This window comes from Variovorax sp. PCZ-1 (assembly GCF_018413605.1).
Classification (GTDB): Bacteria; Pseudomonadota; Gammaproteobacteria; order Burkholderiales; family Burkholderiaceae_C; genus JANMDU01.
Genome location: NZ_JAHCDN010000005.1, coordinates 1 through 48,670 on the forward strand (window position 1 = coordinate 1; position 48,670 = coordinate 48,670).

Genomic DNA, 48,670 nt, shown 5'->3' on the forward strand with positions numbered 1-48,670 from the left:
CACGTGGGCGTAGTGACGGTTGGCGGTCTCGTACTCAACGTGAGCGGTGTTGATGGTGATACCACGAGCCTTCTCTTCTGGAGCTGCGTCGATCTGGTCGTAGGCTTTAGCAGTGCCGCCGAACTTGGAAGCCAAGACGGTGGTGATTGCTGCCGTGAGAGTGGTCTTGCCGTGATCCACGTGGCCGATCGTGCCTACGTTGACGTGGGGCTTGGTACGTTCAAACTTTTCTTTTGCCATGATGGCTTCCTTCAAATGAGCATGCCCGTGTATGGTTTAACGTCTGCATCAGCTTGCTTGATCTCTCACCACGGGCAGTGAGAGGCAGTGATCGCAGACAAGGGAAAATTCTCAATAAAACGAAATCTGTCCCAGCAGCCGCTGCGGATCTGGCTTTGCCAGTCCGCTAGCGGCGTCCCTTGAGGGGGAAGCGCCGCTAGGCGCTACGGGGTGGTCGTCAATCTTTTTACTTTGCTCTCGCAGACATGATGGCCTCAGACACGTTACGCGGAGCTTCCGTGTAGTGCTTGAATTCCATCGTGTAGGTGGCGCGACCTTGGCTCATGGAGCGCAATGTCGTGGAGTAGCCAAACATTTCAGACAAGGGTACTTCAGCGCGGATGGCTTTGCCACCGCCGACCATGTCTTCCATGCCTTGCACCATGCCGCGGCGGCTGGACAGATCGCCCATCACGTTACCGGCATAGTCTTCAGGCGTTTCAACTTCAACGCTCATCATTGGCTCCAAGATAACTGGCTGAGCTTTGCGGCAACCTTCTTTGAAGCCGAAAATCGCAGCCATCTTGAACGCCAATTCGTTGGAGTCAACGTCGTGGTACGAACCGAAGTGTAGCGTGACTTTCACGTCCACCACGGGGTAGTTGGCCAACACGCCTTGCGTGTAGGCTTCGTTGATACCTTTTTCAACGGCTGGGATGAATTCACGAGGAACCACACCGCCCTTGATCGCGTCAACGAACTCGTTGCCCTTGCCTGGCTCATTGGGCTCAATTTTGAGCACAACGTGGCCATATTGGCCCTTACCGCCAGACTGACGAACGAACTTGCCTTCGGCAGCTTCCACCGTGCCACGAATCGTTTCGCGGTAAGACACCTGGGGCTTGCCCACGTTGGCTTCCACGCCGAATTCGCGCTTCATGCGGTCAACAATAATTTCCAAGTGCAACTCGCCCATACCGGCGATGATGGTCTGGCCACTCTCTTCATCGGTGCGAACGCGGAATGAAGGATCTTCTTGTGCCAAGCGGTTCAGGGCAATGCCCATCTTCTCTTGGTCAGCCTTGGTCTTGGGCTCCACAGCCTGTGCAATCACGGGCTCAGGGAACACCATCTTCTCCAGCGTCACCACGTGATCTGGATCGCACAGGGTCTCGCCGGTGATCACGTCTTTCAAGCCGATACAAGCAGCGATGTCGCCAGCGCGAATTTCTTCCACGGGCTCACGGGCGTTAGCGTGCATCTGCACGATACGGCCGATACGCTCTTTCTTGCCCTTGATCGGGTTGTAAACGCTGTCGCCAGACTTCAAAACGCCAGAGTAAACGCGCACGAAGGTGAGCTGGCCCACGAAGGGGTCGGTCATCAACTTGAATGCGAGAGCAGCAAATTTCTCGCTGTCGTCTGCCTTGCGGGTGGTTGGCTTGTCATCTTCGTCCATGCAGGTGACGGGCGGGATGTCGATGGGGCTAGGCATGTATTCCACAACAGCGTCAAGCATGGCTTGCACGCCTTTGTTTTTGAATGCAGAGCCGCAGAGCATTGGTTGGATTTCGCAAGCGATTGCGCGCTGGCGAATAGCAGCTTTGATTTCTTCTTCGGTCAGCGCGGTGCCTTCCAAATACTTGTTCATCAGCTCCTCAGACGCTTCAGCAGCGGCTTCCACGAGCTTCTCGCGGAATTCGTCGGCTTTTTCTTGCAAGTCAGCTGGGATGTCGCCATAGGTGAAGGTCACGCCTTTGTCGGCCTCACTCCACAAAATAGCTTTCATCTTGATCAAATCGACCACGCCGGCGAAGCCTTCTTCGGCGCCGATAGGGATTTGCAAAGGCACTGGGTTGGCCTTCAAGCGCAAACGCATCTGCTCGTAAACTTTGAAGAAGTTCGCGCCAGTGCGGTCCATCTTGTTCACGAAAGCCAAACGTGGCACTTTGTATTTGTTCGCCTGACGCCATACGGTTTCAGACTGTGGCTGCACGCCGCCCACAGCACAGTACACCATGCAAGCGCCGTCCAGCACGCGCATGGAACGCTCCACCTCAATGGTGAAGTCCACGTGGCCGGGGGTGTCAATGATGTTGATGCGGTGCTCTTCGAAATTCTTGCCCATGCCTTTCCAGAAGCAGGTCGTGGCAGCGGAGGTGATGGTGATACCACGCTCTTGCTCTTGCTCCATCCAGTCCATGGTGGCCGCGCCGTCGTGCACTTCACCGATTTTGTGGTTCACACCGGTATAAAACAACACACGCTCAGTGGTGGTGGTTTTGCCTGCATCGATGTGTGCAGAGATGCCGATGTTGCGATAACGCTCAATGGGTGTGGCGCGTGCCATGATTAATTTCCTTTGTGTTCAAAAACAATTTTGCCGCGACACACTCATGATGTATCGCGGCGTAGCGAGCGGCTGTCAGCCTAGGCGCAAGGTTCGCCGAAAACCGGAGCAGCCTGAAACGGCTGTGAGGATTTTCGGGGGGTCTTGCAACGACGGATCACAGCCGCGCAGTAGCCGCCTAAATTAGAAGCGGAAGTGGCTGAATGCCTTGTTCGCCTCTGCCATACGGTGCACTTCGTCGCGCTTTTTCATCGCGCCGCCACGGCCTTCAGAAGCTTCGATCAGCTCGTTGGCCAAACGCAGAGCCATGGATTTTTCGCCACGCTTGCGAGCGGCTTCCTTGATCCAGCGCATAGACAGAGCCAAGCGACGCACAGGGCGCACTTCAACAGGCACTTGGTAGTTGGCACCACCCACGCGGCGAGATTTCACCTCGACCATGGGCTTGACGTTGTTGATGGCCACGCCAAACAACTCCATCGGGTCTTTGCCTGCTTTTTTCTCGATTTGCTCGAGCGCGCCATAAATGATGCGCTCGGCGACTGCTTTTTTACCGCTCTCCATGATGACGTTCATGAATTTTGAGAGCTCGATGTTGCCGAATTTTGGATCCGGCAGAATTTCACGTTTAGGGACTTCGCGACGACGTGGCATGGTTTCACCTCTTTGCTTCAGTTGGTATTCTTGTGGAATACCGCGAAAGTTTTATGACTTTCACTTACTCGATTCGGCTGCAAAATTGCTAGCTTGGAATCACTACGCTGTTTGTCTGCGCCACGCAGAAAACAGCACCTTGAATTTTTTGAGCTTAGAAATTAATTCTTTGCTCAAGGCAATTACTTAGCCTTCGGCTTTTTAGCGCCGTACTTGGAGCGCGATTGCTTGCGGTCTTTCACGCCTTGCAAATCGAGCGAACCACGAACGATGTGGTAACGCACACCGGGCAAGTCTTTCACACGACCACCGCGAACCAGCACAACGCTGTGTTCTTGGAGGTTGTGGCCTTCGCCGCCGATGTAAGAGATGACCTCAAAACCGTTGGTCAAGCGCACTTTGGCAACTTTACGCAGAGCGGAGTTAGGCTTCTTAGGGGTTGTGGTGTAAACACGGGTGCAAACGCCACGACGCTGCGGGCAGTTTTGCATCGCGGGAGATTTCGACTTGATCGTCTCAACCTCGCGTCCGTGACGGATGAGTTGGTTAATGGTTGGCATGTATCTACCTAAACGTGAATGAAAAAACGAAAAGCTGCACCGCATGGAAATCACGCAGACAGCTCTCTGTCCTGCATCGTCAAAAGCAGGACAGCCTTCGATTTTAACCCGAAAAGGGCTTACGTATCAAGGGCTTGCGCCTTGTTGCTGGCGCAGTTTGCGCAGATGCATGCCTTGCCTTGGGCTTCGAGCGGCAGCTTGGCCAGCAGATCGACGCTGAAATCCATGCCCACGCACCAGCAAGCGGGCTGCTTCTCGCCAGTTACTTTTTCGATCTCCATAGCACACTGATTGACTTTCCCGCAGAGTGGGCACAAACTTTGATTGATGGAGGAGGTGGCTTCAGACATGCAAAGCCCCTTGTGAGAAGACTGCTAGCTGCCCGGCAGGCATGGCCACCCAAGCCTCGTCGGTGGTGAGCGGTTGCGTCACCACCACAGCCACGCGGTCAGTGGGTGCGGCCAGCTCGGCGAAATTCACGGCTAAATCTTCATCGGATAGGCGGGCATGGGCAAACGGGTGCTGGCGCAAGACGTAATGCAAGCTGGTGGAAGCATGCGCCCAGAGCGCTTTGCCGTTCGACAGCAGGAAGTTAAACGTGCCGTGCGGCGCGATTTTTGCAGCCAGCTCGCGCAAAGTGATCGTGAGCTCTGAAATGCTGGGCAAGCCGGCATGGGATTTGGCCAGCTCTTGCAAGATGTAGCAAAACGCGCGCTCGCTATCGGTCGTTCCCACGGGGTGAAAGCTGGCATGCAAGCGCGGATGGAAATCTTTCAAATCACCATTGTGGGCAAACACCCAATAATGCCCCCAGAGCTCGCGCACAAACGGGTGGCAATTGGCGAGGCTCACCTCGCCTTGCGTGGCTTTGCGGATATGCGCGATCACGTTTTCGCTTTTGATAGGATAGCGGCGCACCAATTCGGCCACCGGGGATTCGCAAGCCGGCAGATGATCGACAAAATGCCGCAGGCCTTGATGCTTCCCATCTCGGCCGCCTTCAAAAAACGCCACGCCCCAGCCATCCGCATGATGATCCGTGCGCCCGCCGCGCTGCGCAAAGCCTGCAAAGCTAAACATCACATCCGTGGGCGTGTTGCAATTCATTCCGAGAAGCTGACACATGACTGTATTTTGACCGATTTGGCTATTTGCTAATTACTATAAATTCTATAGCACTCTGCGCAATACCTAAGCCGGCGATTGGCTGCTTTCATCTTAAAAATCTCTTAAAATGAGTGCATGAAGCCACTCACCTACACACGCGCACAGCAGCTGCCTGCCATTCTCGAAAATCGTATCGCTATTCTCGATGGCGCGATGGGCACGATGATTCAGCGCTTCAAGTTGAATGAGGCACAGTATCGTGGTGAGAGGTTTGCTGATTTTGAGAAAGATGTGAAGGGCAACAACGAGCTGCTGAGCATCACACGTCCAGATGTCATCTCGGATATTCACGAAGGCTACTTGGCCGCTGGTTGCGATTTGATCGAAACGAATACCTTTGGCGCGACGACGATTGCCCAAGAAGATTACAAGATGGCGCATCTGGCACGCGAGATGAATTTGCAATCCGCAAAAATCGCTCGCGCAGCTTGCGATAAGTTCTCCACCCCTGATAAACCGCGCTTCGTCGCCGGCGCACTTGGCCCTACCCCCAAGACGGCCAGCATCAGCCCCGATGTGAACGACCCGGGCGCGCGCAATGTGAGCTTTGAAGAGCTGCGCGCCGCGTATTACGAGCAAGTGGAAGCCTTGGTAGAAGGCGACTCAGATGTGCTGCTGGTCGAAACGATTTTTGACACGCTCAATGCAAAAGCCGCGCTGTTCGCGATTGACGAGTATTTTGAAAACTCCGGCGAGCGCCTGCCCCTCATCATCAGCGGCACAGTGACGGATGCCTCGGGCCGTATCTTGAGCGGCCAAACTGTGACGGCTTTTTGGCACAGCGTACGCCATTCGCGCCCCTTGGCTGTCGGTCTCAATTGCGCTTTGGGTGCAACACTCATGCGCCCCTACATTCAAGAATTGGCCAAAGTCGCGCCAGACACTTTCATCAGCTGCTACCCCAATGCCGGTCTGCCCAACCCGATGAGCGACACCGGCTTTGACGAAACGCCAGAAGTCACCTCCCGCTTGCTACAAGAATTTGCCAAAGAAGGTTTGGTGAACATTGTGGGCGGCTGCTGCGGCACCACGCCAGAGCACATCGGTGCGATCAGTGAAGCGGTTGGCGGCGTGCAGCGCAGAAGCCTGCAGCGCGAGTTTTTCTATCGCGAAGCGGCCTGACAGCTCAGGCAGCTACTTCTTCACTGGTGCAGAAGTTGATGCACTTGCACTAGGCACGGCCGCCTGCGCCCAAAGCGTACGCAGGCGCACGAGTTCTTCATCAAAGCGCAAATTAGCGCGCTTTTTCTCGTCATCTTGATCGCCAATGAAGCGCTTTTGCACAGCAACGCTCTTCTCATTTTCATCAATTTGGCGGCGTAAGCTTGCGGGTGTTTTACTGGGATCTTTCTTGTAAAACTCTAGTTCTTCATTGATTTTTTTACGCTGCTCAGCCAGTTCGCCAATGCGCTTTTGCGCAGCCTGAATCACTTCATCGACTTGTGCGAGGGCTGTACTGCGCTCTTTGTCGTGGGCAGCTCGGTTAGGGTAGCGAGAGAGCAGTGCACGGTTTTTGCGCCGCTCTTCTTCTTGGCGCGCTTTGTCCTCAGCTTCTTCTTTCAGTTTTTGCTCGGCGACTCGCTGCTCTTCCGCTGTCATCGTGGGCTTCACGACACGCTTGACCGTGCCGCTGGCGTTGAGCTCTTTTTGATCTTTGTCACGGCACTCGGAAATCGGGCGATCTGAGGTGATCTTACGGCCAGAGGCATCGATGCAAGTGAAAATTTGCGCAAAAGCGATGGGCGTGCACAGACCGGCTAGCATGCAAATGCTGGCTAAGCGAGAGAGTATTTTGCGATCCATGCTCTGAAATCCCTTATTTGAGATGGGTCATGCTTTAAGCGACACCATAGCGTTGCCGATAAGCCAATATGGCTTCTCGGTTGGTTTGCGCGGTCGTGTTTGAAGTGCCATCGTGTTCAAGATATTGAAGCAAGGAGCTAAGTTCCGCAATGGCGCAAACCTGAAGGCCGAGCACATTTTTCACATACTGCACTGCGCTGTGGTCAACGTCGCGTAGGCCTTCCGTTGTATATTCCGTCGCTTTTTCTTGCCGGTCCAGTGCAATGGCAACAGCACAAGCTTTCGCTCCTGCTTTCTCAATGATGGCAATGGATTCGCGCGCTGCTGTTCCAGCACTCATGACGTCATCAATGATCAGCACGCGGCCTTTCACGGGTGCGCCGACCAGCGTGCCACCTTCGCCGTGGTCTTTGGCTTCTTTGCGGTTGTAGGCAAAAGGGTAGTTGTGCCCCAGCCGTGCCAACTCCATGCTCACAGCAGCCACCAGCGGAATGCCTTTGTAGGCGGGGCCAAAGAGCATGTCGAATTGGATACCACTTTGCAGAATGCTCTGAGCGTAAAAGCTGGCCAGCTTGAGCAGCTTGGCGCCGTCATCAAACAAGCCCGCATTAAAGAAGTACGGGCTGAGCCGCCCGGCCTTGGTTTTGAACTCGCCAAAACGCAAAACACCCGATTCGACAGAAAATCGCACAAAATCAACAGCTAACTGGTTTTTATTCAAAACGCTTGTCCTATGAAAAAATCTCTCTTCCGCGTCACCAGCCTCAACTTCAACGGTATTCGCTCTGCAGCCACCAAAGGCGTGGCTGGCTGGGTGGAAAAAACAGCTCCTGATTGTATGTGTGTGCAGGAGGTCAAAGCTCAGGCGGCGGATTTGGGCGATCTGGCATCGCTTGGCGGCATGACGGGGTATTTCCAGTTTGCCGAAAAAAAGGGCTACAGCGGCGTGGGTGTCTATACCCGCCATGCGCCCAGTGACGTGGTCATTGGATTTGATGCGGGTGAATTTGATGCGGAAGGCCGCTATGTGGAGCTTCGCTTTGATACGCCAGCGCGCAAGTTCTCCGTGATCAGCAGTTACTTTCCCAGCGGCTCCTCAAGCCCGGAGCGGCAAGAGGCGAAATTCCGCTTTCTGGATCTGATGTTTCCGCATCTGGTGGCTCTGCGTAAAAAGCGTGAGTTTGTGCTCTGCGGTGATGTGAACATTGCCCACACCGAAAAAGATCTGAAAAACTGGAAATCCAATCAGAAAAACAGCGGTTTTACACCTGAGGAGCGCGCTTGGATGACGAAGCTGCTGGACAGCGGAAAAGCAGGTGGTTGCTTGCTGGATGTGTATCGGCAACTCCACCCAGAGACTACAGACGATTGCTACACCTGGTGGAGCCAGCGCGGCGCGGCGTATGAGAAGAATGTGGGCTGGCGGCTGGACTACCACTTGGCCACACCAGCTTTCGCGGCTACAGCGAAAGAAGTAGACATTTACAAAACCGAGAAATTCTCGGATCATGCGCCCATTACAGTGGGTTACGATTACAAGCTGTGATCCTTGGCTTTAAATGACTCCTGAAAGTCATTTCTAGGGTTTCGCTCTAGATGCAGTAGGCTCTTGCCTCTAAAAGCAAAGGGAAAGCCCCCAATTTGCGCACAAATGCTGGATTTGCTGCAAAATAGCACGATCGTTCTATTTTAAAGAAACCACCCAGCATCATGGCCACCGCCGCATCAGCTAAAGCTTCTGAAGCCAGCCTCCCCAAAGGCCAGCTCAAGGGCGAGAAAACCAAAGCCGTCATCGTTGACGCAGCTTTGGGCTTAGCTACGCAAATCGGATTGGAAGGATTGTCAATCGGTGCCTTGGCCGAAGTTACGGGTATGAGCAAGTCTGGCGTATTCGCGCATTTTGGCTCGCGCGAAGAACTGCAGATCTCGGTGGTCAAAGAGTACCACACCCGTTTTGAAGCCGAAGTGTTTTATCCAGCGATGCAAGCCAAGCGCGGCCTGCCACGTTTGCAAAATCTGTTTGCCAACTGGATGAAGCGCACCTCGGTGGAAATTGATTCGGGCTGCCTCTACATCAGCGGCGCGGTTGAGTTTGACGACCGCCCAGGCCCTGTGCGCGATGAGATTGCCTCATCGGTCAAGATTTGGCTCGCCGCGATGGATCGTGCCGTGCGCCAAGCGCAAGAACTGGGGCAGCTCGCAAGCCAAGCTGATCCCAGCCAAATCCTGTTTGAAATTCACGGTCTGATTTTGGCCTTGCATTACGAAGCACGCTTTCTCAAATCACCCGGCTCGATTGAACGTGCCGTCCAAGGCTTTAACAGCATTTTGGAGCGTCATTCGACCGAATTTTCTGAACTAAACCGGCCTGTTGCCGGCAAGAAATCTACGCAGAGTGCTACGAAATAAATAGTGCTCGTACTGAAACCATTTCGTTTTATTTAAAGGGAAACCACCATGCCCACCTATACCCCACCCCTACGCGACATGCAATTCGTCATGAACGAAGTGCTGAATGTGAACGAGGAACTCAAAGCGATTCCAAAGTACGCAGATCTTGACGTGGATACTGTCAACGCCGTGCTCGAAGAGGGCGGCAAGTTTGCCAGCGAAGTAGCGTTTCCGTTGAATATCAGTGGCGACCAAGAAGGCTGCAAGCTCGATCAGAAAACGCACGAAGTCACCACGCCCAAAGGCTTCAAAGACGCATACAACAAGTATGTTGAAGGCGGTTGGCCAGCACTGTCGTGCGATCCAGAATTCGGCGGCCAAGGCTTGCCCTTTGTGGTGAACCAGTGTTTCTACGAAATGCTCAACAGCGCCAACCAAGCTTGGACGATGTACCCCGGCCTCACGCACGGCGCGCACGCTGCCCTGCACGAGCACGGCACGGATGAGCAGAAGGCCACCTACCTGCACAAAATGACCAGCGGTGAGTGGACCGGCACGATGTGCTTGACCGAGCCACACTGCGGCACCGATCTCGGCCTGATGCGCACCAAGGCAGAAGCCCTGCCCGATGGCACCTACAAAATCACCGGCAACAAAATCTTCATCAGCGCTGGCGAACACGACATGGCCGGCAACATCGTTCACCTCGTGCTCGCACGCTTGACCGACGCGCCTGCTGGCATCAAGGGCGTGAGCTTGTTCATCGTGCCTAAATTCCTCGTGAACAAAGACGGCACGCTGGGCGCACGTAACGGTATTTACTGCGGCGGCTTGGAGCACAAGATGGGCATCCATGGCAATTCCACCTGCCAGATGGTGCTCGATGGCGCAATTGGCACGATGGTGGGTCAGCCCAACAAAGGCATGCAAGGCATGTTTGTGATGATGAATGCCGCACGTCTGGGCGTGGGCAATCAGTCGCTCGGCTTGACTGAAGTGGCGTATCAAAACGCGCTGGCTTACGCCAAAGACCGCATCCAAATGCGCAGCCTCTCCGGCCCGAAAGCCAAAGATAAGCCAGCTGACCCAATCATTGTTCATCCCGATGTGCGCAAGATGCTGCTGACAGCCAAGGCTTACGCCGAAGGCGGCCGTGCCCTTGCAATTTACTGTGCTGTGTTGCTCGACAAAGAGCACAACCATCCAGATGAAAAAGTACGTAAAGACAGTGGCGAAATGCTCTCGCTATTGACGCCCATCGTCAAAGCCTTCTTGACCGACAACGGCCATACCGCGACCAACGCTTGCATGCAAGTCTTCGGCGGCCACGGCTTCGTCAAAGAGTGGGGCATGGAGCAGTATGTGCGCGACAACCGCATCAACATGATCTACGAAGGCACGAACACCATCCAGTCGCTCGACTTGCTTGGCCGTAAAGTGCTGGGCAACAACGGCGCCACGCTCACCAAATTCGGCAAGCTCGTGGGCAAGCTCGTGGTTGAAGAAGGCGTGAACGAGAAGATGGCTGAGTTCATCACCCCAATCGCCATCCTCGGCGACCAGATGACCAAGCTCACGCAAGAAATCGGCTTCAAAGGCTTCCAGAATGCCGACGAAGTGGGCGCTGCAGCGGTGGACTATTTGCGCATTTGCGGCCACCTCGTGTTTGGCTACTTCTTCGCCCGTATGGCGCAGGTGGCTTTGAAAGAGATCGCCGCTGGCAACACCGATCCTTTCTACCAAGCCAAGCTGCAAACCGCACGCTTCTACTTTGCTCGCCTCTTCCCTGAAACGGCAACACTGCTGAAAACCGTGCGCGCTGGCTCTAAGTCCTTGTTGGACACAGAAGCAGTGTTCGCCTAAAGTGTTCGGTTCATCCAACTTTTCTTAGGAGATAGCTATGTTGAATCGTTTTTTTACAGGCTTTGCTTTCATCGCTGTTGCGGGCGCTGCGCTTGCGCAGAACACACCTGTGGGCAAGTGGCACTCTGTTGATGAGAAAACCAAAGAGATCAAGTCTGAGATCACTATCACTGAAAACGGTGGTGTTCTTTCAGGCAAGGTCAGCAAAGTGTTACGCAAAGATGCTAAGCCAGATGCCGTGTGCGAGGAGTGCAAAGACGCACGCAAGGGTCAGCCTATCGTTGGTTTAGAGATCATTCGCGGTGGCAAAAAAGAAGACGGCGCAGATGTCTGGAGTGGCGGCAAGATTCTTGATCCTGAAAACGGCAAGGAATACACCCTGAAGCTCACGCCCGAAGACGGCGGCAAGAAGCTGGCCGTACGCGGCAGCATTGGCCCATTTGGCCGAACCCAAACCTGGGTGCGTGTGCAATAAGCCACGTACTTGTTTAGAAAGTCACGAATGTCCCGTTTCAATGTTTCCAAAGTCGCCGTGCTCGGCGCAGGTGTCATGGGTGCGCAAATCGCTGCGCATCTGGTGAACCTCAAAGTGCCTGTCGTTTTGTTTGACCTTCCCGCAAAAGAAGGCCCGAAGAATGGCATCGTTAGCAAAGCCGTTGAAGGCTTGAAAAAGCTCAAACCTGCACCACTGGGCGTGCCCGAAGACGCAGCGCTGATCGAACAAGCCAACTACGAAGAGCACCTCGACATCCTGCGCGGTTGTGACCTCATCATCGAGGCCATTGCCGAACGCATGGATTGGAAACTGGATCTGTACAAAAAGATCGCGCCTTTCGTCAGCGCCGATGCGATCGTGGCTTCTAACACCTCGGGCTTGAGCATCACCAAGCTCAGCGAAGGTTTGCCCGATAGCATCAAGCCACGTTTCTGCGGCATCCACTTCTTCAACCCACCGCGCTACATGTACTTGGTGGAGTTGATCAACACACCGACCACGCAGCCCGTGGTGCTCGATCAACTCGAAGCTTTTGTGACGAGCGTGATCGGCAAGGGCGTGGTGCGCGCGAAAGACACGCCTAACTTCATCGCCAACCGCATCGGCATCGCTGGCATGCTGGGCGTGATGAAGCAGGTGGAGAATTTTGGCCTGAGCTACGACGTGGTGGACGATCTCACTGGCAAGAAGCTCGGCCGCGCCAGCTCCGGCACTTTCCGCACAGCGGATGTGGTCGGCTTGGATGTGATGTTCCACGTTATCAAGACGCTGCAAGACAATCTTGATGAGAAGAGCGATCCGTTCTACGGCAACTTCGGTACACCAACCGTTTTGAAGCAGTTGATGGACGCAGGCGCTTTGGGTCAAAAAGCCAAGGCCGGTTTCTTCAAGAAAGTCGGCCGCGATATTCTGCGCTTCGATGCGAAAGCCGCAGAGGGCAAAGGCGATTACGTGCCCGGCGGCCAGAAGGCCGACGAAGTGTATGGCCGCATGCTTAAGAAACCTGCAGGCGAGCGTTTGAAGTTGCTGCGCAATGCAGAAGGCGCGCAGGGTCAATTCCTCTGGGCAATTCTGCGTGACAGCTTCCACTACGCAGCGATTCACTTGGAAAGCGTTGCCGAGACGGCGCGTGATCTGGATCTGGCCATGCGTTGGGGCTTCGGCATGCAGCAAGGCCCGTTTGAGCTGTGGCAAGAAGCCGGTTGGCTCGAAGTGGCCAAGATGGTGCAAGAAGACATTGACGCTGGCAAAGCGCTTTGCAAAGCGCCACTGCCTGAGTGGGTGTTCAAAGGCGCAGTGGCAGACCAAGGTGGCGTGCACCAAGCTGAAGGCTCGTGGAATCCTGCGACCAAGAAATTTGAAGGCAAGCGCCAATTGCCCGTGTATGCGCGTCAGCATTTCCCAGAAACCGTGAGCGGCCACGCACAAGGCGTGGGTCATGCGAACTTCGCTGTTGCTGGCAAGACGCTGCATGAGAACGACGACATCCGTTTGTGGACTTTGGATGATGAAGTCATCATCGCCAGCCTCAAGACCAAGATGCACGCGATCAGCATGGGCGTGGCCGAAGGCCTGAACATGGCTGTGGACATGGCCGAACGCGACTATCAAGGCGTTGTGATCTGGAGCGGCGATGAGCCCTTCAGCGCCGGCGCAGATCTGCAAGGCATGCTGCCTGCGTTCATGATGTCTGGCGTGAGCGCAGTGAATGAAGCCGAGCATGAGCTGCAAAAAACCATGCTCAAACTTCGCTATGCCAAAGTGCCCGTGGTGTCCGCCATTCGTGGCTTGGCGCTGGGCGGTGGCTGCGAGATGGCGGTGTATTCCTCCAAGCGCGTTGCTGCGATGGAAAGCTACATCGGCTTGGTCGAAGTCGGCGTGGGCCTCGTGCCTGGCGCGGGCGGTTTGGCTTACATTGCTCGCCGCGCGGCTGAGAATTCAGCCTTCTCCACCGGCAAAGATCTGCTGCCCTTCCTGACCGAAGGCTTCACCTGCGCTGCAACAGCCAAGGTCGGCACCAGCGCGATTGAATCTCGCAAACTCGGCTTCTTGCTGTGGAGCGACACGATTGTGGCGAATAAGGATGAGTTGCTTTACGTTGCGATTGCGGAAACCAAAGCGATGTTCGCTACGGGCTACCGTGCACCCTCCAAGCGCCTCTTCCCCGTGGCTGGCCGCTCTGGCAAAGCCACCATCATGGGTCAGCTGGTCAACATGCGCGACGGTGGCTTTGCCAGCGGTCACGACTTCTACATTGCAAGCTTGATCGCCAATGTGGTCTGCGGCGGTGATGTCGATGCCGGCACACTGGTGAGTGAAGAGTATCTGATGAAGCTCGAACGCGATGCCTTCTGCGGCTTGCTCACGCACCCGAAGACTCAGGAGCGCATCATGGGCATGTTGTCTACGGGTAAGCCTGTTCGCAACTAAAAAAGGAACGCAAAAGACGCAAAGCAAACGCAAAATTCGCAGAAAAGCCCAAGTTTGAATTTGATTCATTTTTGCGTCTTTTGCGTCACTTTTGCGAATTTTGCGTTCTAAGTAACCTATGCAAACCAACACCCCCAATCGTCTCCAACGCCAACTGGCCAGAGTCAACGAAGCGCCCGCCTTCATGCGCACCTTCGTGCGCTCGCTCGCGCTCGGTCGCGCTGTGCCGTTCACGGGCACGGCGAAACTGCGCTATGAAGAGATGTCACCCAACAAAGTGCAAATCTTTGTCGCCAACAGCCGCAAAGTACAAAACCACATCGGTGGCGTGCACGCTGTGGCCTCCACGCTCGCTGCTGAGACAGCCACGGGCATGGTGATGGGCTTGAATGTGCGTGACGATTGCTTGCCTGTGGTGAAAGACATGCGTGTGCAGTTCAAAAAGCGCGGCCAAGGCGCGATGCGTGCAGTAGCCACACTCACCAACGAACAGCGCGAGTTGATTCAGACCACCACCAAAGGCGAAGTCACCGTGCCCGTCACGGTGACCGACGAATCGGGCAACCAGCCGATTGAATGTGAATTTGTCTGGGCGTGGATTCCCGCCCAGCGTACCCCCAAAACTGAAGCCGCCAAGGCATAAGCATCTTCCCGAAGGAAAGACCATGAGCAAGCAAGTCCAAGAAGCCTACATCGTTGCCGCCACGCGCTCGCCGATTGGCAAATCGCATCGCGGCTATTTCAAAAACATGCGCCCCGACGATCTGCTGGCCGCCGTGTTGCGCAACGCGATCTCGCAAGTGCCCAATCTTGACCCAGCAGCGATTGAAGACATCGTGGCAGGCTGCGCAATTCCAGAATCCCAGCAAGGCTTGAACGTCGCTCGCGTGGCTGCTGTGCTCGGCGGCTTGCCCAAGAGCGTGGCCGGTATCACGGTGAATCGTTTCTGCGCAGCAGGTTTGTCTGCCGTGGCCATGGCCGCGAATGCGATTCGCGTAGGCGAAGCCGATGTGATGATCGGCGCAGGCGTAGAAAGCATGAGCATGGTGCCAATGAGCGGCAATGCACCTTCGCTCTCGCCCACGATTTTTACCGATACGGAAAACGTCGAACACTACGGCATCGCCTATGGCATGGGCATGACGGCTGAGAAAGTCGCTACCCAGTGGAAAGTCTCACGCGATGCGCAAGATGAATTCGCCGTGAAGAGCCATGCAAAAGCAGTCGCTGCAATGAAGGCTGGTGATTTCACCGCCGAGATGACGCCGATTGAAGTCACCGACCGTGGCTTTGATTTGGCCACGGGTGAGACCACTTCTAAATCACGCATCGTGAACTTGGATGAAGGTGCACGCCCCGACACCTCGATGGAAGGCTTGGCCAAACTGCGCCCAGCGTTTGCAGCACGCGGCTCGGTGACGGCAGGCAACAGCTCGCAAACCTCTGACGGCGCAGGCGCATTGATTTTGGTCAGCGAGAACGCTCTCAAGCGCTACAACTTGAAGCCGATTGCCAAGTTCGTAAGCTACGCCAGCCGTGGCGTGCCTCCACACATCATGGGCATCGGCCCGATTGAAGCCATCCCCGCTGCACTGCAATATGCAGGCTTGAAGCAAGACGACATCGATTGGTTTGAGCTCAACGAAGCCTTCGCTGCACAGAGCTTGGCCATCATCAATACCCTCGGCTTGGATGCGAGCAAAGTCAACCCGATGGGCGGTGCGATTGCCTTGGGTCACCCACTCGGCGCAACCGGCGCGATCCGCTCTGCCACGGTCGTTCATGCACTGCAGCGCAAACAAGCCAAGTACGGCATGGTCACCATGTGCGTAGGTATGGGTCAAGGCGCTGCTGGTATTTTCGAAAGAATGTAAACCGGCACTTGAGCGGCTGAAATCGGTCGCAAAAGAGAATGAAAGGGCAGCAATGCCCTTTCTGTGCTTTTTGAGACAGAAATTGGCACCTCGCCGGCATAAAATATGCGCAGAATGCTATTAAATTCGGAGCAAATGTCATGTCCAATGCAACGTCCACAGATATCTTGAGCCACACAGAAGGCGCAATCCTAACGCTCACCTTCAACCGCGCGCAGAAGAAAAACTCCATCACGGTCGCGATGTATCAGCAACTCGCTGATGCGCTCACCACCGCGTCAACAGATGCAGCCATTCGCGTAGTCGTCTTCCAAGGCCACGAAGCAATTTTCAGCGCCGGCAATGATCTCGGCGATTTCATGAACGTCCCGCCAGCGGGTGACGAGAGCCCAGTCTTCCAATTTCTGCGAGCGATTGCCAGCTTCCCTAAGCCCATCGTCGCTGCCGTTTGCGGCCCCGCCGTGGGCATCGGCACCACGATGCTCTTGCATTGCGATTTGGTGATCGCAGGTGACAACGCCGCCTTCTCCATGCCCTTCGTCAACCTCGGGCTCTGCCCCGAAGCGGCCAGCAGCCATCTTGTGCCGCAAATGATGGGCTATCACCGTGCTGCAGAAGCACTCTTGCTCGGTGAGCCCTTCATGGCCGAAGCCGCACTCGAAGTGGGCCTGGTCAATCGCGTTGTGCCACCCTCAGAAGCCACACGCGTGGCGATGCAGTGGGCGCAAAAGCTCGCTGCTAAGCCCATTAGCAGCTTGATCGAAACCAAGCGCTTGCTGAAAAGGGGCAACGAATCAGTGGTTGCCGAGCGCATGAAAGAAGAAGGCGCAAGCTTTGGCCGCATGCTCCGCGAGCCTGCTGCGAAAGAGGCGTTCACCGCCTTCATGGAGCGGCGCTTGCCAGACTTCAGCAAGGTCTAAGTGGCAGACTAAGCCATGTCTGCTAAGAAACTCGATCTCTCCACCGTCACGCTTGACGCAGCTTTCCGCGAGGGCGTTCGCGACATTTTTGAAACGAAGATTGTTTTTAACCAAACCTTGGGTTTGAAGATTGACGAACTTGCGCCGCTGAATGCCCGTGCGCATATTGCCATGAGGCCCGAGCTGGTGGGGCACTTCGCCTACAACCGCGTGCATGGCGGCGTGATCAGCGCAGCGCTGGATGCGATGGGTGGCTTGGCTTGCATGTGCGCCATCGGCGCGCAGCATCATGAAGAGCCTGTGATGGATCGGCTCAAGCGCTTTGCCAAGCTGGGCACGATTGATTTGCGCGTGGATTATTTGCGGCCCGCGATTGGTGAGACGTTTATCTTGAAAGCCGAAGTGCTGCGCCTAGGCTCGCGTGTTGCTACAACGCGTATGGAGTTTTGCGGGGCTGATGGGACCTTGCTTTCTGCAGGTGCGGCCGCGTATATCGTGTCTTAGCCTTATTTACTATTAAATTAATAGCACTCCGCGCAGATTTTATGCCTGCAAAGTGCCTATAAGGCTTCAAAAATGAGTCTGCCATGCCTTACATGCGCAATGGGGGCATCTCTTTGAAGCGCTCCAACAAAAAATCCACCAGCACACGCACACGCGGCGCAAGCCCTGCGCGATGCGGATAAAACAGCGCCATGCTCGCGTCGCCGCCCACATGCAGTTTGGGCAGCACCTCCACCAAGTCGCCGCGCGCCAGCGCTTCGCTGGCATGATGCCGCCCAAGCCGCGCAATGCCGATGTGCAAAAGCGCTGCATCCAGAACCACTTCTGGATCTGAGAGCAACAATTGCGCAGGCGCATCGACCGCGCTGATGCCTTGCGCTTTGCTGCTTCCTTTGAACGGCCAAGGCGGCATACGGCCATTGAGGAATTTCACGCGAATCAATTGATGTTGCGCCAGATCGCTCGGTGTCTGCGGTATGCCATGCGCTTTCAAGTAGCGAGGCGTGGCGGCGAGCACGGCAGGGATATTACAAATCTTGCGCGCCACCATACCCTCGGGCGGCTGGCTGCCGCCGCGTATGCCCACATCAAATCCACCTTGAACTAAATCCACTTGGTTGTCGTTCAAATTCAGCTCGACGCGCACTTGCGGGTAGGCTTTGAAGAATGCCGGCAGCAGAGGTAATACATAACGCCTGCCAAAACCCACAGCGCTGTTCACCCGCACCAAACCTTCGGGTTGTGCGCCCTGCGCGGCTAACGCATTCGCATCTTCCAGCGCCTGCATACCAATACGCGCCTGAGCGATGAAGGTGCGGCCCTCTTCCGTGAGTGCTAGGCGACGCGTGGTGCGGTTAAAGAGGCGCAATTTCAAATGCGCCTCTAGAGCAGCCACGTTCTTGCTCACAGCGGCTGGCGTGAGGCCGAGTGCGTTAGCGGCGGCAGAGAAGCTGCCACTGTCTGCCGACTGAATGGCGCTAATCAAGCCGGGCAAGGTGGTTTGCAGGTGCTTCATCTATTTTCAACTATGAGTTGTGAATGATGTGAGTGATTATGTCTTTTTCTTTGACTCCTGAAAACCCACAATTCATTCCATGGATGCAGCACACATCGGTGCTGCACCACATGTTCAATCATTCACAAGGAGATCATCATGAAAGTCGCAATTCTCGGTACTGGTGCAGTCGCTATTGATCTGGCCAAAGGTTTTGTTTCTCGCGGTCATAGCGTCGTATTTGGCACACGCAATGCGCAGGGCGAGACTGCAGTGAAGGCGGTAGCCGCTGTTGCAGGTAGTAGCGCCGCGCCTTATGCGCAAGCCGCCTCGCAAGCTGAGATGGCCGTGCTCGCCACATCTTGGAGCGGCACGCAAAACGCTGTGCAGCTCACGACCAATACTGCATTGAAAGGCAAGCTCTTGATCGACGTGACCAACCCACTCGACTTCTCCACGGGCAAACCACAAATGGCTCTGGGCTTCCCCAACTCAGCAGGCGCGAGCATTCAAGCTTGGCTGCCAGATGCCAAAGTTGTCAAAGCTTTCAATATCATCACCTCCACCCGCATGATCGATCCCCAGTTTTCCGATGGTCAGCCCGACATGTTCATCGCCGGCAACGATGCTGCCGCCAAGCAGCAAACCGCAGATTTGCTCAAAGCCTTCGGCTGGAGAAGCGCGATTGACATGGGCGATATCAGCAAGAGCTATTTGCTCGAAGCGCTCGCGATGGTGTGGATTGAGTACGGGGTGAGCCGCAACCACTGGAACCATGGCATCAGCCTGCTAGGCGCGCAAGCTTGATGGCTTGAATGACTTCGAGGTTAGATGTAATAAGCGGTACGCGTCATCACCTGAGCCATGCTTTGCATGGCTTTCTTCACGGGCTCTGGCAGCTCTGCAGCGCCAGCGTTTTCAGCCTCTAGGGCATGTGCAGCTTCTTCGGAAAGCATTTGCGCTACCACGGCGCGCGAGGCATGGTCGGCGCTGGGCAAGCCGCCTTGGCTTTGCGCTGCTAGGTGGCCATCCAGATGTGCCTCGACTTGTCGCTCCGTCTCCACCATAAATCCTAGGCTGATGCGGTCACCCAATTGCGAAGCCAATACACCTAAGCCAAACGAACCCGCATACCAAAGCGGGTTAAGTAGCGAAGGGCGAGCGCCAAGCGCTTGCAAGCGCTCAGCCGTCCATGCCAAATGGTCTCCCTCTTCTTCGCCAGCTTTGACAAATTGTTCGCGGAGTGCATCGTTTTTGGTGGCAAACGCCTGTCCAGCATAAAGTGCTTGAGCGCATACCTCGCCCACATGATTCACGCGCATCAGAGCACCCGCGTGAACTCTCTCAGCCTCACTCATAGCTTCTGGTTCGCCCTGCACATCAAATGTCTCTGTAGCTGCTGGCGTAGCTCGGCTCGCTATAGGCTTAGACAAGAGAGTGCGTAAAGCGCGATCGGCAGCTTGAACCAACATGTCAGATACAAGCATCAGAGCTCCCAAAAAAAGAAAATTGTCGCATTGAACGCGGCAATCCTGCGAAGATGAATCATTGCCATGCCGCAAACTCCAGTAATACGCCATCGTGCAAGTCATGCGTTTAAATGAATACTAAAGTATTCACATGAGCTGTAACGTAGCAAACTGGCCACAAGCTGTTGCGATTAGGCAACGAGCATGCCGCTTTAGAGGCAAATATTGCCGCGTTTCTTTGCTCCTAAGCCTTCAATCGTGTCCAATAGAGCCAACTTCCCGAAACGGAGGTTGGCCCGGGACTCTGGCGGTTTGTTCTGCAGACCACAATCCGGAGCCCTATGTTTAACCTTGGAGATTTCTCAATGAAAAAGACTCTCGTTGCAATGGCAGCTTTCGCAGCTGTTTCCTCTTTCGCACAATCTAGCGTCACCCTGTACGGTGTTGCTGATGTCTGGTTCGGTCAGGCTAAAGGCAGCTTCGTCGGTACATCTGGTCTTGCTGGTACAGCTAGCCAAATGGTTCTGAACACCGGCGGTCTGTCTGGCAGCCGTTTTGGTCTGCGTGGTTCTGAAGATCTCGGCGGCGGCTTGAAAGCCAACTTCGTGATGGAAAACGGTCACAACACCGACACTGGCGCAGCTGCACAAGGTGGTTTGCTGTTTGGTCGCCAAACTTACGTTGGTATGAGCGGTGGTTTCGGCGAGTTCCGCTTGGGTCGTCAGTACAGCGCATATGACGCTGCTCGTGGCGCTTTGGATACCGTTGGTCACACTTCTTTCTCCGCTACTGTTGCTGGTGGTGCTTGGGAGCGTGTTGGTAACCACTACACCTTCCGTGTTGATAACCAAATGCTGTACAACACACCAAACATGAGCGGTTTCAGCGCTTCTGTTGGTTACGGTCTGCGTGAAAACAAAACAGCTACCGTTGGTGCTGGTCGTGTGTTGAGCATGCACGTTCTGTATGCTAACGGCCCAATCACCGCAGCAGCAGCTTACCAAACCGAAAAAGCAACTGGCGCTGGCCCAACTTTGACCAACTTCTTGGTTGGTGGCGCATATGACCTCGGCGTTGCTAAAGTCAACCTCGAAATCAACAATGCTAAAAACTCCAATATCGACAAAGACAGCGAGATGGCTTTCGGTGTGACAGTGCCGTTTGGCGCTACCGCTGTTTCTCTCGCCTACGGTACGGCTAAGAACAAGGCAGCTGCTGGTGGTGCAACCATCGAAAAAGGCAACACCATTGGTCTGCAAGTTACCCATGCTTTGTCTAAGCGTACAACCATTTATGGTGGTTTGGTTAACGGTAGCGTGAAGTCCGGTGCAGGTGCGGCTATCGAGAAAAATGCGATTACCGCTATCGGTATGCGCCACACCTTCTAATTTGATGCGGGTTTAACATCCGCTGAGAATTAAGAAATCAAAGCCATTCGGAGTAATCCGGATGGCTTTTTTGTTGGCTTACGACATACTTTGAAACATGCTCATGCGTCATCAGTTCACCCCAGTGTCACGCTGGATCGTAGTTTGCACGCTTATCGTATTGAGTGCTTGTTCAACACCTCCATCTAAAGAGTCAGCGGCAAAGTCGACCGAGCAGCAACCTGATATTTCGCAAGCAGCTTGGAAGTCTATGCACTTACCGGGCAAGCGCAAAACAATTTTTTCGCGCGACATGCATGATGGTCGTGAAGCGATCAGAGCTGTAGCTGACAGCTCAGTTAGCATGTTTCGTCAACAACTGACAGTGCCAGCAAAAGACCTGGGTTCACTCTCATTCTCTTGGCAAGCCAAGCAATTAATCGAGAAGGCGGATATGGCTGAACGTGACGCAGAAGACTCTGTCGTTCGCGTGGTGCTGAGTTTCGATGGCGACCGCGGCAGATTCTCTGCTAAAGACAAAATGCTTTCTGAGCTCTCACTGGTTCTCACAGGAGAAGAGTTGCCTTATGCAACGCTCATGTACGTATGGTGCAACAAGCGTTCTGCGGGCGATGTCATTACAAACCCACGCACAGATCGTGTTCGTAAGCTCGTTGTGGAGTCAGGTAAAGCCAATCTAGGTAAGTGGCTAGACTACGAACGTGACATCCGTGCAGACTTCATCAAGACCTTTGGCGAGGAGCCGGGCACTCTCACTGGCGTAGCTCTGATGACGGATACCGACAATACCCAATCGCGCGCCACATCATGGTACGGGCCAGTGCGATTGAAGCCGCGTGCGGTGACTGCACCATAATTGGCGACTAGTGTCTTCGCAGCGACAAGTTTGCATTCAAGTAGTGCAATTCATCGGGGTAAATCCCCGCACAGTTGGCGCGCCTCTTGCTGCATCATTTCACCCTTGTCGATGGCCTTTGCCATCACTTTTTAACGCCCAGATGGGCAAGTGAGTGAAATCATGAAGATCAAACTATCTATCCTCGCCGCCAGCATGGTGCTGGCTGGTATGGCCGGCACAGTTGCAGCCAAAACTTTTAAGTGGGCCAGTGCGGCTGAGATATCAACGTGGGATATCCACTCCCAAAACAATGCGCTACAAAACGGCATCCATGCTGCGGTTTATGAGAGCTTGGTGTACTACAACAAAGACTTCAAGGTTGAGCCTGTGTTGGCCACAAGTTGGTCCATGGTTTCGCCGACGCAATGGCGCTTCAATCTGCGCAAGAACGTGAAGTTCACCGATGGCTCTACGATGACTGCTGATGACGTGGTGTTTTCCATTCAGCGTTCACTTGCTCGCACCTCCAATTTCGCGATTTACGCACAAGGCATCGATAAAGCCGTCAAAGTGAATAACGACACGGTAGACATCATGCTCAAAGGCGCGAATCCTGTGTTGCTCAATCAGTTGACTGAACTGCGCATCATGAGCAAGGCTTGGGCTGAGAAAAACAACTCGGTCGATCCTAAAGACATCCGCAACGTGACCCAAGAAACTTTTGCCAACCGCAATGCGATGGGCACAGGGCCCTACATCATGAAGCAATGGATCCCTGATCAGCGTATGGTGTTTGAGCGTAACCCCAATTGGTGGGGCTGGGCTGCCAATGCGGCCAGCACCAATGTGACCGAGATCATCTATACGCCAATCAAATCAGAGGCGACTCGTGTGGCAGCCTTGCTCTCCGGCGAAGTGGATTTGATGCTTGACCCAAGCCCGCAAGATTTGGGACGTTTGCGTAGCAATGCCAATCTGAAAGTGATTGATGGCGTTGAAAACCGCACCATTTTCTTTGGTATGGATCAGTTCCGCGAAGAGTTGATCGGTTCAAACATCAAAGGCAAGAATCCATTGAAAGATGTACGCGTGCGTCGTGCGCTTTATCAAGCGATCGACAGCGATACCCTCACGCGTGTGACCATGCGCGGTTTGGCGCAGCCGACAGGAGCCATGGTTGCGCCGATGGTGGCCGGTTGGACAGAAGGCGTCCATAAGCGCTTGCCGTTTGATATTGAAGCTTCCAAAAAGCTGTTGGCTGATGCAGGCTATAAAGACGGCTTCGAAGTTGATTTCGCCTGCCCGAATAACCGCTACATCAACGACGAAGAAATCTGCCAAGCCGTGACGGGCATGTGGGCCAAAGTCGGTGTGCGCGCCAAGCTTCGCACTTTGCCCTTGGTGACATACTTCCCCATGATTCAGCGCTATGAAGCCAGTATTTACATGCTGGGCTGGGGCGTGCCAACATTTGATACGCTGTATTCAGCGCAATCTTTGTTCCGTACCGTGGGCACGGGCGGCGATGGTAACTACAACGTGGGGCGTTACAGCAATCAGCGTATGGACTTTGTGGTGGATCGCATCAAAACCGAAACCGATCTCCCCATTCGCAATCGCTCTTTGACGGAAGCACTGCAAATTTCCAATGACACGGTGTCGCATATTCCTTTGCACAACCAAATCATCCCATGGGCGATGAAGAAGAGCATTGATGTGGTGCACCGTGCGGATAACCGCATTGACTGGCGCCTGGTCAAGGTCAACTGATTTCCGATTGACTTGGTTTAAAAGCCCGGATCGCCGGGCTTTTTTCGTGGCGTGCTGCTAGTTGTCGCTTGTGCAAAGCCAGTAAAGCTCTGTAAACCCTGCCAACGCCACAGCGCAATTTGCGTTGAAATGCCACAGGAGCTCACCATGAAAAAAACTCTGCTTGCCACTTACCTATCTGTCATATGTATGGGCTGTTTCGCTCAAGCTCTGCCCGACACCAGTGCTGCTGCCGTTTGGCGAGCGACCTCGCGTCTTGGTTACGGCCCCACGCCTGCGCTGGTACAAGCTGCCCAAAATAACGCACGCGCTTGGAGCTTAGCGCAGCTGGATTTGGCTCGCCAAGCCAGCCAGCGCCCCGCGAAAATCCCCCCGGCATTGCAAGCTTTGGCAGCTAGCCAACAACAAGTCAGCGCTCGCTTTCATGAGGAGCGTGAAGCCCGGAAAATGGAGCGCAATGACCAGCAAAAGCCTGCGTCTTCCATGCAAGGCGATGCCGCAATGGGCTTGGGCAACGATACAGAAAACTATTCTCGCGACATGCAACTGGCCACGGGCGCTTGGCGCTTGGCATCGTGTAGCAACCCCGATATGGAGAACCCATTGCTTGCGCGAATGACTGAATTTTGGTTCAACCACTTCAACGTGTTCATCGGCAAAGGCCCGGTGCGGCCGTACGTGGGTAACTATTTGCTCACAGCCATTCGTCCTCATGCATTGGGTAAGTTTGAAGATTTGCTGCTCGCTACCGCGCAGCATCCAGCCATGTTGTTTTATCTGGACCAAGCGCAAAGCACACAGCGCGGACTGAACGAGAACTATGCTCGTGAACTGATGGAGCTGCACACATTGGGTGTCAATGGTGGCTACACGCAAGCTGATGTGCGTGAGATGGCGCGTGTGCTCACAGGATGGTCGGTGGATATCAATGGCGGGCAAGGCTTTTTGTTTCGACCGCGCGCGCATGAAGACGGCAGTAAAACAGTGATGGGGCAAAGCTTTACTGAAAGTGGGCAAGCGCAAGGCATCGCAGCCATTAAAATCTTAGCCCAACATCCGGCCACAGCCCAGAGAATATCTGCGCGGCTAGCTACATTTTTTGTAGCGGACAAACCCAGCAAGGCACTCACCGACAGGCTTGCACGCACCTTCACGCAAACGGGTGGAGACATCCATGCCGTTATGAAAAGCTTGATCGAGTCACCAGAATTTTGGGAGAGCGCCAACACACTCTTCAAAACACCGATGGACTATGCTTGTTCGAGTTTGGCAGCAGCGGGAAACGTGAAAGAGGACGCGAGCCGCAACCAAAATTTACGACAAGCGACGGGATTCCTTGCACAAGCGGGGCAGCCTCTACATGGCTGGCAAACGCCTGACGGCTACAAAACGGACGCCGGCACATGGCTCGCGCCTGAAGCGCTCACGCGGCGTGCCGATTACGCTTTCGGTCTTGCCTCGCGGATAGACGAGCCGAGTTTTTTGCAGCAGTTCTATACGGTCAACACACGCGAGCGCATCGCGAAAGAGCGCGCTGTTCACATGCGTACCGGTTTGTTGCTGGCTGCGCCTGAATTCATGAGCAAATAAGGAGACGATGATGAATGCACCATACAACATCCATCGCCGCAGCATGCTTGCGTTCGGCGCAGCGAGTCTGTTCGGCGGCCAGGTCTTCGCACAACGCGCACCTGCGGGATCGCTCACACAAGGTCGTCTTGTGGTCGTTTTCCTGCGCGGTGCGTACGATGGACTGTCTGCCCTCGTGCCCTATACCGATCAAGACTACTACGCGATACGCCCGAGTATCGCTGTGGCAGCGCCAGACGGCACACGCGAGACCGCACTCAAGCTTGATGATCGCTTCGCTCTGCATCCCGCGCTGGGCGCCTTGATGCCACTGTGGCAAGAAGGCTCGCTCGGCGTGATCGCCAGTGCTGGCTTGCCCGTACCCAATCGCTCGCATTTCGATGCGCAATACTTGATGGAAATCGGCTTGCAAGAAAAAAGCAATGCACCGATGGGCTGGCTAAACAAACTCGCAGCAAGCAGCACAGGCTCTGCTTTAGGTGTGGGCGAGGCCAATCCAGCCATCCTTTCCGGGCAAACGGTCGTTAAGCTGATCCCGCGTGGCGATGCTGCGGCACGCACCGGGGTGTTGGCGAATGCGAAGCAGCGCAGTGCTCTGATGGATTTGTATGCTGGCAACGATGCTGTGAGCCAAGCTTTTCGTCAAGGCGCAAGCAGTCGCATGCAAACCTCACAAGAGCTGATGAATGAGCGCAATATGCGTACGGCCAACGCTAATGCTGAGATGGTGGGCATGGCTCAAGCATCGCCTTCGCAGCAGAGAAGAATGCTCGACAAAGACGGCACACCTCAGACCACAGCAGCGCAGCAAGCTCAGATGCAGGCTGCCAGCAATGGCGCGGCTGACCCTGTTGGGCTTGCTTTGGATGCGCAGCATCTGGCAACCTTGATGCGCAATGATCCTCAGCTTCGCTTAGGCTTTCTTTCCGCTGGTGGATGGGATACGCACGCGAATCAAGGCAACGCGACGGGCCAGTTAGCGAATAATTTGGGCAACCTCGCTCGCGGCCTCGCGCAGCTGCGTAGTGAGTTTGATCGGCCCGGCGACTTGATCATCGTGATGAGCGAATTTGGCCGCACCGCTGCCGAGAACGGCACCAAAGGCACAGACCACGGCTTTGGCAACGCGCTCTGGCTGATTGGCAATCGTGTCATGGGTGGCAAAGTTCATGGGCAGTGGACGGGCTTGGCGCGCGGTAACCTGAACGAAAACCGAGACCTACCTGCGCATCATGACTACCGCGCCGTACTCGCACAAGCGTTGCGCAGTACGTTTAAATTGCCAGATTCGCAATTACAAACACTTCTTCCCGGCAGCACATGGGATCAACGTTTAGATGGTTTGTTTCGCCAGATTTAAGAGCGAAATTGGCCTATCGCCGGCGTAGATTCTGCGCAAGCAGCTATAAAATAAATAGCAAATTAGGTTCCACCTACGTACGGATTGCTTTGCCGCTCGCGGCCAAACGTGCTCTCGGGGCCATGACCTGGGATGAAAACTGTGTTGTTACCGAAAGGCCATAAGCGTTGCGTGATGCTATCTAAAAGCTGCTGATGATTGCCTTGCGGGAAATCCGTGCGCCCGATGCTGCCTGCAAACAGCACATCGCCCACAAATGCACGGTTGAGCGCCGCTGAGTGAAACACCACATGCCCCGGCGTATGGCCTGGGCAGTGGCGCACAGAGAAAGTGTGCGCGCCTAGAGACATCGTATCACCATCTTGCAGCCATCGCGTCGGCGTAAACGCCTCCGAGGGCGGGAAGCCAAACATCGCGCCTTGCTGTGGAAGTTGGTCAATCCAAAATTGATCACCCACATGCGGGCCAACGATGGGCAGCGACAGACGGCGAGCCAATTCTGCTGTGCCGCCCGCGTGATCGATATGCGCATGTGTGAGCCAGATTTGCTCGAGCTTCGTGCCAGTTTCTGCCACTTCCTCGAGCAAGACCTCCAAATCGCCGCCCGGATCAATGATGGCAGCTACTCTGGCCTCATCACACCAAACGATGGAGCAATTTTGCTGAAAAGGGGTGACGGGAACAGTACGGTAATGCAACATGATCAAAAGTGTACAGCTATTAATTAGTGAGCACTCCGCGCAGATTGTATGCCGGCGAAATGCTGTTTTCGCTTAAAAAATGAGTGGATAATTGGTCAGCAGCTTGGTTTTCAACAATAATGCCTTATGCAAATTCTGGAATTCACAACGGATAGCCTCCGCTTCTTGGAAGCCGTGCCAGAGCGCGCCCCAGAGAATGGGTTTATTTGGCTGTTTCTAGATCGTGACGACTTTGTTCAGCATCAATCTCAGCTCCAGCTTGCTGCCCAACGTTTGGGCGGTTCGGCAATGCTGGATGTGCACTTGGAGGATTTGCGAAATGCTCAGCATCCCTCCAATTATGACTTCACCTCTATCTACGACCTGATCATTTTCCGGCGCCTCGCCACGCCCTATGAAATGCAGCAGGAAAACGATCAGGATGCGGCTATACACGCCTATCATGGGCAAACTTCGCCTGGTCTTGCTTTGCAGATCAAGCGTGGCAAAGATGAGCCGCATTTCAAGCCCATCAGTTCCAAAGCCGTGGGGTTTGCGGTGTATGACCGGCTGCTCATCACGATCCACCCGCGCGGATGCTACTCGGCGCGTAATTTTGTGCAGCGTTATCTAGAGGATGCTAAAAACAGCGTCGATGCAGCCGCTGCGCGCAATCGTATCCCCACAAGCCCAGCTGATTTGGCGCTACGCATGATCAACGTCATGGTGGACAGCTACTTAGACTTGCGCAAAGAGCTTTCTGCACAGCTGGATCATTGGCAGGCCCAATTGCTCAAACCCAGCTCCCGCTTTAACAACTGGGGCGCTTTGATGAAAGCGCGTAGCCAGTTGCATGTATTGGAGGATTTGTGCGATGAACAGCACGATGCCATGCAGGAGTGGCTGGATACGATTCATGAATCACCACTCGTGGTATTCAACTCAGATAACGCAAAAGCGCAAAGTCAGCGGGACCAGCTCACGGCACGCGCACGCGATGTGATGGAGCACATCACACGAGTGATGCATCATGCGCGGCGCTTGGAGCAATCCGCGGAGACCGTGGTGCAAATCCATTTCTCCGCACAAAGTAATCGCACGAATGACATCATGCGCACACTCACAGCGCTGACAGCTATTTTCTTGCCGCTCAATCTGATTGCTGGCATCTTTGGTATGAATTTTGAATTCCTACCCTTCATCCACGAGCGTGGTGGATTCTGGTGGGCGCTTGGCGGCATGGCTCTCACAGCCGTCACTCTAGGCTTGGTGTTTTGGCGTAAGCGTTACCTCGCGCGGACGCGAGGTTGAGAGCGCTGGCGTAGCAACGGTTCAGAATCCTGTAGGATAAACCGCTGTCGCACTCATCGTGATCGGCGCAGCTACTTTGGCGCCATAGGCATTGAGGTCTTTCATTGGGAAGAGCAACTTGTCTGCAGCGGGCGTGCCATAGGCTACTACTTGCGCTGAAGCGGCTGCTGTGTAGGTCACCCCCCACAGATCCCAGACCGGGCGCATATCGCGGCCAATGATGCGAGATACAGCAATCAGCATGAAGTCGTTGCCGTTGATGGAAGAAGGGTAGCTGGCGTAAGTGCCAAAGCCCATGGCCGTGTTGCTTGTCGCCCAGCTACCGCTGGCAGCGCTGAAATTACGCTCAAGCAGATAAATCAGTGTATAGAGCTCCCAGCCATCGGTGAAACTGGGGTTGTAGTGACGGGCATATTCCACCAATTGACGGTAGAAATTCAAGCGCTGGCTGTTGTCTGCAGCGTAGTCTGTGTTGGCCCACATGCTGTCGTACACGTGCGTGCTGGTGGCGCCGGCCTGCATGGATGACTTGAGCAAATTGAAAGCTGTGATGGTGCTGTTCTCACGTGCTTTGATCGGGGCGCTTGGGTTCGTGCTTCGATTGAAAGCCATTTGCTTGTGAATCGGAAAAATGTTGTTGGACACTTCGCCTGATTGGCCGCCGTAAATACTCATTCGATTGCGCTGTAAGTTGTGACCGATCTCGTGCGTCTCACCCCAACCCAGAGGTTCTAGCGCCCAGTTTTGGTCGTAAGGATTGCCCGAGCAGCCCGCACCGCATGCAGCCACCGTGTCTGCAATCACATGCTGCATCACATCGCGGCGATGCTGCAGGCCTGTGCAATCCCAGCCTGCAACAGTACAAAAAGCGCTTACCGAACTTGGCAAGCCAAACGCACCACTGCTCGAATTGAAACCGGCCAACTCATAGGTGTCTTTGATCATGTAGGTTCCGATTCGATTCGCCAAGAGTGTCATATCGTCGTTATGTGCCGCGAGGGTACTGCGCATGTGTTTCACATTGGAATGCACGCTTAAAAAGTCTGAACTGATACCCACCCAATTGCTTGGTGTGCTGGCCAATTCGGTTTTGAATGCGGCGACTTCTGCTGCGTCATTCATATTGCGCAAAACAGGGTGGGTGATCACGCCATTGACCTCCACCGTGACCGCAGGCGCCCCGCTGGCTGCAGAGATGAACAAATACAGCGGGCCACCAAAGGGGCTGGTCAGTGTGATCGTTTGATCTTTGACCAGTGGCACACGTGGGCTGGCCAGCAAACTGGGGCGGTCATAGCCATTGGGGTTGTACACGCGTGTGGTGTCGCGCAGCATATTGATACCGACAGTCATCGCAGCTGCGGAAGCATCCGTGCGCCTCAGCGTGATCGTGCGGCCAGGCATGATGTACAAGCCTGTCATGTAGTCGCGCGAGCCAGTCTCGGGCGCATGGGTGTTCACAATGCGATTGACAGCCGGTGTCGCAGCAGCAATCGCAGGCGCGAAGCTGCCTTGGTTGGCTGCAGCGACGTTGAAGCGGCGATTGATATAGGCCGTCATGTCTGAGAAGTGCGCGCGGAAGAATGTGCCTTTGTCGCCGCCCTTGTCCATGGGATAAGTGACATTGCGTCGGTAGGTATCGCCCAAAAGCACCAAGTGTTTTTCCAGGGTGTAGCCTGGTTGATCAAACAGGGCGAAACCTTTGGCATCAAGCGCTCGCAATGCACTGCGAAGGGCAGTCGCTGGGGCTTGAAATTCTGCTTGTAACGCGCTATCGCTGTTGCAGCTGACCGTACCAACATTTGCGACACATCCGCTCCATGTGGTGGAGAAATCCGCGTTTTGTAGGCGTTGAATCAAAGCCAAAGTGTCTTGGGTTGTGCTTTTGCTATTCAAGCTGGCTGGATTGAAGGATTTGAGGCCTTCTTGCGACCAGTAGTTGTCACTTATGCTCAGGCCGAAATGGCTCAACATGCGTTCTGCTAAATCGCCTGTATCACCATCGTGATGCAGATACAGCACGGCTACGCCGCGCGCCTGGGCAGCCTTCACTGCTGCCATCACTGCATTGCCGTTGTAGCTTGATGTTCCACTATTGGGGGTCACTTCGCGCCCAATCACAAGCAAATCCGCTCCTTGTAGGCAAGCGTCAAGCCGAGAGCCGTCACAACTGTCATCAATCGCCGCTGTGCCGGTCACGCCATTGATACGCACCGTGGGTATTTGGCTTGTGAGCCAAGCGCGCGTTGGCACTTCGTGCTTGAACCAAAAGGTCGCTGTACTGGGCAAATGAGCAGTCACGACTTTGAGCCCGCTCAAGTTGTTGCGACCAGTCAACCAGCCGAGTGTATTCAGCATGACAGCATCCATTGCCGCATTGCCACGCACAGCCAATGGGTTGCCACCAAAAGCCGCATACCGGGAGCCCGTTGCTGGGTCATTGCCTGCGATGGCCAATGTGCTGCCACTGGCCGCGCTAGTACCTTTGTATCGCCAGTTGCCAGCGAGGAGTATGCGATTGCGTCCTTGATCAAGTACAGAAAAATATGCTGAGTCGTGCGATGGATCCCAGTCAATGCTGGCGATGCTTGCGCCAAATACTGCTTGACGAAGGGCTGTTTCATCCGAAAGCTGCTTTTGCAAGAGGCTCACGGTAGCGTTAATTGCTGTGGCGCTGTCGAGCTTGCTGGCATCGCCTGTCAAGATGGCCTGCGCGACCAGGTCTGCAGCAGGAGTGTTTACTGAGCCACCGCTGGTATTGGTGACACCTGGGGCGTTGCCAGGGTTTGTGCTGGTGCTAACCGGAGTCTCTGCGCCTCCACCACCACCACCGCATGCGACCAAAGACAGAACAAGAGCATAAGCAGTGAGATTCGCCGCGTATCGTACAAATAACGATGCGATTGGATGGGTGATGGATGGCAGCATGATTGGCAAAAGCTTTTCTGAATTTAGACGTTATGTTTTTAATGCGACAGAAGTGTAAGGTCGCGGCACAGCGGTAGAAGAATCTAAGTGCTGTAAGGCGAGGCATGCCCGCTCAGTGGTTAAGTTCGTGAATTTGTGGCAGAAAGGGGCGAAGAATGTGACAAATCGGAGACGTTGAATTGGGTGTTGCTCTCTAAGGCCAAGTCGCCAGATCGATAGCTAGGCTAACGCGATGAGGATGTAATGTGCGGATGACATCACAAGATATTCTTCTAAACACAGCCGATGGCTACAAGCTTAGCGCTACACATTACACCCCACAGCAAGCGGCCTTAGATCCAACATCTGGTCGTGCGCAATACATCGTGATAGGCTGCGCTACAGCAGTACCACGCGGCTTTTACAAACGCTTTTGCGAATTTGCCGCGAGTCTTGGCCTCTACGCGATCGTGGCTGACTATCGCGGCATTGGGGGCTCTAAGCAAGGCTCGCTCAAAGGCTTCAAGATGGATTACGCTGATTGGTCTGTGCAAGATTTGGGCGCAGCTGTGCAGTATGCGCATGAGCGTGGCGAAGTCTATTTGGTGGGTCATAGTTTGGGCGGCCATGCCCTAGGCCAGTTGCCTGATCCATCGCTGATCAGGGCAGCTTATTTTTGCGGTTCGGGTGCGGGTTGGGCTGGCTGGATGCCACTGGCTGAGCGCATCAAAGTCTGGTGTCTTTGGAATGTCATCGGCCCTGTGGCCACGACATTGCTGGGCTACCAACCCATGAGCAAATTTGGTATGGGTGAAGATATTCCGCTGGGTGTGTACCGCGATTGGAGGCGCTGGTGCAGCTTCCCACGTTATTTTTTCGATGACTCCGCGCTCGATGCCAAAGTCATCGCAGCAAAATTTGATCGTGTGCGTATGCCTGTGGCAGCGTGCGTGAGCACCGATGATTTGTGGGCACCACCCAAATCACGCGATGCGTTCTTCTCAGGCTACAAGCACACAAATGTTGATCGCATTGATCTGACCGCAGTTGAACTCGGCGTAGAACAGATCGGCCACATGGGCTATTTCCGCAAAGAAGTGGGCGCAGCGCTGTGGCCGCAGATCATGGTTTGGCTGCAGAAGAGTGGTTTGAAAACGCAGGCTTAGCTCTCAGATCCAGCCGCGCTTTCATGCACAATGGGCGGAGATCGGCAGCTTGCCCGATCTGAATGAAAGGGCGCGTAGGCCATGCGGCTTCGGCATATTGAGGTGTTCAATGCGGTGATGCTCACGGGCAGCGTGAGCGCGGCGGCGCGGCTGATCAATGTGACGCAGCCTGCTGTGAGCCGCATCCTCGCGCATGCCGAATTGCAATTGGGCTTTGCGCTGTTTCAGCGCACCAAGGGGCGACTCGTGCCCACCAGCGAAGCGCAGACACTCTATCCGCATATCGAGCGCTTGTTTCAGCAGCTTGATGAAGTGCAGCGCTTGGCCAACAGTTTGAAAGCGGGTGATCGCGCTGATGAGCTGCATCTGCTCACCGTGCTGGCGCTGAGCTACGAGATCATTCCGCGCGCGCTGAAAGCCTTTCGCGCGCAGCACCCCGATGTGCGTGTGACGGTGGAGGCCTTGCATTCGCCGCAGATCATCTCGTCTTTGGTGTTGCAAGAGGCCGATGTGGGCTTTGTGTTCAGCTCGGTGGCGCATCCTTCTTTAGAGCAGCAGAGCCTCGCACAGGGGCGAATGATGTGTGTTGCGCCCAAGGGCTGGCTGAGCAGTGCCATCGTCAAAAAGGGCGTGGTGGGATTGATGGATTTGGCGGATAAGCCTGTCATCAGCCTGGATGTGCGAGACCCTGTGGGCACGCATTTGAATCATTCTTACCGCGAAGCGGGCGTGGGCTTGCAATCGGTCGTCACCGTGCAGACCTACCACGCTGCACTCGCTTTGGCGCATCATGGTATCGGCATCGCCTTGGTAGACAGTTGCACGGCGGTGTCTGCAGATAGCACCAAAGTGGCAGTCGTGGCGCTGGAGCCGAGCATTCCTGTCTCGATCCGTGCGCTGCGCCCGGTGCAGCGGCCGAGCAGTTTGCTCGCTCTGGCCATGTCGCGCTGTGTGCAGCAGGCATTGGCTGAGACGAAGGCTGCTGATTAAATTCATCCTTGACTGATCGCTTTTGACAAACGCGCGGCACTGCCTGCGGCCAAGGTCAAACCTAATGCACCCTGCCCAGCGTTGATGAACACATTGGGAACGCGGCTCGCCCCAATAATGGGCAAAGAACTGGGTGTGGCGGGGCGCAGGCCTGCCCAAGTGAGCGGCTGGCTCAAATCGCACGCGCCTGGAAACAGGCTCTCAGTAGCTTGCAGCATCTGCTCCACGCGCTTGGGAGCCACCGTCAGGTCATGCCCCACGATTTCTGCTGCAGCGGCCACGCGCAAATTGTTGCCCAGCGGTGCAAACACCGTCTTCAGCCCCAAATCTGTGATGCTGCAATTCGCCACTCTCTCGGGCTGAATCACCGGCACCGTCAAGCTATAGCCTTTGATCGGATAAATTGGCAGACGGATGCCCAGCGGCTCGCAAATCGCAGGTGTGGTTGCGCCTGATGAAATCACGCAGGCATCGGCTTGCAGCTTGCCGCATGATGTATGCAGTGCATGAAAACGGCCTTGACGTAACTCGATGGATTGCACTTGCGTTGAAAAGCGCAACACGCCAGCTTTGGTTGAAATACGTTGCACCAAGTTTTGACACAGTTTGTAAGGATCAGCCATGCATTCACTGGCCGTCCACACGCCGCCTACAAATGCGCTCTGCGATGCGGCCAGCGCAGGCTCACGTTCGATGCATTGCTTGGCATTGAGCACCTCTTGCTTACTTCCCATGCTCTTTTGCAATCGTACTTGTGCGGCCTGAAGCGCCAAGCTTTTCTCATCTCGGCAAAGTACAAGCTTGCCATTGCGTGCAAAGTCAATCTCCCAAGCTTGCTCGCTCATCCAAGCATCGAGCGTTTGGCGGCTGAGCTGAGCAAGCTCTAGCAAAGCGCTTGTGCCGCTCTGCGTTTGCGCTGCACGGCATGCGGCAAGAAAATGCAAACCCCATGCCCATTGCCGCCAGTCTAAGCGCGGCGTGAATTTCAGTGCGGAATCTTTTTCAAACAGCAGTTTGGGCAAAGCACGCAGCGTAGCCGGTGAGGCCAAAGGCTCCACATAGCTGTAGCTTAATTGCGCGCCATTGGCAAAGCTGCTCACCCGCCCGGCCTCGGCTTGAGCATCCACCAACTCAACGGTATGCCCATCGCGAAGCAGTTGATACGCTGTAGCGCAACCCACAATGCCCGCGCCGATCACGACGATGTGCATGTCAAACTCCGCCAGAGGTATACGCTGCTCGGCGTTGGCTAGCCTGAGCATTCGAGAGAGAAGTCAACATGGCAGAAAGATTTTTGAGCTGGACATGGCTGTAACTGTAGGCAGCAACACCAAGCTTTGGGATGACAAATCGCCTGCCGCCCATGCCGCAAACTTATGCCCTGTTCTGCGAGTGCCATAAAAATTCGGGTTAGCCCGTACATCCCATAATTTCACGGCATGGGTCTTAGCATTACTGTGTATTGTTCGAACCACCAACACGGCCTACACTGGAAATTCATTTCATCATTCACCCATGAGGATTCATCATGTTTCTTAAAACTATTTCTCTTGCTTGCTTAGTTTGCGCAGCCGTCAGCGTGTCGGCACAAACAACAGACACTCTGAAAAAAATCGCAGACAGCGGCAAGGTCACTTTCGCTTACCGTGAATCCTCTGTGCCCTTCAGCTATCTGGCAGGCAGCACACAACCCATTGGCCTGTCTGTGGATCTGAGCATGGCAGTAGCCGACAGCTTGAAGAAGCGTTTGAACCTGCCCAATTTGAAAATCGAATGGCAATCCGTCACCTCGGCCAACCGCATCCCGCTCGTGACCAATGGCACGATTGATTTGGAATGCGGCTCCACCACCAACAACAGTGATCGCGGCAAGCAAGTGCAATTTGCCATCAACCATTTCTACACCGGCACACGCCTGATGGTGAAAAAAGGCACAGGCATCAAAAACTATCCAGACCTCGCCAAGAAAACCTATGCCACCACCTCAGGCACAACCAATGCCCTCGTGATGCGCAAGCATGTGGCTGACAACAAGATCGACACCGAAGTGCTGCTCGGCAAAGACCATGCCGATTCCATGCTGATGGTGGAAGCAGGCCGCGCTGTGGCTTTTGCGATGGACGATATCTTGCTCTTCGGTTTGATCGGCACAGCCAAGAATCCTGCAGAGTGGGAAGTGGTGGGCGATGCGCTGCAAGTGGAGCCCTATGCCTGCATGATGCGCAAGGATGATCCGAAGTTTGCTGAAGTGGTGAACGGCACGATTGGTGGCCTGATGAAATCGGGTGAATTTGAAAAGCTCTACACAAAATGGTTCATGCAGCCGATTCCTCCGCGCAATGCAGCCATCGGCTTGCCGATGAACAAAGAGCTGCGCGATAACTTGAAAGCGCTCTCGGACAAGCCTGCTCTGTAAGGCGATACGCCAGAAGCAGTCATGAACACTGTTGGCATTTTGGGCGGCATGGGCCCAGCCGCAGGGGCAGACTTTGTCCGCTTGTTTGTGCGAGCTTGCGCCGAGCACCTTCGCACGCATGGTCAGCCAGTGCGTGATCAGAGTTTTCCAGAGCATTGGCTCGCGCAAGTGCCCGTGCCTGATCGCACGCGCGCGCTGCAAGACACCGAGCCCGGTGCGCATCAGCCGCTTGATCCCATGCTGCAAGCGCTCGGGCGCTTGGCGGCTTTAGGCGCGCGCAGCGTAGCGATTGCTTGCAACACGGCGCATGCTTGGCACACCAGTTTGCAAAGCCGCTTTCCGCAAATCGAGCTTTTGCATATGGCCGATGAGGTGGCCGCGCTTTTGCAAACCCAAGGCGTACGCGCTGCCAGCTTAATGGCGACCGAAGGCTCCTATCGCACTGGGCTTTACGAAGCCGCATTGCGCAAACATGGCATTACCTGTTACATGCCCAATACCGCGCAGCGCAAGCTCATCATGCAAGGTATTTTTGATGGCGTCAAAGCCGACGACTATGCTCTGGCAGCGCAGTGCTTTGGGGAGGTAGCTTCGGATTTGGCGCGACAGTATACTGATGCAACCATCATCATGGGTTGCACCGAGATTCCTTTGGGACTGCAAGGCACGACTGCAGTACAAAGCTTGAAATTGATGGACCCAGCTCAAGTATTGGCCACATCATTGGCTGCACGAGCCTACGCTGAAGTCACTTAAGGCCAAACAACGTCGCGCCATTCTCCCAAGCCACTTTGCGGGCCACGTCCGTCGGCAAGCCACCGAGCCATGTGCGATAGCCCTTCATCAAATCGTCGTAATACATCCAGCGCTGATTGACCCAAGTGTCTGAGCCGATCATGAAGCGGTTGGGGAATTCTGTGATCAAAGCACGCCACTCAGCGCTGAGCTGGCCATTGCCATCAGTAAGGCCGGGGCGATAGGAGAGCTCGCCCATTAAGCCTGGATATTTTTTCATCAGGCTTCGCACGCGCTCAGTAGATGCCCCACTGATACCAGTGTGTGCCCAGATCAACTTCACTGTCTTCTTCGGTGCGTGAGCCATCAGCAAATCAATCGCTACATCGTCCACATGCGCGAGTACGGCGAGTTGCTTTTCTTCTGAGAGCTTCATCAGCTTCACGGCCACTGCACCATTGGCATTGGCGCTGTCATACAAATGGAATTCACCGATGCCTTTGTATGCACCAGAAGCCGTGCCTTTGCTGAGTTCATCGAGCACCATCTGATAAATCGTCTCATCGCGAAACCAGTTGTCGTAATCGGCGCGATTGCGGTAGAGGCGAATGAAGGGAATCACCGTTACGCCAGCTTTGGCGGTTTGCTCTTTGGCGGAGGCCAGATTCTTCGTGCCATCGTTAGGGCGTGAATTGGCCACGATGGCTTTCACGCCATTGCGTTGCATGCGCGCGAGCACGTCTGGGATCGGGTGGGGGGATTGCGCCTCATCGTTGTAATGCAGATGTGCATCAAGCAGTGGGCCGTTGTAGTCGGTCGCGTGAGCTGGGTTCATCAGGCACAAGCCTGCCAACAGGTGCGCCCATGCATAGTTGTTGAGGAAGGCAAATTTCATCAAGGCATTGTGCGCGAAATGAAAAGCGCTTGCGAAGTTTAGGCTGCTTCAGCGGCCATGCCTTGCTTGATCTTCGCTGGCAAATCGGAAGTTCGCAGAGTGATTATTGTCTCTAATAACGAAACAATTAATCCGTATTTATCGTATTTATCTTTAATTGGATAGCTAATACAGTTGATGAATGCTGCGGGTAGGCCGCAGCACTGATGCTTACTCGTTTTAGGAATTTCTATGCAATCTGCCCATACCTCTTCTGCTCTTCAAACTCTTCTGAGTACCCATAACCCTCGCCCTGATTTGGCGGGTCTCCTTTTGCGTCTCACGCTTGGTATTGTGCTGATCGCGCATGGTCTGCTCAAAGTGCTGGTGTTTACGATGCCGGGTACGGTGGGCTTTTTTACCTCTATCGGGTTTCCCGGCTGGTTGGCCTATGGGGTTACAGGCGTGGAGCTGATTGGCGGCCTGGCCTTGGTGCTGGGCTGGCAAAGCCGTGCAGTAGCGCTGTTGAGCTTGCCAGTGCTGTTGGGCGCGAGTTATGTGCACGCAGGCAATGGCTGGCTTTTCACCAACAAGAATGGCGGCTGGGAATACCCGATGGTGCTGGTTTTGTTGGCTATTGCGGTGGCTCTGCTGGGTAATGGTGCAGCTTCAGTGCAGCGCCAAGCACGTTGATCCACGGTGTTGAATACTGCGACAATTGCTGCCCAATGACGATCATGACAACCCTGCCATCTGTGTTCATATCCCACGGTTCGCCGATGTTTGCGCTCGAGCCGGGGCAGGCTGGTGGCCTGCTCACGCAATTGGGGCAAGATTTGCCACGACCCAAAGCGATCGCTGTGATTTCGCCGCACTGGATGACGCGCGGCGCAGCCGTTTGCGTAGCGCAAAAGCCCGCGACCATTCATGATTTCGGTGGCTTTGATCCGCGCTTGTATGAGATGAGTTATCCGGTAAATAATGGTGTAGACGGCATAGAATCTGCGCAAGCTGCTATTAAATTATTAGCGGATGCAGGCTGGAACCCAATAGCCACGGATCGCTGGGGTTTGGATCATGGCACTTGGGTGCCACTCACTTATTTGTATCCAAAAGCCGATGTACCCGTGTTTCAAATCTCACTGCCTGCGGGTTTATCTTTAGCCCAAGCCTTGGCTTACGGGCAGGCTTTAGCAGGTTTGCGCGAACAAGGCGTACTGATCATCGGCTCTGGCAGTTTGACGCATAACCTCAGCGAATTCGGTGGCGGGCGTACGGATCAGCCAGTCTTGCCCTATGTCCCTGAATTTGTGAGCTGGGTGCGCGAGGCTGTCGTGGCGGGGGATGCGCAAAAGCTCTGCCGCACTTTTGAGGAAGCTCCGCATGCGAAGCGCGCACATCCCACCGATGAACATTACCAACCGCTGCTCGTCGCTATGGGCGCTTCGATGCACGACGGCAAAGCTGCCGCAGCCCGCGTGCTCGATGGTGGTGTGGCTTACGGCATCATTTCGATGGATGGTTTTGTATTCGGGGATATGCAATGAGCATCATCGTTCATCAGCCTCAAAGTGGCGCAGCAAAGCAATTGTTTTTGCTCTTTCATGGGGTGGGCGCAACGCCAGATGATCTCGTGCCTCTGGGGCAACGTTTGGCGCAGCAGTTTCCACACAGTGCTGTGGTCAGTGTGCAGGCGGCGCATGACTGCCCGTACAGCAATGGCTTTCAATGGTTTTCTTTGGATGGTATCACAGAAGAGCTTCGCCCTCAGCGCGTGGCTCAGGCTTTGCCCTTATTTCGTCAGGCTGTACAGCACTGGCAAACGGTTTTTCAAGTGAGTCCTGAGGCCACGGCTCTGGTGGGCTTTTCGCAAGGTGCAGGCATGGCGCTGACGAGTACACAGCAACTACCATCTCTTGCTGCGCGCATCGTCTCTCTCTCAGGGCGTTTTACCCAATTACCGGATCTTGCGCCCGAGGGCTGCACGATGCATCTGATTCATGGCAAGCAAGATGCCATGATTCCTTATGCCCACACGGTGCTGGCTGCTGAGCGCTTGGTCAAGCTTGGTGCCGATGTGACAGCAGATGTGATCCCGTTTGTGGGGCATGAGATCACCGAAGAAATCGTAGAGCTGGTGATGGAGAGGCTGACCACCCATGTGCCTAAGCGCTATTGGGAAGCAGCGCAAAATGAAAGTGCGCCCCCAGCTAGCTAGCCTGCTGCGCCAGCCAAGCGTGCATGGACTCAAATACGCGGGCTTTCTCAGGATCATTGAAGATCTCGTGATACATCGCATCAAAGCAACGCGCTTGCACCCATTTGTTGGGCGCATTGGCGGCAAAGGCCCGGCTGCCGGCTGGGTTGACCAGAGCATCCGCGCCGGCATAAATCAGTAATGTGGGCGTCATCCACTTCGGCGCAGCAGCAATGCAGCGCGCGCCTTCATCAGCAATAAATCGTGCCAAGCGGCCACTGATCTTGTTGTGCACAAAGGCATCGCTTTTGTAGGCCTGCACGACGACGGGATCGCGGCTGAGTTTATCTACTTTCAAGCCGTTATCCACCCGAAGATTGGGTGCGATACGAGGCAGAACAGACAACAAGAGTTTTTGCACTGCGTTCAGGCCAGGATCAAGCGCGGGTGAGCTCAAAATAATGCCGTCGACGGGGCGCATTTGTTGACGCACAAACGAAGCCACCACCAAGCCGCCCATGCTGTGCCCGAGCAAAATCAGTTGCTGAGTTGGGCGCATATTACGTCGCGTATCGTCCACCACATCTGCCAAATCATCCACCAGCCGCATCTCACTTGGGATGCGTCCGCGCGAGCCACCGGATTCGCCATGGCCATACTGGTCATAAGCGCGGACATGAAATCCCGCCTCATTCAATTGTTGCGCCACATGCGTATAGCGAAAAGCATGCTCGCCCAAACCGTGCACGATGATGACGGTGCCTTTGATATCCTGTTCTGGCCAAATATCTGGCAGCGGCCAATCGTGGATGGCGATATTTTCGCCATCGGTCGCCGTGAAGGGTGACAAATAAGACTCCATGTTCACGCAGGATGCGCAGCGATCACGCTGGCCACCGATGCAGTGATTTTCTTGGCGTAGTCGACATGCAAAAACTCATTGGGTCCGTGCGCGTTGCTCTTGGGCCCGAGCACGCCGCAGACCATCATTTGCGCTTTGGGAAAGCCCTTTTCCAGCATGTTCATTAGTGGAATCGTGCCGCCTTGACCGATGTAGCCGCAGGGCGCGCCGTAGTAGGCTTGGCTTGCAGAGTCCAAGGCACTTTGCAGCCAAGGCGCTGTACTCGGGGCATTCCATCCGCTGGCCGCACCGCCGCCGTCGAATGTCACTTTGGCTTGGTACGGCGCATTGTATTCGAGCAACTTCTTCAGCTCTTGCATCGTGGCCACTGCATCGACCAAAGGTGGTGTGCGAAGGCTGAGTTTGAAGGCGGTGTAGGGGCGCAACACATTGCCTGCGTCTTTGAGTGCAGGGAAGCCATCTGCGCCAGTCACAGACAGCGTTGGCTTCCATGTGCGATTGAGCAAGGCTTCAACAGGATCGGTCGTCGTGGGCAATGCAAACTGCGTGGAGCCGCCGCAATCCGCATGCGCCCAAGGGAAGCGTTTATAAACCTCATCGCCCAAAATCTTCGCCGTGGCCTGCGCCTGTGCTAAGCGATCCGCAGGCACTTCGCAATGAAAGCTCGCTGGCAGCAAGCGGCCTGTGGCGCTGTCTTCCAAGCGATCGAGCACTTGGCGCATGATGCGAAAGCTCGAGGGCACGAGGCCGCTGGCATCGCCTGAATGCACGCCTTCAGTCAGGATGTCCACGCGCAGTGTGCCGCTGACCATGCCGCGCAAGCTGCTGGTGAGCCAAAGCTGATCGTAATTGCCGGCGCCAGAGTCAAGGCAGACGACGAGTGACACGTCACCCAATCTGCTCTTCAACGCATCGACATAGGGCAGCAAGTCATACGAGCCGGATTCTTCGCAAGTTTCGATCAAACCGACGATGCGAGGATGTGGCGCATTTTGGGCCTTCAGGGCTTGAATCGCCGCGATGCTGGCATAGACCGCATAGCCATCGTCTGCACCGCCGCGCCCGTACAGGCGAGAAGCGCCGTCCGAGCCAGTTTCTAGCTTCGGCGTCCACGGGCCCAGATCATTTCGCCAGCCATTGAACTCAGGTTGCTTGTCCAAATGGCCATACATCAACACGGTTTGTTGGCTTGTATGCTGATGCGCTGGCACTTCAAAAAACAGCACGGGTGTACGCGGTTTGCCTTGCGCATCGGTAAGCCGCAACACCTCAAGTGTTAGCCCCGGCACTTTCTGCGATTGCACCCAGTTGGCCGCTTCACGCAACACGGTTTCGATATGCCCGTGGGCATGCCAATCGGCATCAAAGCCGGGAGATTTGCAAGGGATGGTGATGTAGTCGCTGATGCGCTTGGTGATGTCTGCATCCCAAGCGCGCGTGGCGTGGGTCAAGACATCGGCGGTGTTTAAAACGGAGGCAGGGACGCGGGCATTCATGTTGGAGGCCTTTACTGAAGCCTCCATATTAAGACTTTTTAGAAAGCTACAGCACCTAGGCTTTGCACCCAATAGACAAATGCCCCGCAAATTGCCAACACCACCAACGCAGCCAGCCGGCTGCCTGCGGTGTCTTTGGAGGCTTCCACTGCCTGCGCCATTTGCTTATCGCCGTCAATCATTGGGCGAATCAGATTTTCTTTTTTCTTATAGAGGTAAAACAAAATCGCTACGATATGCAGCACCACAAGTGCTGCAATCACCCATTTGCCAATATCTTTATGCCACCATGTGGCCAAGCTCACGCGGGCATTGCTCACAAAGCGCGTGAGAGGGCCGGCATTGGTGATTTCATCGTCGCTGATCAAGCCCGTGCCCACTTGAAGCGCCAAAAAGCCTAGCAGCGCGAAGACTGAGCCTGCGCCCAGTGGGTTGTGCCCCGCAGAATGCTCAGGCTTACCTTGGCCTTTGAGATAGGCAATCACAGAGCCTGGTGAGTAAATGAACGAGGCGAAACGCGACCATTTGCCGCCGAACAAGCCCCATACAAAGCGAAACAACAGCAGGGTCATCACACAGTAACCCAGCCTAAAGTGCCACACCATCCAATTGCCGCCCACATTGCCCGTGATGATCAGCCCGACGACGCACACAAACAGTGCCCAATGAAAAACTCGGGTGGGCAAATCCCAGATACGTACAGTGTGAGCAGTGGGCATGCTGTGATTCCTTTGATTTCCGAGATAAAGTAAAAATTAATTTACGCACATTGTGCCGTCTTGGAGGCAGCTGTGTGACAAGCCCTAGGAAATGACTAGGGATTGCCCTAGTGCCTCTGGCTGGAACTTCTCATCGTAGGTTAACCTCTGTTTTCAACACATTACTTCAACAGGAGCTTCCATGAAATTTCGTATCGCTTTTCTTCTCGCTGCAAGCACTTTGCTCGCCAGCGTTTCTGCTCAAGCGCAGTTTGCTAAGCCAGAAGATGCCATCAAATACCGCCAAAGCGCCCTGAGCGTGATGGGCACGCACACAGGTCGTTTGGGTGCAATGGTCAATGGTCGTGTGCCATTTGATGCACGTGTTGCGCAAGACAATGCTGATGTGATTGCTGCGATGGCCAAACTGCCATGGCAAGGTTTTGGCCCTGGCACTGAAGGCGGTAAAGCCAAAGCCAACATCTGGACAGACGCCGCCAAATTCCGCGCCGGTGGCGACAAACTTGCTGCTGACGCAGCTGCCGTAGCAGCTGCCGCTAAATCCGGCAACCTCGATCAAATCAAAGCGGCATTCGGCACCTACGCTGGCAATTGCAAAACCTGCCACGACGAATTCCGTAACCAGTAATTTTTCAGTTCCCTCCTCGACAGCCCTCTATGGCTGTTTATGCCCGCAGGTCTTTGGCTTGCGGGCATTTTTTTGGCCCACTGAATTACTATTAAATTAATAGCACTTTGCGCAGTAACTACGCGGGCAAACTGCCAAAAACGCTTAAAAATCAAGCCTTTTGAGCTAACAGCTGCTCAATCAGTGCATGCAGCGCCGCAAAATCTGGTTTGCCTACATAGCGCTTCACAATCTCGCCTTTTTTATTCACCAGATAGGTGGTCGGCGTGAGCTTCACATCGCCCCAGGCTTTGGCCACTGCGCCTGTGTTGTCGATGGCCACTTTGAAAGGCAAGGCGCGGCTTTGCGCAAAATTCACGACGAAGGCAGGCGGGTCGTAGCTCATTGCCACGGCCACGGTGTCATAGCCCTGTGCCGCGAATTTGTTGTGGGTCGAAATGATCTCGGGCATCTCGGCAACACAAGTCACGCAGCTGGTCGCCCAGAAGTTCACCAAAGTCACCTTGCCTTTCATTTGCGCAGTTGTGAAAGGCTTGCCATCGAGCAAGACCATGGTGGAATCTGGTGCGGTTCCTGTGAAATCTGCCATCTTGCTGCAGCCAGAAAGCGTCAACGCCGCTAAAGCTGCGCCGTTGAACAACGTAGCAGTTGCCAAACGGCGAGACAATGGTAATGATCGTGGGGCAAGATACATCGTCAATTTATCCAAAGGAGCATATTCATGAAACGTCGTCAGTTTAACCAAGCAGGCGCATCTGCGCTTGGCCTGTGCATCGCCGCCGCCTACCAGCAAGCTTATGCGCTCTCACTCGGTGATTTGACGGATAAAGATGCCAGTGCTGGCCTGAAAACTGCACTTGAGCGCGGGGCTTTGTCCGCGGTGAGTCTTTTGGGTAAGACCGATGGTTTTCTAGGCAATAACTTAGTGCGGATTCCGCTGCCAGGGTTCCTGAACGACGCTGGCAAGCTGATGAAAAAATTGGGGCAAGGCAAAAAAGTGGATGAACTCGTCACAGCCATGAACCGCGGTGCAGAGCAAGCCGTGCCCTTTGCCAAAGATCTGCTCGTGTCTGCCGTCAAAGGCATGAATGTGACGGATGCCAAGAAAATCCTGGGCGGTGGCGATACATCGGTGACCAGCTTCTTCGCTGAGAAGACGCGCTCACCACTGGGCACTAAATTCCTGCCGATCGTGACGAAGGCCACTGAGAAGGTGCAGCTTGCGGATAAATACAACGCCGTTGCTGGCAAAGCCTCCGGCATGGGCTTGGTGAAAAAAGAAGATGCCAATATTCAGCAGTATGTGACGGGTAAATCCCTGGATGGCCTCTACACCATGATCGGCGAAGAAGAAAAGAAAATTCGCAAAGATCCCGTGGGCACGGGCAGCGATATTCTCAAAAAAGTGTTTGGCGTATTGAAGTAACCCCGCTGGCATTTTTTCGGCCTTTTCGGCCTCTAGCCAGCGCAGAATGTGCGCAAAGTGCTACTAATTCAGTAGCATTTTCATTGAATCTGGGTTGAAAATCCCAAATCGACATCACTCGCTGCCTGCCCACCGCGGATGCCCCAGTGCTCAAAAGGCACTTCTTGCAAACAGATCAATACATGATCGCGGGGGATGGCAGCAGCGCAGCTTTCCAGATTCGCGACGATGGCTTGATACAAGCGGCATTTGGCATCCGTGCTTCTGCCCGGAAAGAGCGCAATATTCACCACGGTGCGCTTCTCAGGCTGCGTGAGTGCGGGAGACACCATCATGCGGTGCGGCGCATGCACAGCAAGCTTCACATTGCGGTCATTCGCTGGCAGTCGCAAAGTCTCCAATAGGGCACGTTGCACAGCTTCGATGATGTCAATTTCCACCTGTTCGGGGTAGGTGGTGCGGATGTCGATGGTGGTCAGAGGCATGATGGCCTCAGTATCTGCGGTTTACAAACAGCGATTGATGAGAAATCACGCGCTTTTGCAAATCACTAAGACATCAAATGCTCAGCCCACATGTTTTTTCACACTCGCAGCCAATACATCCACCATCTGCGCAATCTGCGCCTCGCTCACGATATACGGCGGGCAAAGCACGAGGTTTTCACCTGCGGGGCGAATGAGAACGCCTTGGTGGAAGCAATCTAGGAAGATGTCGTAGGCGCGTTTGCCTGGTGAGCCGGGCATGGGGCTCACTTCAATCGCACCCGCCAAGCCGAGCGTGCGGATGCTCACCACGCCTGGCATGCCTTTGAAGGCGCTGTGCAGCGCATCACCTAGCAGCTTGCCCATCTTGCCTGCGCGTGCAAACAGATCTTCTTGCTTGAACAAATTCAAAGTAGCAATCGCCGCAGCACAGGCTACAGGGTGGCCGCTGTAGGTGTAGCCGTGGAAAAATTCCACCACATGCTCAGGGCTGCCGGCATTCATCATCGCGTCGTAAATATGCTCACGGCAGACGACGCCGCCGAGCGGAATCACGCCATTGGTCACGCATTTGGCGAAATTCAGCATGTCGGGCACCACGCCGTAAAAATCCGCGCCGAAGTTCACACCCAAGCGGCCAAAGCCAGTGATCACCTCATCAAAAATCAGCAAGATGCCATGCTGATCACAAATCGCTCGTAAGCGCTTCAAGTAATCCATCGGCGGCACATACCAGCCCGCACTGCCCGCAATCGGCTCGACCATGATGGCCGCGACATTGCTTGGGTCATGCAAAGGCAAGATGCGTTTTTCTAGATCGTCGAGGAAGTCAGTATCGGTTTGCGGCGCAGCACCGTTGTAATGCGTCGTGGTGGCATCGTGCACGAAGCGCATGTGATCCACACGCGGCAGTAGTTGCGTGCCATAAGCCTTGCGGTTCGCTGGCAGGCCGCCCACACTCATGCCGCCGAAGTTCACGCCGTGATAGCCCTTCTCGCGGCCAATAAAGAGCGTGCGATGGCCTTGGCCGCGCGCGCGATGGTAAGCGAGCGCTACCTTGAGTGCCGTGTCTGCCGCCTCAGAGCCAGAGTTGCAAAACAGCACTTTGTTGAGATCGCTGGGGCACATCGCTGCAATCATTTCGGCGGCTTTGAAGGCTTGGTCATTGCTGGCCTGAAAGGCGGTGGCGTAGTCCAGAGTATCGAGCTGCTTCTTGATCGCCTCGTTGATTGGCTTGCGGTTGTGCCCCGCGCCCACGCACCAGAGGCTGGAGATGCCGTCCAGCACCTGCTTGCCATCGTGTGTGGTGAAGTGCATGCCATCAGCCGCTACGAAGACGCGCGGGTCTTTGCGGAAATGGCGATTGGGGGTGAAAGGCAACCAGTGGTTGTCCATGTTGAAATCGATCAAAGCCATACCTGTCTCCAATATATGATTTGGTTACTATCAAATAAATAGCACTCCGCGCAGGATATATGCCGGCGATTGAGCCGTTTTGCTTCAAAAATAGAAGAAAATACAGCCATGGCGATGCAACCCACACCAACCTACATCCTAACCCTGACTTGCCCAGACCGCATGGGTATCGTGCACGCCGTCTCAGGCTTTCTGTTAGAGCATGGCGGCAACATCGAAGAGGCCGCGCAATACAACGATCACGATACCGGCTTGTTTTTCATGCGTGTGAGCTTTGCTTGCTCGCTCGATCAAGCCGCGCTGCAGGCTGATCTTTCCGTTTTTGCCGCAGGATTTGGCATGCAATGGCAGCTCCATGCCGCGCAGCAGCCGATGCGCACTGTGCTGATGGTGAGCCAACAAGGCCATTGCTTGAATGATCTGCTCTTCCGCTGGAAAAGCGGCCTGCTGCATCTGGATATCCGCGCCATCATCAGCAACCACCGCGATTTTTATCAGTTGGCTGCCAGCTACAACGTACCGTTTCATCACATTCCGATGGTCAAAGACGGCAAAGCGCAGGTGGAGGCGCGTCAGCTAGAAATCATCGATGCCGAGGGCGCAGAGCTGGTGATTTTGGCGCGCTACATGCAGATTCTCTCCAATGAGATGTGCCAAGCGCTTTCAGGCCGAGCTATCAATATCCACCACAGCTTTTTGCCGAGTTTCAAAGGCGCAAAGCCCTATTACCAAGCCCATGATCGCGGTGTGAAACTGATCGGCGCAACCGCGCATTACGTGACAGCCGACTTGGACGAGGGTCCGATCATCGAGCAGGATGTCGCGAGAGTCGATCATTCGGATACGGTGGATGACCTCACGGCAAGAGGCCGAGATACAGAGAGTCAAGTTCTTGCTCGTGCGGTGAAGTGGCACAGCGAGCACCGTGTTCTGCTCAACGGCCACCGAACTGTGGTGTTTCGCTGACGATCTGAGTAAAAACACAGCCATCTGCTGGGCTGTGTGGGCTTCCTAGGGTAGCAGAATGTCACCGAAACATGGCATAATCCTAGGTTCGCCGGAGAGGTGGCCGAGTGGTTAATGGCAGCAGACTGTAAATCTGCCCTCTAACGAGTACGCTGGTTCGAATCCAGCCCTCTCCACCAGCGAGATGTTTGTTGAGCGTGACGGAATTCGTCCGCTTTTGAAGTTTTTCTGCGTATGCAAAAGAGCTCGAATGCGGGAGTAGTTCAATGGTAGAACCTTAGCCTTCCAAGCTAATGACACGGGTTCGATTCCCGTTTCCCGCTCCATAAATATCGTGTTGGCATGGCATCAGAATTTTGAGTTTTAGGTTTTAGCCCTAGTATGAAAAAGGGCAAATGTTTTCGCCCTTTTGGCTCAGTGGTAGAGCACTCCCTTGGTAAGGGAGAGGTCGCGGGTCCGATTCCCGCAAAGGGCACCAGTTTTTAATCGTTGAATCGTACTTTTTCGGAGCAAAGAATGGCAAAAGAGAAATTTGAACGTACCAAGCCCCACGTCAACGTAGGCACGATTGGCCACGTGGACCATGGCAAGACCACCCTCACCGCTGCTATTACAACGGTGCTCGCCTCCAAGTTCGGCGGCACCGCTAAAGCCTACGACCAGATCGATGCTGCTCCAGAAGAGAAGGCTCGTGGTATCACGATTAATACCGCTCACGTTGAGTACGAGACCGCCAACCGTCACTACGCCCACGTT

The 48,670-nt window shown here is 54.7% G+C and carries 48 protein-coding genes and 3 tRNA genes; 31 read left to right on the forward strand and 20 right to left on the reverse strand.

Translation table 11 applies throughout. The features are described from left to right. The 6 genes from KIH26_RS16320 to KIH26_RS16345 all read right to left on the reverse strand — a co-directional run. The coding region (locus tag KIH26_RS16320; protein WP_249661576.1) for a GTP-binding protein at window positions 1-240 on the reverse strand (240 nt) is incomplete at its 3' end. 226 nt (window positions 241-466) lie between these two features. Further along, on the reverse strand, window positions 467-2,569 hold the full coding sequence (fusA, locus tag KIH26_RS16325) for an elongation factor G (protein ID WP_213446762.1): 2,103 nt from the start codon (window positions 2,567-2,569) through the stop codon (window positions 467-469). A gap of 183 nt (window positions 2,570-2,752) precedes the next feature. Then, window positions 2,753-3,223 (reverse strand): 30S ribosomal protein S7, encoded by a 471-nt coding sequence (gene rpsG, locus KIH26_RS16330; protein ID WP_213446763.1) that lies wholly within the window; start codon window positions 3,221-3,223, stop codon window positions 2,753-2,755. Window positions 3,224-3,405: 182 nt separating this feature from the next. Continuing rightward, window positions 3,406-3,783, reverse strand: coding sequence for a 30S ribosomal protein S12 (gene rpsL / locus KIH26_RS16335; protein WP_213446764.1), 378 nt, complete (start codon window positions 3,781-3,783; stop codon window positions 3,406-3,408). Between the two features lie 119 nt (window positions 3,784-3,902). Then, window positions 3,903-4,133, reverse strand: a complete 231-nt coding sequence (locus KIH26_RS16340; protein WP_213446765.1) for a cysteine-rich CWC family protein — start codon at window positions 4,131-4,133, stop codon at window positions 3,903-3,905. Then, window positions 4,126-4,908, reverse strand: coding sequence for a class II glutamine amidotransferase (locus tag KIH26_RS16345; protein ID WP_213446766.1), 783 nt, complete (start codon window positions 4,906-4,908; stop codon window positions 4,126-4,128). Before KIH26_RS16345 ends, KIH26_RS16340 begins: the two co-directional genes overlap by 8 nt. A gap of 117 nt (window positions 4,909-5,025) precedes the next feature. On the opposite strand from KIH26_RS16345, the gene KIH26_RS16350 reads away from it, so the two are divergent. Next, window positions 5,026-6,072, forward strand: coding sequence for a homocysteine S-methyltransferase family protein (locus KIH26_RS16350; protein ID WP_213446767.1), 1,047 nt, complete (start codon window positions 5,026-5,028; stop codon window positions 6,070-6,072). A 12-nt stretch (window positions 6,073-6,084) separates the two neighbouring features. Here the strand turns inward: KIH26_RS16350 and KIH26_RS16355 are convergent, their stop codons facing one another. Both KIH26_RS16355 and pyrE read right to left on the reverse strand, forming a co-directional pair. Further along, window positions 6,085-6,753, reverse strand: coding sequence for a DUF4124 domain-containing protein (locus KIH26_RS16355; RefSeq protein ID WP_249661580.1), 669 nt, complete (start codon window positions 6,751-6,753; stop codon window positions 6,085-6,087). A 34-nt stretch (window positions 6,754-6,787) separates the two neighbouring features. Then, window positions 6,788-7,474, reverse strand: a complete 687-nt coding sequence (gene pyrE / locus KIH26_RS16360; protein ID WP_213446768.1) for an orotate phosphoribosyltransferase — start codon at window positions 7,472-7,474, stop codon at window positions 6,788-6,790. 12 nt (window positions 7,475-7,486) lie between these two features. On the opposite strand from pyrE, the gene KIH26_RS16365 reads away from it, so the two are divergent. The 9 genes from KIH26_RS16365 to KIH26_RS16405 all read left to right on the forward strand — a co-directional run bounded on the left by KIH26_RS16365 (window position 7,487) and on the right by KIH26_RS16405 (window position 17,231). Next, window positions 7,487-8,299 (forward strand): exodeoxyribonuclease III, encoded by an 813-nt coding sequence (locus KIH26_RS16365; protein ID WP_213446769.1) that lies wholly within the window; start codon window positions 7,487-7,489, stop codon window positions 8,297-8,299. Window positions 8,300-8,463: 164 nt separating this feature from the next. Then, a complete protein-coding gene (locus tag KIH26_RS16370) occupies window positions 8,464-9,162 on the forward strand; it encodes a TetR/AcrR family transcriptional regulator (RefSeq protein WP_213446770.1) in 699 nt (232 codons plus the stop codon). A gap of 48 nt (window positions 9,163-9,210) precedes the next feature. Next, the gene (locus KIH26_RS16375; RefSeq protein WP_213446771.1) at window positions 9,211-11,007 is read left to right on the forward strand and encodes an acyl-CoA dehydrogenase C-terminal domain-containing protein; all 1,797 of its coding nucleotides are present in this window, start codon (window positions 9,211-9,213) and stop codon (window positions 11,005-11,007) included. Between the two features lie 37 nt (window positions 11,008-11,044). Next, a complete protein-coding gene (locus KIH26_RS16380; protein WP_213446772.1) occupies window positions 11,045-11,482 on the forward strand; it encodes a DUF2147 domain-containing protein in 438 nt (145 codons plus the stop codon). A gap of 27 nt (window positions 11,483-11,509) precedes the next feature. Continuing rightward, the gene (locus tag KIH26_RS16385; RefSeq protein ID WP_213446773.1) at window positions 11,510-13,933 is read left to right on the forward strand and encodes a 3-hydroxyacyl-CoA dehydrogenase/enoyl-CoA hydratase family protein; all 2,424 of its coding nucleotides are present in this window, start codon (window positions 11,510-11,512) and stop codon (window positions 13,931-13,933) included. A gap of 118 nt (window positions 13,934-14,051) precedes the next feature. Further along, window positions 14,052-14,576 (forward strand): DUF4442 domain-containing protein, encoded by a 525-nt coding sequence (locus tag KIH26_RS16390; protein WP_213446774.1) that lies wholly within the window; start codon window positions 14,052-14,054, stop codon window positions 14,574-14,576. 22 nt (window positions 14,577-14,598) lie between these two features. Then, window positions 14,599-15,807 (forward strand): acetyl-CoA C-acyltransferase, encoded by a 1,209-nt coding sequence (locus KIH26_RS16395; protein ID WP_213446775.1) that lies wholly within the window; start codon window positions 14,599-14,601, stop codon window positions 15,805-15,807. A gap of 140 nt (window positions 15,808-15,947) precedes the next feature. After that, complete coding sequence (locus KIH26_RS16400) at window positions 15,948-16,727, forward strand: enoyl-CoA hydratase (protein WP_213446776.1); 780 nt, start codon at window positions 15,948-15,950, stop codon at window positions 16,725-16,727. A gap of 15 nt (window positions 16,728-16,742) precedes the next feature. Next, entirely contained in the window at window positions 16,743-17,231 is a 489-nt protein-coding gene (locus tag KIH26_RS16405) for a thioesterase family protein (RefSeq protein ID WP_213446777.1), read from the forward strand. Window positions 17,232-17,319: 88 nt separating this feature from the next. On the opposite strand, the gene KIH26_RS16410 is transcribed toward KIH26_RS16405, so the two are convergent. Then, window positions 17,320-18,246 (reverse strand): LysR family transcriptional regulator, encoded by a 927-nt coding sequence (locus KIH26_RS16410; protein WP_213446778.1) that lies wholly within the window; start codon window positions 18,244-18,246, stop codon window positions 17,320-17,322. 138 nt (window positions 18,247-18,384) lie between these two features. Between KIH26_RS16410 and KIH26_RS16415 the strand changes: the two genes are divergently transcribed. Then, a complete protein-coding gene (locus KIH26_RS16415; protein WP_213446779.1) occupies window positions 18,385-19,032 on the forward strand; it encodes an NADPH-dependent F420 reductase in 648 nt (215 codons plus the stop codon). Between the two features lie 20 nt (window positions 19,033-19,052). Here KIH26_RS16415 and coq7 read toward each other — a convergent pair whose 3' ends face one another. After that, window positions 19,053-19,712, reverse strand: coding sequence for a 2-polyprenyl-3-methyl-6-methoxy-1,4-benzoquinone monooxygenase (coq7, locus tag KIH26_RS16420; RefSeq protein ID WP_213446780.1), 660 nt, complete (start codon window positions 19,710-19,712; stop codon window positions 19,053-19,055). A 347-nt stretch (window positions 19,713-20,059) separates the two neighbouring features. On the opposite strand from coq7, the gene KIH26_RS16425 reads away from it, so the two are divergent. The 5 genes from KIH26_RS16425 (at window position 20,060) to KIH26_RS16445 (ending at window position 26,640) form a co-directional block, all read left to right on the forward strand. Then, complete coding sequence (locus tag KIH26_RS16425; RefSeq protein ID WP_213446781.1) at window positions 20,060-21,082, forward strand: porin; 1,023 nt, start codon at window positions 20,060-20,062, stop codon at window positions 21,080-21,082. 250 nt (window positions 21,083-21,332) lie between these two features. Next, window positions 21,333-21,938, forward strand: coding sequence for a DUF3047 domain-containing protein (locus KIH26_RS16430; RefSeq protein ID WP_283770157.1), 606 nt, complete (start codon window positions 21,333-21,335; stop codon window positions 21,936-21,938). Between the two features lie 162 nt (window positions 21,939-22,100). Continuing rightward, a complete protein-coding gene (locus KIH26_RS16435) occupies window positions 22,101-23,690 on the forward strand; it encodes an ABC transporter substrate-binding protein (protein ID WP_213446783.1) in 1,590 nt (529 codons plus the stop codon). A 147-nt stretch (window positions 23,691-23,837) separates the two neighbouring features. Continuing rightward, the gene (locus tag KIH26_RS16440; protein WP_213446784.1) at window positions 23,838-25,280 is read left to right on the forward strand and encodes a DUF1800 domain-containing protein; all 1,443 of its coding nucleotides are present in this window, start codon (window positions 23,838-23,840) and stop codon (window positions 25,278-25,280) included. Window positions 25,281-25,323: 43 nt separating this feature from the next. After that, window positions 25,324-26,640 (forward strand): DUF1501 domain-containing protein, encoded by a 1,317-nt coding sequence (locus tag KIH26_RS16445; protein WP_503005262.1) that lies wholly within the window; start codon window positions 25,324-25,326, stop codon window positions 26,638-26,640. A 62-nt stretch (window positions 26,641-26,702) separates the two neighbouring features. On the opposite strand, the gene KIH26_RS16450 is transcribed toward KIH26_RS16445, so the two are convergent. Beyond that, window positions 26,703-27,341, reverse strand: a complete 639-nt coding sequence (locus tag KIH26_RS16450; RefSeq protein ID WP_213446786.1) for an MBL fold metallo-hydrolase — start codon at window positions 27,339-27,341, stop codon at window positions 26,703-26,705. Window positions 27,342-27,467: 126 nt separating this feature from the next. Here KIH26_RS16450 and KIH26_RS16455 point away from each other — a divergent pair, with 126 nt between their 5' ends. Next, window positions 27,468-28,631: a magnesium transporter CorA family protein gene (locus KIH26_RS16455; protein ID WP_213446787.1), complete on the forward strand. Its 1,164-nt coding sequence runs from the start codon at window positions 27,468-27,470 to the stop codon at window positions 28,629-28,631. Window positions 28,632-28,652: 21 nt separating this feature from the next. Here KIH26_RS16455 and KIH26_RS16460 read toward each other — a convergent pair whose 3' ends face one another. Further along, window positions 28,653-31,559, reverse strand: coding sequence for an ImpA family metalloprotease (locus tag KIH26_RS16460; RefSeq protein ID WP_213446788.1), 2,907 nt, complete (start codon window positions 31,557-31,559; stop codon window positions 28,653-28,655). Between the two features lie 251 nt (window positions 31,560-31,810). On the opposite strand from KIH26_RS16460, the gene KIH26_RS16465 reads away from it, so the two are divergent. Beyond that, a complete protein-coding gene (locus KIH26_RS16465; RefSeq protein ID WP_213446789.1) occupies window positions 31,811-32,704 on the forward strand; it encodes an alpha/beta hydrolase family protein in 894 nt (297 codons plus the stop codon). A gap of 81 nt (window positions 32,705-32,785) precedes the next feature. Beyond that, window positions 32,786-33,694: a LysR substrate-binding domain-containing protein gene (locus KIH26_RS16470; RefSeq protein WP_213446790.1), complete on the forward strand. Its 909-nt coding sequence runs from the start codon at window positions 32,786-32,788 to the stop codon at window positions 33,692-33,694. A gap of 2 nt (window positions 33,695-33,696) precedes the next feature. Here KIH26_RS16470 and KIH26_RS16475 read toward each other — a convergent pair whose 3' ends face one another. Further along, the gene (locus tag KIH26_RS16475) at window positions 33,697-34,956 is read right to left on the reverse strand and encodes a D-amino acid dehydrogenase (protein ID WP_249661583.1); all 1,260 of its coding nucleotides are present in this window, start codon (window positions 34,954-34,956) and stop codon (window positions 33,697-33,699) included. Window positions 34,957-35,222: 266 nt separating this feature from the next. Between KIH26_RS16475 and KIH26_RS16480 the strand changes: the two genes are divergently transcribed. Next, a complete protein-coding gene (locus tag KIH26_RS16480) occupies window positions 35,223-36,110 on the forward strand; it encodes an amino acid ABC transporter substrate-binding protein (RefSeq protein ID WP_213446791.1) in 888 nt (295 codons plus the stop codon). 21 nt (window positions 36,111-36,131) lie between these two features. Next, window positions 36,132-36,866, forward strand: coding sequence for an aspartate/glutamate racemase family protein (locus tag KIH26_RS16485; protein WP_213446792.1), 735 nt, complete (start codon window positions 36,132-36,134; stop codon window positions 36,864-36,866). Here KIH26_RS16485 and KIH26_RS16490 read toward each other — a convergent pair. Next, window positions 36,859-37,740 (reverse strand): amidohydrolase family protein, encoded by an 882-nt coding sequence (locus tag KIH26_RS16490; protein WP_503005261.1) that lies wholly within the window; start codon window positions 37,738-37,740, stop codon window positions 36,859-36,861. The two genes, KIH26_RS16485 and KIH26_RS16490, sit on opposite strands and share 8 nt — an antisense overlap. A 231-nt stretch (window positions 37,741-37,971) precedes the next feature. On the opposite strand from KIH26_RS16490, the gene KIH26_RS16495 reads away from it, so the two are divergent. Genes KIH26_RS16495 through ypfH form a run of 3 tightly spaced genes read left to right on the forward strand, consistent with a single transcriptional unit; the run spans window position 37,972 to window position 39,937 of the window. Beyond that, window positions 37,972-38,412: a DoxX family protein gene (locus KIH26_RS16495; protein WP_213446793.1), complete on the forward strand. Its 441-nt coding sequence runs from the start codon at window positions 37,972-37,974 to the stop codon at window positions 38,410-38,412. A 44-nt stretch (window positions 38,413-38,456) separates the two neighbouring features. Continuing rightward, window positions 38,457-39,266, forward strand: coding sequence for a dioxygenase family protein (locus tag KIH26_RS16500; RefSeq protein WP_213446794.1), 810 nt, complete (start codon window positions 38,457-38,459; stop codon window positions 39,264-39,266). After that, on the forward strand, window positions 39,263-39,937 hold the full coding sequence (ypfH, locus tag KIH26_RS16505) for an esterase (RefSeq protein ID WP_213446795.1): 675 nt from the start codon (window positions 39,263-39,265) through the stop codon (window positions 39,935-39,937). The genes KIH26_RS16500 and ypfH overlap by 4 nt, the downstream gene beginning before the upstream one ends. On the opposite strand, the gene KIH26_RS16510 is transcribed toward ypfH, so the two are convergent. From KIH26_RS16510 to KIH26_RS16520, 3 genes are read right to left on the reverse strand one after another with little or no spacing between them, the layout of a single operon-like run. Further along, window positions 39,930-40,778: an alpha/beta hydrolase gene (locus tag KIH26_RS16510; RefSeq protein WP_213446796.1), complete on the reverse strand. Its 849-nt coding sequence runs from the start codon at window positions 40,776-40,778 to the stop codon at window positions 39,930-39,932. The genes ypfH and KIH26_RS16510 overlap by 8 nt on opposite strands. Window positions 40,779-40,780: 2 nt before the next feature. Then, complete coding sequence (locus tag KIH26_RS16515) at window positions 40,781-42,274, reverse strand: M20 family metallopeptidase (RefSeq protein WP_213446797.1); 1,494 nt, start codon at window positions 42,272-42,274, stop codon at window positions 40,781-40,783. A gap of 38 nt (window positions 42,275-42,312) precedes the next feature. Next, window positions 42,313-42,993, reverse strand: a complete 681-nt coding sequence (locus KIH26_RS16520) for a cytochrome b/b6 domain-containing protein (protein WP_213446798.1) — start codon at window positions 42,991-42,993, stop codon at window positions 42,313-42,315. A 181-nt stretch (window positions 42,994-43,174) separates the two neighbouring features. Between KIH26_RS16520 and KIH26_RS16525 the strand changes: the two genes are divergently transcribed. Further along, a complete protein-coding gene (locus tag KIH26_RS16525) occupies window positions 43,175-43,621 on the forward strand; it encodes a c-type cytochrome (protein WP_213446799.1) in 447 nt (148 codons plus the stop codon). Window positions 43,622-43,772: 151 nt separating this feature from the next. Here the strand turns inward: KIH26_RS16525 and KIH26_RS16530 are convergent, their stop codons facing one another. Further along, window positions 43,773-44,210: a peroxiredoxin family protein gene (locus KIH26_RS16530; protein ID WP_213446806.1), complete on the reverse strand. Its 438-nt coding sequence runs from the start codon at window positions 44,208-44,210 to the stop codon at window positions 43,773-43,775. A gap of 132 nt (window positions 44,211-44,342) precedes the next feature. Between KIH26_RS16530 and KIH26_RS16535 the strand changes: the two genes are divergently transcribed. After that, window positions 44,343-45,047 (forward strand): DUF4197 domain-containing protein, encoded by a 705-nt coding sequence (locus KIH26_RS16535; RefSeq protein ID WP_213446800.1) that lies wholly within the window; start codon window positions 44,343-44,345, stop codon window positions 45,045-45,047. Between the two features lie 80 nt (window positions 45,048-45,127). On the opposite strand, the gene KIH26_RS16540 is transcribed toward KIH26_RS16535, so the two are convergent. Both KIH26_RS16540 and aptA read right to left on the reverse strand, forming a co-directional pair. After that, window positions 45,128-45,532, reverse strand: a complete 405-nt coding sequence (locus tag KIH26_RS16540) for a tautomerase family protein (protein WP_213446801.1) — start codon at window positions 45,530-45,532, stop codon at window positions 45,128-45,130. An 81-nt stretch (window positions 45,533-45,613) separates the two neighbouring features. Further along, entirely contained in the window at window positions 45,614-46,948 is a 1,335-nt protein-coding gene (gene aptA, locus KIH26_RS16545) for an omega-aminotransferase AptA (protein ID WP_213446802.1), read from the reverse strand. A gap of 114 nt (window positions 46,949-47,062) precedes the next feature. Between aptA and purU the strand changes: the two genes are divergently transcribed. The 5 genes from purU to KIH26_RS16570 form a co-directional block, all read left to right on the forward strand. Beyond that, entirely contained in the window at window positions 47,063-47,914 is an 852-nt protein-coding gene (gene purU / locus KIH26_RS16550; RefSeq protein ID WP_213446807.1) for a formyltetrahydrofolate deformylase, read from the forward strand. A gap of 93 nt (window positions 47,915-48,007) precedes the next feature. Next, window positions 48,008-48,093: transfer RNA gene (locus KIH26_RS16555), tRNA-Tyr, on the forward strand. A gap of 73 nt (window positions 48,094-48,166) precedes the next feature. Further along, window positions 48,167-48,240: transfer RNA gene (locus KIH26_RS16560), tRNA-Gly, on the forward strand. Between the two features lie 77 nt (window positions 48,241-48,317). After that, window positions 48,318-48,392, forward strand: a tRNA-Thr gene (locus KIH26_RS16565). Window positions 48,393-48,430: 38 nt separating this feature from the next. Then, on the forward strand, window positions 48,431-48,670 hold a 240-nt coding region (locus KIH26_RS16570), incomplete at its 3' end, for a GTP-binding protein (protein ID WP_249661576.1).

Bases quoted from the DNA above. Each gene is read 5' to 3' on its own strand.
- fusA (WP_213446762.1), bottom strand. From the start codon at position 2,569: ATGGCACGCGCCACACCCATTGAGCGTTATCGCAACATCGGCATCTCT.
- rpsG (WP_213446763.1), bottom strand. From the start codon at position 3,223: ATGCCACGTCGTCGCGAAGTCCCTAAACGTGAAATTCTGCCGGATCCA.
- rpsL (WP_213446764.1), bottom strand. From the start codon at position 3,783: ATGCCAACCATTAACCAACTCATCCGTCACGGACGCGAGGTTGAGACG.
- KIH26_RS16340 (WP_213446765.1), bottom strand. From the start codon at position 4,133: ATGTCTGAAGCCACCTCCTCCATCAATCAAAGTTTGTGCCCACTCTGC.
- KIH26_RS16345 (WP_213446766.1), bottom strand. From the start codon at position 4,908: ATGTGTCAGCTTCTCGGAATGAATTGCAACACGCCCACGGATGTGATG.
- KIH26_RS16350 (WP_213446767.1), top strand. From the start codon at position 5,026: ATGAAGCCACTCACCTACACACGCGCACAGCAGCTGCCTGCCATTCTC.
- KIH26_RS16355 (WP_249661580.1), bottom strand. From the start codon at position 6,753: ATGGATCGCAAAATACTCTCTCGCTTAGCCAGCATTTGCATGCTAGCC.
- KIH26_RS16365 (WP_213446769.1), top strand. From the start codon at position 7,487: ATGAAAAAATCTCTCTTCCGCGTCACCAGCCTCAACTTCAACGGTATT.
- KIH26_RS16370 (WP_213446770.1), top strand. From the start codon at position 8,464: ATGGCCACCGCCGCATCAGCTAAAGCTTCTGAAGCCAGCCTCCCCAAA.
- KIH26_RS16375 (WP_213446771.1), top strand. From the start codon at position 9,211: ATGCCCACCTATACCCCACCCCTACGCGACATGCAATTCGTCATGAAC.
- KIH26_RS16380 (WP_213446772.1), top strand. From the start codon at position 11,045: ATGTTGAATCGTTTTTTTACAGGCTTTGCTTTCATCGCTGTTGCGGGC.
- KIH26_RS16385 (WP_213446773.1), top strand. From the start codon at position 11,510: ATGTCCCGTTTCAATGTTTCCAAAGTCGCCGTGCTCGGCGCAGGTGTC.
- KIH26_RS16390 (WP_213446774.1), top strand. From the start codon at position 14,052: ATGCAAACCAACACCCCCAATCGTCTCCAACGCCAACTGGCCAGAGTC.
- KIH26_RS16395 (WP_213446775.1), top strand. From the start codon at position 14,599: ATGAGCAAGCAAGTCCAAGAAGCCTACATCGTTGCCGCCACGCGCTCG.
- KIH26_RS16400 (WP_213446776.1), top strand. From the start codon at position 15,948: ATGTCCAATGCAACGTCCACAGATATCTTGAGCCACACAGAAGGCGCA.
- KIH26_RS16405 (WP_213446777.1), top strand. From the start codon at position 16,743: ATGTCTGCTAAGAAACTCGATCTCTCCACCGTCACGCTTGACGCAGCT.
- KIH26_RS16410 (WP_213446778.1), bottom strand. From the start codon at position 18,246: ATGAAGCACCTGCAAACCACCTTGCCCGGCTTGATTAGCGCCATTCAG.
- KIH26_RS16415 (WP_213446779.1), top strand. From the start codon at position 18,385: ATGAAAGTCGCAATTCTCGGTACTGGTGCAGTCGCTATTGATCTGGCC.
- coq7 (WP_213446780.1), bottom strand. From the start codon at position 19,712: ATGCTTGTATCTGACATGTTGGTTCAAGCTGCCGATCGCGCTTTACGC.
- KIH26_RS16425 (WP_213446781.1), top strand. From the start codon at position 20,060: ATGAAAAAGACTCTCGTTGCAATGGCAGCTTTCGCAGCTGTTTCCTCT.
- KIH26_RS16430 (WP_283770157.1), top strand. From the start codon at position 21,333: ATGCACTTACCGGGCAAGCGCAAAACAATTTTTTCGCGCGACATGCAT.
- KIH26_RS16435 (WP_213446783.1), top strand. From the start codon at position 22,101: ATGAAGATCAAACTATCTATCCTCGCCGCCAGCATGGTGCTGGCTGGT.
- KIH26_RS16440 (WP_213446784.1), top strand. From the start codon at position 23,838: ATGAAAAAAACTCTGCTTGCCACTTACCTATCTGTCATATGTATGGGC.
- KIH26_RS16445 (WP_503005262.1), top strand. From the start codon at position 25,324: ATGCTTGCGTTCGGCGCAGCGAGTCTGTTCGGCGGCCAGGTCTTCGCA.
- KIH26_RS16450 (WP_213446786.1), bottom strand. From the start codon at position 27,341: ATGTTGCATTACCGTACTGTTCCCGTCACCCCTTTTCAGCAAAATTGC.
- KIH26_RS16455 (WP_213446787.1), top strand. From the start codon at position 27,468: ATGCAAATTCTGGAATTCACAACGGATAGCCTCCGCTTCTTGGAAGCC.
- KIH26_RS16460 (WP_213446788.1), bottom strand. From the start codon at position 31,559: ATGCTGCCATCCATCACCCATCCAATCGCATCGTTATTTGTACGATAC.
- KIH26_RS16465 (WP_213446789.1), top strand. From the start codon at position 31,811: ATGACATCACAAGATATTCTTCTAAACACAGCCGATGGCTACAAGCTT.
- KIH26_RS16470 (WP_213446790.1), top strand. From the start codon at position 32,786: ATGCGGCTTCGGCATATTGAGGTGTTCAATGCGGTGATGCTCACGGGC.
- KIH26_RS16475 (WP_249661583.1), bottom strand. From the start codon at position 34,956: ATGCTCAGGCTAGCCAACGCCGAGCAGCGTATACCTCTGGCGGAGTTT.
- KIH26_RS16480 (WP_213446791.1), top strand. From the start codon at position 35,223: ATGTTTCTTAAAACTATTTCTCTTGCTTGCTTAGTTTGCGCAGCCGTC.
- KIH26_RS16485 (WP_213446792.1), top strand. From the start codon at position 36,132: ATGAACACTGTTGGCATTTTGGGCGGCATGGGCCCAGCCGCAGGGGCA.
- KIH26_RS16490 (WP_503005261.1), bottom strand. From the start codon at position 37,740: ATGAAATTTGCCTTCCTCAACAACTATGCATGGGCGCACCTGTTGGCA.
- KIH26_RS16495 (WP_213446793.1), top strand. From the start codon at position 37,972: ATGCAATCTGCCCATACCTCTTCTGCTCTTCAAACTCTTCTGAGTACC.
- KIH26_RS16500 (WP_213446794.1), top strand. From the start codon at position 38,457: ATGACAACCCTGCCATCTGTGTTCATATCCCACGGTTCGCCGATGTTT.
- ypfH (WP_213446795.1), top strand. From the start codon at position 39,263: ATGAGCATCATCGTTCATCAGCCTCAAAGTGGCGCAGCAAAGCAATTG.
- KIH26_RS16510 (WP_213446796.1), bottom strand. From the start codon at position 40,778: ATGGAGTCTTATTTGTCACCCTTCACGGCGACCGATGGCGAAAATATC.
- KIH26_RS16515 (WP_213446797.1), bottom strand. From the start codon at position 42,274: ATGAATGCCCGCGTCCCTGCCTCCGTTTTAAACACCGCCGATGTCTTG.
- KIH26_RS16520 (WP_213446798.1), bottom strand. From the start codon at position 42,993: ATGCCCACTGCTCACACTGTACGTATCTGGGATTTGCCCACCCGAGTT.
- KIH26_RS16525 (WP_213446799.1), top strand. From the start codon at position 43,175: ATGAAATTTCGTATCGCTTTTCTTCTCGCTGCAAGCACTTTGCTCGCC.
- KIH26_RS16530 (WP_213446806.1), bottom strand. From the start codon at position 44,210: ATGGCAGATTTCACAGGAACCGCACCAGATTCCACCATGGTCTTGCTC.
- KIH26_RS16535 (WP_213446800.1), top strand. From the start codon at position 44,343: ATGAAACGTCGTCAGTTTAACCAAGCAGGCGCATCTGCGCTTGGCCTG.
- KIH26_RS16540 (WP_213446801.1), bottom strand. From the start codon at position 45,532: ATGCCTCTGACCACCATCGACATCCGCACCACCTACCCCGAACAGGTG.
- aptA (WP_213446802.1), bottom strand. From the start codon at position 46,948: ATGGCTTTGATCGATTTCAACATGGACAACCACTGGTTGCCTTTCACC.
- purU (WP_213446807.1), top strand. From the start codon at position 47,063: ATGCAACCCACACCAACCTACATCCTAACCCTGACTTGCCCAGACCGC.